We start from the raw sequence: 57,671 nt of genomic DNA on the forward strand, positions 1-57,671 counted from the left end.
CAAAAATTAACTTTCGTAGTACTCTTATAGTTGAACAAGTCAACTAAATGAATTACTGCTTGGTCACTCTTTAAGACTTGATATTTTTTGCCACCTAGGTGGCTGATATCGTCTTGTGAGTGCCCACACAGATTGTCTGATAAATTGTTAAAGAGCGTACGTTGCGAGACTTAACTCAGCGACGTGGGAGGCAGATAATACTCTTTCCCCCTGAAGAGTCAACCATTTTCTTTTACAAGATGCGGTGCTTTCACCGGGTTGATTCTTCCTAACTGGGCGACTTGGTTCTCGTTAGAGGAGTCGTTGTTCCCGGTCAGTGGAGGCGCATTATAGGGAGTTCTCAGAAGGCCGCAACCCCTAATTTCAAAAAACTTTCTGAATGCTTTCTTTTTGGTCTAAACGACTATTTAGCCCGCATTAGTGCGATTTTTTATACGATATTTGCCCAAAATCTTCAGCGAATTTAGCCACCTGCTGCCAGTCGGTATATTCGACTTCTTTACGGGTATCCGTTTCACCGCCGGTCATACGCATAATAAGTTGGATCATCACCTTGTCGAACCAGCGATAGCGCGGATAACGTAATGCGCCGGCGAAGACACCACACATTGCCGGCTCCCACGGTGACGCCAGCAGGAACTTACGCACATAGGCATTCGTCTGCGGCGTACGTTTCTCGGGTTTACGCGCGGTCAGGTTAACGCCGAAAAATGCCGACGGCATGTGGTTAAGGATACCGGCATGCTTTTTAACGAATTTATCCAGCACCGGATTAAAATGACCGTAACGTATAGAGGCACCGATCATGACCTGGTCATAGCTTTTCAGATCGACGCGCTCTGCATGAGCCAGATCGACCACATCGCAGCTGCACTTCTCTTTCAGCTCATTCGCTATATAAGAAGCGATAGCATGCGTTTGTCCGTCACGACTTGAATAGAGTATCAACGCTTTCATACTGGTTTCCCTTTCCTAAACTCATTCCCGCCAGAACGTCGGCGTGAACAGCACTAATAATGTGAACACTTCCAGACGACCAAATAACATGGTGACGATCAGGATCCATTTCGCCACCGAATTCATCGAAGCAAAGTTATCCGCCACTACCCCCAGGCCCGGCCCGAGGTTATTGAGTGTCGCAGTCACGGCGGCAAAAGCGGAGAAGTTATCCACGCCGGTCGCCACAATCGCCAGCATACTGACAATAAACACCAGCGCATAAGCGGAGAAGAAACCCCACACCGCTTCAATGATACGTTCCGGCAATGCGCGGTTACCCAATTTAATGGTGTAAACCGCATTCGGGTGAACCAGCCTTTTCAGCTCGCGTGAGCCCTGTAAGTAAAGCAACAGGATGCGGATCACTTTCAGGCCGCCACCGGTAGAACCGGCACAGCCACCGATAAAGGCAGAACATAATAGAAGAAGAGGCAGGAACAGCGGCCATTTGGAAATACTGTCCGTGGTATATCCCGCCGTGGTAGCCATGGAGACCACCTGGAAGAATGCCTGATTCAGCGTTTCCAGCCCTGAGCCGTAGGTATTGTGGATCCAGAGAATCACCGTACAGATGATCACCAGCGTGAACTGCACGCCGATAAACATACGGAATTCCGGGTCACGCCAGTACACCTTGAGATTTCGCCCGCTCAGCACCGCAAAGTGCAGACCATAGTTACAACCGGAGATCAGCAGGAAAACTGCCACAATGGTATTGATGGTTCCGCTGTGGAAATACCCGATGCTGGCGTCGTGCGTCGAGAAGCCGCCGATGGCGATAGTTGAGAAACTGTGGCTAATCGCATCAAAGACCGGCATGCCTGCGCCCCATAAGGACAGTGCACAGGCAATGGTCAGTAGCACATAAATAAGCCACAGCGTTTTGGCGGTTTCAGCGATTCGCGGGCGCATCTTGTTATCTTTCAGCGGCCCCGGCATTTCGGCACGATACAACTGCATCCCACCGACACCGAGTATGGGCAGAATCGCCACCGCGAGCACAATGATCCCCATCCCGCCGAACCACTGCAGCATCTGCCGGTAGAACAGGATGGCTTTCGGTAACGAATCCAGCCCGACCAGCGTAGTGGCGCCCGTGGTCGTCAGACCGGAGAAGGATTCAAAGAAAGCATCGGTAAGGGAAAGATTTGGCCGCTCGGAAAACAGAAAAGGTAGTGCCCCGACGCTGCCCAGCACCGTCCAGAACAGCACCACGATCAGGAAACCTTCCCGTGGCTTAAGCTCACTTTTTTGCTTCCGGTTTGGCAGCCAGAGCAGCAGGCCGATCACCAGCGCCACGAAGAAGGTCTGACTGAACGCACGCCCCGCACCATCGCGGTAAATTAAAGCGACCAGGCCGGGAATAATCATCGTTCCCGAGAAAAGGATGACGAGCACCCCCACAATGCGTGTTATGGCACGAAAATGCATGCTGGTGCGTTCCTCAGCGAATTAACCATAGAAAAATTTAAGAAACCGGACGCAGAATGAGCGTGCCACGGCTGATATCGAATAAGTGACTGACCGTTGCCGGCGCATCCGCCGCAGGCAACGCCAGAACGAGATCCACCGCAGCGCCAAACTCACTGCGTAAAATATGTCCGCCCACCTGCGAAAGCAGCGTTTCCACCAGCTGTAGCTGGCTGTAATCACACTGCACCGCGAACTCGGCCAGCGGCACCTTTTGCTGCACGATAAGTTGTTTTAATGCCTGCTGAACACCGCCACCGTAGGCTTTCACCAACCCGCCGGTGCCCAACATAATGCCGCCGTAATAACGCACCACGACGGCTGTGATCTCTCCCACCCCGCTTCCCATCAGCTGACTTAAGATGGGTTTACCGGCTGTGCCCGCCGGTTCGCCATCATCAGAAAAGCCCAGTTGCTGAGAATCATCCGGCGCGCCAGCCACAAACGCCCAGCAGTGATGTCGCGCTGCAGGGTGCTGATGTCTGACATCCTGAATAAAGGCTTTTGCGGCCTCAATCCCTTCCGTTCTCGCCAGCAAGGTGATGAAGCGGCTTTTCTTTATCTCTTCACTGAAACTGACTGGCTCAGCGGGGACGGAGTAAGGCTGCATCAGGCCAGCTTCAGGTCGCGTGTCATATTTTCGATACGGTTATCGTGGATGACAATATTGTCTTCGATACGGATACCGCCAAATGGCTTCATCGCATCGATACGATCCCAGGCAAAGTGCTTGCTGAACTGCCCTTCGCACCACGGTAACAGCAACGAATCGATGAAATACAGACCCGGCTCGATGGTCAGCACCATCCCCGGCTCCAGCATGCGGGTACAACGCAGATAAGGATATTGCGAAGGCGCGGCCAGATGTGTCCCCGTATCGTCCTGCATAAACCCGGCGACATCGTGAACCTGTAACCCCAGCGGATGCCCCAGACCATGCGGCAGGAAAGGCCCGGTCAGGTTCTGTTCCACCATGGCGTCTTCACTGATATCCACCACCAGCTTGTGCGCTTTCAATAATTTGGCGATGCGATGATGCATCTGAACATGATAGTCGGTATAGCGCACACCGGCTTTAATCGTATCGATCAACGCCAGTTCTTCGGTATTGAGATCTTTCACCAGCGCGGCAAAATCACTGTCAGGTTTGGCGGCATAGGTACGCGTCAGATCGGCGGCATAACCGTTGTATTCCGCACCGGCATCCAGCAGGAAACTGCGCATTTCGGCAGGCGGCTGATTATCGAGCGTGGTGTAGTGCAAAATGGACGCGTGTTCATTGAGCGCGACGATGTTGCTGTAAGGCACATCGGTATCACGGTGTCCGGTGGCGGTGAGATACGCCAGATTAATGTCGAACTCGCTCATGCCGGACAGGAAGGCTTCTTTCGCCGCACGATGTCCGCTGACGGCCACTTTCTGCGCTTCACGCATACAGGCCAGTTCATAATCTGTTTTGTAGGCACGATGATAATGCAGGAAATCCAGCACCGCTTTCGGGTTCACGTTCCCGGCAGGGATACCCATGCTGATCGCGCGATCCTGACTATAACCAATATATCCCACACGTTTGAGATCAACCGGCAACTGGCCTTTGATGTCATCGGCATTGGCCAGCGGCGTCAGGGAAATTTCTTTGGTCCAGAAGGACTCCGGCAGCGGCTCGTGGCTGTGCCAGTAATCCACCGGAGAATAGAACCACAGCTTCGGCGCATTCACGCCATCCACCCACAGCCAGCAGTTTGGCACCTGCGTGACCGGCACCCAGGCCTTGAACTGCGGGTTTACTTTGAAAGGATAACTGTGGTCATCAAGGAAGGTCGTCAGCAATTCACCGGAGTGAATCAGTAACGCATCAAGCTGAGAACGTTGCAGAATTTCACGGGCACGCGTCTGCAGCGTGGCGATATGTTCTTTATAAAGCGTAGTAAGCGATTCCATCCAACTGTCCTTTTTTCACCTGAAAGACGATGCAGCATCTTACCACAGCCTTACCGCGACCATAGTCCCCGAAGGTTTGTGATCTTGCCTGCAAATAAAACACATCTCATTTGCAAATTATTAACATAAAAACCACACTCCAAAGCATCTGGTCATACCAGATCATCCCCGATGATTCAGGAGAGACACATGCTCTACCAAGGCGAAACATTACACCTGCACTGGCTCGACGGCGGTATCGCGGAGCTGGTGTTTGATGCTCCAGGCTCGGTCAACAAACTCGACACCCAAACGGTCGCCAGCCTGGGCGAAGCGATTGCCGTACTTGAAAAGCAGTCTGAGCTGAAAGGCTTGCTGCTGAGTTCGGCCAAGCCGGCGTTCATCGTTGGCGCAGATATCACTGAATTCCTTTCTTTATTCAACGCACCCGCAGAAAAACTGCATGAGTGGCTGGACTTCGCCAACAGCATTTTTAACCGTCTGGAAGACCTGCCGGTGCCGACACTGTCTGCCATCAGCGGTTATGCGCTGGGCGGCGGTTGTGAATGTGTGCTGGCGACTGATTTTCGCATCAGCACCGCCGATGCCCGCATTGGCTTGCCGGAAACCAGCTTAGGCATTATGCCGGGCTTCGGCGGCTCGGTACGCCTGCCGCGTCTGATCGGCACCGACAGTGCGCTGGAAATTATCGCCGCCGGTAAAAATATCAGCGGGAAAGAGGCCCTGAAAATCGGGCTGGTGGATGCCGTTGTAGATGCCGACAAACTGCGCGATGCCGGTATTACCATGCTGAAAAACGCCGTCGACGGAAAACTGGACTGGCATAACCGCCGTGATCCGAAACGTCTGCCGCTGAAACTCAGCCAGATTGAAGCGGCGATGAGCTTCAGCGTTGCCAAAAGCATGGTCATGCAAAATGCCGGTAAACATTATCCGGCGCCAATGACTGCCGTGAAAACCATTGAAGCGGCGGCGCGTCTTGGCCGTGATGAAGCCCTGCAACTGGAAACCGCCAGCTTTGTGCCCCTCGCGCAATCCAAAGAAGCCCGCGCGCTGGTCAGCATTTTCCTCAACGATCAGTTTGTGAAAGGCAAAGCCAAAAAACTGGCTCACGGCAGTGATAAACCGACACAGGCTGCGGTACTGGGCGCAGGGATTATGGGCGGCGGGATCGCCTATCAGTCGGCGCTGAAAGGCGTGCCGGTGGTGATGAAAGACATCAACGACCAGTCGCTGACGCTCGGCATGAACGAAGCGGCCAAATTACTGAACAAACAACTCGAGCGCGGCAAACTCGACGGCATGGAGATGGCTAAAGTGCTGTCCACCATTCATCCGACGCTGGATTACACCGGCATTGAACGCGCCAGCGTGGTCGTTGAAGCCGTGGTAGAGAATCCAAAAGTCAAAGCTGCCGTTCTGGCGGAAGCGGAATCGCTGCTCGATGCCGATACCGTGCTGGCGTCGAATACCTCGACCATTCCCATCGATCAGCTGGCCTCCTCGCTGAAGCGTCCGGAAAACTTCTGCGGCATGCACTTCTTCAACCCGGTTCACCGGATGCCGCTGGTGGAGATCGTCCGTGGCGAAAAAACTTCAGACAAAACGATTTCACGCATCGTCTCCTACGCGCTGACCATGGGGAAAACGCCGGTCGTCGTCAATGACTGCCCGGGCTTCTTCGTTAACCGCGTGCTGTTCCCGTATTTCTCCGGTTTCAGCCTGTTACTGCGTGACGGTGCCGATTTCCGCCAGATCGACAAAGTGATGGAAAAACAGTTCGGCTGGCCGATGGGCCCGGCGTATCTGCTGGATGTGGTTGGTATCGACACCGCGCACCACGCACAAGCGGTGATGGCCGCCGGTTTCCCTGACCGTATGGCGCGGGATTACCGTGATGCCGTCGATGTGCTGTTTGATAACCGTCGTTTCGGCCAGAAGAATCAGCTCGGTTTTTACCGCTACAGTGAAGACAGCAAAGGCAAGCCGCGTAAGGACGTCGATGAACAGGCGATCAGCCTGCTGGCCGACAACCTGAAACCGGCACACGCGGATTTCTCACCGCAGGACATCATCGCCCGCATGATGATCCCGATGATTAACGAAGTGGTGCGCTGTTTTGAGGAAGGCATTATTGCCAGCCCGGCGGAAGCCGACATGGCGCTGGTGTACGGCATCGGTTTCCCTCCGTTCCACGGCGGTCCGTTCCGTTATCTCGATACCCTCGGCACCGCCGAATATCTGAAAATGACCGAACAGTACGCCCATCTGGGGCCGATGTATCAGGCACCGGCCGGGTTACGCGCCAAAGCGCAAACCAATGAAAGTTATTATCCGGTTGCGGCTCCGCTGGAAAACTTCAGCACCGGTAATCAGGCATAAGGACCGAAATCATGGAAAACGTAGTCATTGTTGACGCAGTCCGCACGCCAATGGGCCGTTCGAAAGGCGGTGCATTCCGCCACGTCAGGGCTGAAGATCTCTCCGCACATCTGATGCGCGCCGTGCTGGCCCGCAATCCGGCGCTGAACGCCAAAGAGATTGATGATATTTACTGGGGCTGTGTGCAGCAGACGCTGGAACAAGGCTTCAACATAGCCCGCAACGCCGCATTGCTGGCGGAAATCCCGCACAGTGTCCCGGCGACCACCGTTAACCGCCTGTGTGGTTCTTCCATGCAGGCACTGCACGACGCAGCGCGCGCCATTATGGTCGGCGATGCGCAGGTCAGCCTGATCGGCGGCGTGGAACATATGGGCCATGTGCCGATGAATCACGGCGTCGATTTTCATCCCGGCCTGAGCAAAACTGTGGCCAAAGCAGCGGGGATGATGGGACTGACCGCTGAAATGCTGGCGAAAATGCACCAGATCAGCCGTGAAATGCAGGATGAATTCGCCGCACGTTCACACCAGCGTGCCCATGCGGCCACCATCGCGGGGCATTTCGCCAATGAAATCGTGGCAACCGAAGGCCATAACGCCGACGGCGTGCTGACCCGTTATGATTTCGACGAAGTGATCCGCCCGGAAACTACAGTCGCCACGCTGGCGGCCTTGCGTCCGGCCTTCGATCCGGTGAACGGCACGGTCACGGCGGGGACGTCCTCGGCGCTGTCCGACGGCGCATCAGCGATGTTGCTGATGAGCGAATCCCGCGCGGCGTCGTTAGGTCTGAAAGCCCGCGCCCGCATCCGTGCGATGGCGGTGGTCGGCTGCGACCCGTCGATCATGGGTTATGGTCCGGTTCCTGCAACGCGTCTGGCACTGAAACGCGCCGGACTGAGCGTGCAGGACATCGGCCTGTTCGAACTGAACGAAGCCTTTGCCGCACAGGCGTTGCCTTGTGTGAAAGACCTGGGACTGCTGGAAAGCATGGAAGATCGCGTCAACCTGAACGGGGGCGCCATCGCGCTCGGTCACCCGCTCGGCTGTTCCGGCTCGCGCATTTCCACCACCTTGCTGAACCTGATGGAACGCCGCGATGTCCAGTTTGGCGTTGCGACCATGTGTATCGGTTTAGGTCAGGGCATCGCGACCGTTTTCGAACGCGTCTGACCCTCCCTTTCTGCAAAAACAAAAAAGCGGGCATTCAGCCCGCTTTGATCAATCTGTCTTACCCGTTTTAGTTGCCGTTTTCCCGCCTGTCAGGGGCGGGCTTTTTCGTTGTTCAATCAGATGAACGAGAAGGCATCACCAAACAAACGATCTTCCAGCGCACCGCGTTCCGCGACAAAACGTTCACGGGCGATTTTAGCCATCTCAAAACGACCGGCGATATAAATATCGTGTTCAGCCAGTGAGGAGAAATCCTGTAAAACCGCGCTCAGCACGGTGCCGCTCCTGCCCTGCCAGCCGTCTTCCGGCTGTTCAACCACCGGAATCACTTTCAGGTTCGGGTGATTGATGCTTATCGCTTCCAGCTCAGACAGATCATACAAATGCTTCAGCTCACGGCCGCCCCAGTAAATGGAGATGTCGCGGTGAGGTTGCTGTTCGAGCGCGGTGATCAGAATGGAACGTACGTAAGAGAACCCGGTTCCCCCCGCAATCAGCACCAGCGGACGTTCGCCGTCTTCCCGCAGCCAGGCATCGCCGTGAGGAATATCCACGGTGATCGCCTGTTCTTTCAGGATGCGATCCATTACCGCCATCGCGTACAGATTCAGTTCAGACGCGCCAATGTGCAGCTCAATCACATTATGTTGAGCAGGCGTGGAGGCCAGTGAGAACGGACGCTTGTCGCGCTCATCCATCACTACCATCAGATACTGACCCGCGCGGAACGAGAAAGGCGCTTCCGGAACCAGCCGGACCCGATACACCGTATCGGTTATCGCCTCAACCGAGGTCACTTTACAGCTCAATGTTGTCATGCGTTCCCTCTGTGGGTCGTCAAATCAAAGCGTAGGACAAAGGTTCGATTATTTTTTCACATCGTCTTTATCATTAAGAATAGCGAGTTCATCCCAAATAGCGTCGATACGCGCGGTGACTTCCGGATCTTTCACAATCGGACGCCCCCATTCACGCTGCGTTTCACCCGGCCATTTGTTGGTCGCATCCATCCCCATTTTTGAGCCGAGGCCCGACACCGGGGAGGCGAAATCGAGATAATCAATCGGCGTATTTTCTACCAGAACCGTATCCCGCGCGGGATCCATCCGGGTAGTAATCGCCCAAATCACGTCGTTCCAGTCGCGGGCATTCACGTCGTCGTCGCACACAATCACAAACTTGGTGTACATGAACTGACGCAGGAATGACCAGACGCCCATCATCACGCGCTTCGCGTGACCGGCATACTGCTTCTTCATGGTAACGACAGCCAGACGGTAGGAGCAACCCTCCGGCGGCAGATAGAAATCAACAATTTCCGGAAACTGCTTTTTCAGAATCGGCACAAACACTTCATTCAGCGCCACCCCCAGTACCGCAGGTTCATCCGGCGGACGTCCGGTGTAGGTGGAATGATAGATAGCGTCTTTCCGCTGCGTCATGTGTGTAATGGTGAACACCGGGAAACTGTCCACTTCATTATAGTAGCCGGTATGGTCGCCATAAGGGCCTTCCGGCGCCATTTCGCCCGGTTCGATATACCCTTCCAGCACAATTTCGGCGCTGGCAGGCACTTCCAGATCGTTTGAAATACACTTCGCCACTTCCGTTTTATTGCCGCGCAACAATCCGGCGAAAGCATATTCAGAAAGCGTATCAGGCACCGGCGTCACTGCACCCAAAATGGTGGCCGGATCGGCGCCCAGAGCCACGGAAACCGGAAAACGTTGCCCCGGATTCTGCTGGCACCACTCCTGGAAATCCAGCGCGCCGCCGCGATGGGACAACCAGCGCATGATGACTTTATTTTTGCCCAGCACCTGCTGGCGATAAATGCCCAGATTCTGACGCGGCTTGTTCGGGCCACGGGTGACGGTCAGCCCCCAGGTGATCAGCGGCGCGGCATCTTCCGGCCAGCACTGCATCACCGGAATTTTAGTGATATCGACCGCATCACCTTCCCAGATCTGCTGCTGACAAGGCGCGGAGTGCAGCACCTTGGTCGGCATATTCAGCACCTGTTTAAACTTCGGCGCTTTGTCGTATAAATCGCGAAAACCGCGCGGCGGCTCAGGCTCTTTCAGAAACGCCAGCAATTCACCGACTTCACGCAACGCACTGACGTCCTCTTTTCCCATGCCCATCGCCACACGCTGAGGTGTGCCGAACAGATTGCACAGAACCGGCATGTCGTAGCCTTTTGGATTTTCGAACAAAAGCGCCGGGCCGCCTGCACGCAGGGTACGATCGGCAATTTCGGTCATTTCCAGATAAGGATCGACTTCCTGGCTAATGCGTTTCAGTTGGCCTCTCTGTTCGAGTAACGAGAGGAAGTCACGTAAATCACGGTATTTCATGCTGATTCTGAGTCGCCGGGTTGAAGGAGGGCATTATAGAGCCTCTCCGGGGTTGTTGCTGCCTTTTTGTTATCAGCAGGTTTGTTATTAGTAAACAATCTCTCATAACGAAAAAGCAGTATAACCGTCAGCCCCGGTATTTCTGGACTGACGGTGCGGAAGTGATATTGAGCCACTCATCACAGGCAGTTAAAAGGCACCAGAGACTGAATCGCCTGAGTATCCTGATATTCCTGCGTTTCCTGTCCGTGACGGAAAACTTTAAAGCCCTGATCTTTAGCACTGAAGTAACTCAGATCATTGCCGGACACCTGCAACAAGCTGCCTTCACGCAGGGCAATCACCGATTCGGACGGATTGACCGCACAGAATTCCGCAATACGCTCGTCACGGGTTTCTCCCATATGACCGCTTAAATGCGCGTCAATGTAGTGCGGATTGATTTGCACCGGGAACAGCCCGATCGACGGCAGAACCACTGAGTTGCGAACCGGCATATCATTAGTGGTGCGGATACTTGGCGTCGCCACGTTACAGCCCGCGCTCCAGCCAATATACGGCACATTACGCTCACGCACGGCGCGCTGGATGGGCACGATCAGGCTGTTTTCATGCAGCATCTGATTGAGCATCCAGGTATTACCACCACTGATCAGAATACATTGCGCGCTGGCAATGGCGTCTGCCGGGTTTTCTGCGTGATGAATGCTGCTGACGTCAATGCCCAGCACATCTGAAAGCTCTTTCGCACGGGCATCATAATCACTGCGGATCAGGGCGTAAGGGATCAGAACCGCAGAGGTGATCTTGCGTGCCTGCAACAGGGTCTGGATACGGGCTTTCGCGTAGCCCAGTAATTCTGATTCACCTGAGAGCTTACCGTTACTCAGTAAGAACAACTCCATGAGACTTCTCCTGATAAAATAAGACTAATAGAGGGGATAAGAACGCGCTTTTCTCCGATAATAAAAGATAACGGGCCGACAGTCTGCACAGACTTGCACTGTCTGTATCTCATGAGCGGCTTTTGGTATGCTGCCCCGCTCGACGCTTTTATGTGGGAAACTATGGAATCCTGGTATTTACTCTATTGCAAACGTGGTCAGCTTCTTCGCGCAAAGGAACATCTTGAGCGCCAGCACGTTAACTGTCTGACGCCGATGATCACATTGGAGAAGTTAGTGCGCGGACGCCGTACAGCCGTCAGCGAGCCATTGTTCCCGAATTACATGTTCATCGAGTTTGACCCCGAGCGGATCCACACCACGACGATCAACGCGACGCGTGGCGTCAGCCACTTCATCCGCTTTGGCGCGAAACTGGCGACGGTACAGCCGGACGTGATTAAACAACTGATGGAACCGCCATCGGTCGAAGTACGTGATCCTGAGACGCCGTATGAAGGCGATGCTGTGGTGATCACTGACGGGATATTTGCCGGTATCGAAGCGATTTATACCGAACCGGACGGCGAGGCACGGTCGCTGCTGATGCTGAACCTCATCAATCAGCCGGTTCGCCAGAGCATCGAAAATACGCACTTTCAGAAACTCTGACCGGCCTTTCCGGTCAGTGAAAAAGACAAAGGCACCTTCAGCGGTGCCTTTTTTACGGGTTTCAGTTGCGGACGGGCAACGCAAAAAGTCTGCGCGCATTGTCATCCGTGGTATCCGCCAGCCAATGTGGATCCTCACCGCGCCACAGCGCCACCTGCTTCACGATATGCGGAAGGAAAGCCGGTTCATTGCGGCGGTTTTTCGGTTTATTTTCCATATCACGTGGCAGTAAGTACGGGGCATCGGTTTCCAGCATCAGCCTGTCCGCCGGGATCAGCGGCAACATTTCACGCAGTTCCAGTCCGCGACGCTCATCGCACACCCAGCCGGTAATACCGATCGACAACCCGAGCGACAGGTAGAGCTCCAGCTCCTGTCGGGTACCGGTGAAACAGTGCACCACGCCGCCCGGTAAATCAGACAGCCAGGGTTTCAGCAAGGCCGCGAAACGCTCACCGGCATCGCGACAGTGCAGAAATACCGGCAACTGCAATGCTTTCGCCAATGCAAGCTGCGCCGTGAAAGCGGCTTCCTGAAGATCTGCCGGAGAAAAGTTACGATTGAAATCCAGCCCGCACTCACCGATGGCGACCACATGGGGCAATCCGGCCAGCTGCCGGATACTCTCTTCCACCTGCGCATTCCAGTCGCTCGCCTGATGCGGATGCACACCCGCCGTAGACCAGCAAAAATCAGGATGTTCAGACGCCATTTTCTGCGCATCCACACTTTCCTGCGCTGACGTGCCGGTGATCAACATCCCGCTCAGACCGGCAGCTCTGGCTCTTTCCACCACTTGCGGACGGTCTTTATCAAACTGATTGCTGGTGAGATTAATACCAATTTCAAACATGGGAAGTCCTGAAACAGAAACCGCCCAAACAAGGGCGGTTTTTAAAAACGAAAGATTTTTTACGCAGGCTGATCCGGATCGGTCTCGTTATCGACATCCGACCGGCGGCGACCTCCGACATAGAAACGGGCAAAGAACACGCCGATTTCAAACAAGAGATACATCGGAATGGCCAGCAACGTCTGCGAGAAAACATCCGGCGGCGTTAACAACATCCCGACCACAAAAGCCCCGACCAGTACATAAGGACGTTTCTTTTTCAGGTCTTCCGGCGTTGTCACCCCACTCCAGCACAGCAACACAATGGCGATAGGCACTTCGAAAGACACACCAAATGCCATAAACAGCGCCATCACGAAATCGAGATAGTTGTTAATGTCTGTGGCGATCTGTACGCCAGCCGGTGCCGTTTTCGCAAAGAAAGCAAATGCCAGCGGGAACACCACGAAGTAAGCAAACGCCACACCGAGATAGAACAATGCCGAGCTTGAGAACAGCAGCGGCATCATCAGACGGCGTTCATGCTTGTACAGCGCCGGTGCCACAAATGCCCAGACCTGATACAAAATGAAGGGCGCAGACACAAACACCGACACAATCATGGTCAGCTTGATAGGCGTAAAGAACGGCGACGCGACGTCAGTCGCAATCATGCTCGCGCCCAGCGGCATTTGCTTAATCAGCGGTGAAGCCACCAGCTGGTAGATATCATTCGCAAAATAAACCAGCGCTAAAAACACCACAATGATGCAGATAATGGCATTCAGCAGACGCTTACGCAGCTCAATCAAATGGCTGATAAGAGGTTGAGTATCTTCAACGGCCATGTTTAGCGCTCACCTGTCGTTTGAGTTGATGAAGCCGGTTTAACCGGTACTGCGGGTTCAGCAACAGGTGCTTCAACAGCTGCGGTTTTCACCGCCGGTGTAACCTCAACAGCAGCATCAGCAGCGGATTCGGACGTTTTTTCCAGCGTCACGGCCGCAGCATGTGCCGTTTTATTCGATGCCAGCGCGGCATCCTCCGCACTTTGCGGCGCCGTTGCCAGTGCAGAAACCACGTTATCCGCTTTGGCCGGCGACACTCCCGCATCGTGATGCGCTTCCGCCTCATCCAGAACCGGATTGTGAATGGTATTACCTTCCGCTTTGGCTTCTTCCACCGCTTTCTCAGCAGGATTCAATCCTGAATTGATCGACTGTTTCATGGATTCTGCCGCTTCCTTCAACTCGTCCATAGACGCTTTGATTTCTGGCGTAAGGTTCTTCAGACCGGATTCTTCCGCTTTCTTCAGGCTATCCTGCAGTTCCTGAAGTTTAAGTTCCTGCGACAATTCGCTCTGAACCGACGCGGCCATGGCACGAAGCGTACGGATCCAGCCTGCTACTGTTCTGACTGCTACAGGTAAACGCTCCGGCCCGAGGACAACCAGGCCAATCACCAATACCAGCAGCAGTTCACTAAATCCAATATCGAACACGGCTTATACCTGCTCTTTGTTTTGGCTCTTGGTGTCTTCTGCTTTCGCTTCTGGCTTGCTCTCAACAGACTTCGCTACAAAATCAGCATCGGTTGGAGAAATGTCAGCGTCTTTGTTTTTTGGCTGGCTGTCGTCGTCACTCATGGCCTTTTTGAAGCCCTTGATGGACGCACCCAGATCAGAACCCAGACCACGCAGTTTCTTCGTACCGAACAGCAGCACCACAAGAACAACGAGAATCAGGATTTTTGTAATACTAATACCACCCATTATTTTCACCTCAATAGGAAGGAACGACATTCATTGCCGTTCGCAAACGGCATTCAATATACAGCAAATGTTTAGCTGGCGCGTTTCCAGCCAATTAACCAGGAAACGACACCTGCGGCCATCAGGCACGCCGGATACACTTCGACGCCGCCTAACAGTAAGAGAGTTCCGCTCAACAGGAGCGTCGCACCAATACCCAGAAGATAACGGGACTGCCCCTGACGGGATCCCTGGTTATGGATCTGGGAGGAAAGCTTCTCAATGTTGTATTGCATCAGCTTGTGCTGATGCAGGCTCTGATAAACCAGATCGGGCAATTCAGGCATTTTCTCAAGCCAGAACGGCGCACGTTCTTTCAGCGCACGGATCATCGCCGGTAAACCGACCTGATCGCGAACCCAGCTTTCGAGGAAAGGTTTCGCCGTCGTCCACAAATCCAGTTGAGGATAAAGCTGACGTCCCAGGCCTTCAACATACAACAGTGTTTTTTGCAGCAACACCAGCTGAGGCTGGACTTCCATATTAAAACGGCGAGCCGTATTAAACAGGTTTAACAAAACGTTACCGAAGGAAATTTCCGCCAGCGGCTTCTCAAAAATCGGCTCACACACCGTACGGATCGCAAATTCGAATTCTTCAACGTTGGTATCGCGAGGAACCCAACCGGAATCAACATGCAGTTCAGCCACTTTGCGGTAATCGCGATTAAAGAATGCGATGAAATTCTCCGCCAGATAGCGCTTGTCTTCCTTATTGAGCGAACCCACTATGCCGCAATCGATCCCAATGTAGCAAGGGTCTTCAGGCGTTTCGTAGCTCACGAAAATGTTGCCCGGATGCATATCTGCATGGAAGAAACTGTCGCGGAAAACCTGAGTGAAGAAAACCTGCACCCCGCGTTCCGCCAGCAATTTCATATTGGTGCCCTGTTTTTTCAGCGCCTCAATATCAGAAACCGGGATGCCGTAAATGCGTTCCATCACCATCAGACGCTCACTGCAGTAGTCCGGATACACTTCCGGCACATACAGCATCGGGCTGCCTTCAAAGTTACGGCGAAGCTGAATTGCATTGGCGGCTTCGCGCAGCAGATTCAGCTCATCCAGCAGCGTTTTCTCGTATTCACGCACCACTTCACGCGGACGTAAACGGCGACCATCCGGCAACAGGATCGGTAACCAGCCCGCCAGTCGCGACATCAGGCGAATATCCGCCACGATGGTCGGTAAAATATCCGGACGGATCACTTTCAGCACCACCGGTTTACCGTTCTCTTTCAGGATTGCCGTGTGAACCTGAGCAATCGACGCAGAAGCCAGCGGCGTCTGATCGAATTCATCAAACCAGTTTTCCAGCGGGCCGCCGAGCGCGGAGTCAATTTGCTGACGGGCTTTCGCGCCATCAAATGGCGGAACATGGTCCTGAAGCAGAGCAAGCTGATCGGCAATTTGCGGAGGGAAGAGATCACGTCGTGTGGACATCATCTGACCGAACTTGATCCAGACAGGCCCAAGCTCTTCCAGCGCCATACGCATGCGCTCACCCAGCGGCTTTTCTTTATGACGATTAGGTAACCAGAAAAAAAGATAACGACCAATGCGCAGCGGCAGCGTTAAGCGGATTTTAGGGATCAGTTCGTCAAGGCCGTAGATCAGAAACATGCGGATAATCAGGTATAAACGTCGCATTTCCCTAGGCGTCACGGGTTGTCCTCCAGTTTTTCGATACGTTTATCCAGCGCATCCAGCTCCCGCACAAGGGCAGAAACCTCATCGCTAAACCAGACAACTTCCAGCGGACCGGGTGCCATTTTCCACTCTTCGGTCAGTGTTTGCGCCACATAGCTCTGCTGATGCTTCAGCCCTTTTTGCAGAAAGCGGAAACCGCCCTGCACGGCCTGACTCAACCCCTGAGCCGCGATATCACCGATATAAGGCGCGAGGAATTCTGCTGGCTCAAACTCTGCCATCTCCAGCAATGACGTAAACTGCTGAACAACGGAGATATCGCCGTCAACCACCAGCTCGCCACTGCGCATCAGTGGCGACAATTGCTGACGATCACGCAATTTATACAGCACGGAAAGCGTGGAAGTGACGGTGCAGTCAGTTGCCCCGTCCCATTGCCCGAGCACATCAATTTTCTGCTCACTGAACACAAAGGTCAGCGGGGCACTCAGTTCCTGCAATTCGACACGCAAAACTTTACCGGCCAGACGTGTCCGTGCCGCCTTCATGCTGCGATCTCTGAAAAGCAGATAATTAAGCGGCGTCTCGATTGCAGCAGTCAGTAACGGCGTTAACAACATCGGCATACTCATATCAGAATTTGAAACCCCGATGCAAAGCCACAATGCCGCCGGTCAGATTGTGATACGTCACATTTTCAAAACCCGCATCCGCCATCATGCCTTTCAGCGTTTCCTGATCCGGATGCATACGGATTGATTCGGCCAGATAACGGTAACTTTCTGCGTCCTGCGCAACCAGTTCACCAATACGCGGCAGAATGTGGAAGGAATAGGTGTCGTAGGCTTTGCTCAGCGGTTTCAGAACAGGTTTGGAGAATTCCAGTACCAGCAGACGACCGCCTGGCTTGAGCACACGGAACATCGAACGCAGCGCCTTCTCTTTTTCAGTCACGTTACGCAGACCGAAAGAAATGGTGATGCAGTCAAAATAGTTATCAGGGAAAGGAAGGGCTTCGGCATTTGCCTGAACGTAGCTGACATTACCCACGATGCCGAGATTACGCAGCTTCTCGCGGCCCATCTTCAGCATGGAATCGTTGATATCGGCCAGAACGACTTCGCCTTTCTCACCCACCAGACGGGAGAATTTTGCGGTCAGATCGCCTGTACCACCGGCCAGATCGAGCACACGTTGTCCCTGACGGACGCCGCTGCAATCAATCGTGAAGCGTTTCCAGATGCGATGAATACCGAAAGACATCAGGTCATTCATCAAATCGTATTTTGCGGCCACGGAATGGAAGACTTCTGCCACCATTTCCTGTTTTTCATCTTTGGCTACTGTACGAAAACCAAAATGGGTGGTTTCCGGCGTCTGCTTTTCCATTTTATATGCCTGCTTTTTCAGTCGAACTCTTGGGGAGAAGTGTATCAGAACCCGCTCGAAAGCCCCATCACCGATGGTGATTCAACATATTGCAAAGATTCATATGTTGAATCACAAATACAGTGCGGGTCTTCCCCGACCGGCTATGCCTGGCCAGCAGAATTAAACTCACCCGGGTTCAGCGTCTGTTCTTCTTCCGCATCAGAGGTATCGGGCAGAGATGCGGTGTCTTCAGGTTCGTTTTCCGCTTTCGCAATCTCAGCCAGTGACGGGCTGATCGGTCGTTTAACTTCAACACCCAGTGCGCGGAAACTTTCCACCTGCCCGATAAGATTACCACGGCCTTGCGAGAGTTTATTCATCGCGGATCGATAACTTCCCTGCGCTTTGTCGAGACTTTGCCCCATCGACTCCATGTCATCGACAAACAACCGCAGTTTGTCATACAAACGGGCAGCGCGATCGGCAATACGTTTGGCATTCTGGCTCTGATGTTCGTAGCGCCACAGGTTGCTGATAGTGCGTAACGCCACCAGTAAGGTCGTCGGGCTGACCAGCATAATATTGTGGCGGAGTGCTTCGCTGATCAATTCGGGCTCCCGGTCGATTGCCAGCAGAAAAGCAGGCTCAACAGGGATAAACATCAGCACATAATCGAGGCTGCGCAGGCCGGGAAGTTGCTGATAGTCTTTACGCCCCAGCAGACGGATATGACCGCGCACCGACGCAATGTGTTCATTGAGCGCCGCTTCGCGCTCGCTGTCGTCTTCACTGTTGAAATAGCGTTCGTAGGCGACCAGCGTCATTTTGGCGTCGATCACCACGTCTTTATTCTGCGGTAATCTCACCACCACATCGGGTTGCATCCGGCTGTTGCTGTCTACCTGCACGCTGACCTGCGTCTGATATTCATACCCTTCCCGCAAACCGGACGCTTCCAGGACGCGGCTGAGCACCACCTCGCCCCAGTTACCCTGCGTTTTATTGTCGCCTTTCAGGGCCTTGGTCAGGTTGACGGCTTCACGCGCCATCTCCACATTCAGCTGTTGCAGATTACGGATTTCGTGCGCCAGCGTATGCCGCTCACGGGCCTCCTGTCCGAAGCTGTCCTGCACCTGACGGCGGAACCCGTCGAGTTGCTCGCGCAGCGGTAGCAGTAATTTATCGAGGCTTTGTTTGTTCTGTTCGTCGGCACGGCGGCCATTTTGCTCGAAAATCCGGTTAGCCAGATTTTCAAACTGGCTGCTCAGGCGCTGTTCGCTGTTGATCAGCAAACGTTGTTTATCTTCAGCGGCCATGCGGGTTTCATCCAGACGGGTGGAAACCTCACGTAATTCTGCTTCCTGCGCGCTGTTGATTTCCCGCTGCGCACGGAGTTCCTGATTCAGTTGCTCACACTCGTTTTGCCAGTGCGCCAGCAGCTGTAATTTTTCCTGACTGGCGGCCTGCAGGCTGTGCAACTTTCTGAGCTCCAGCTCTGCCTCGCGCATTTGCTGCTGAGCCAGTTGCCGCTCATTTTTATGCGTGTCATTTTCCGCTTTGGCTTGTTCCAGCGATTGCTCCAGCAAACGATGCTGCGTTTCATACTCCGTCTGCTGTTGCTGTAGTCGCAAACTTGCGATCAGCCAGCCCACCAGTAAGCTCGTTAACCCCGCCCCCAGGGCTGTCAGAATGCTGATATCCACGCGATTTCCCTCTTAAAGTCTCTTGCGGCCAAGGTAATGTCATGCTGTATGGATGTCCAGTCTATTTTCTGTTGCATTGAGCCTTTGCGAGACGTCTTCCAAAAGGGAATTTCTTTGCCGTTACCCTCTTGCCGCGGTCAGCCACAGGGAGCAGGATTCAAAACCAGCGGCTCAGCCACTGAATGCCGAAAGCACCGGGTGCCAGAATGCCAAACGCCCAGATCAGCGCAGAGGTGACATTGGCAATCTGGAAATATTTCTGTGGCATACCACAGATACCGGCCACCAGCGGCACAACGGCGCGCAGCGGGCCGAAGAAACGGCCGATAAACGCACCCGGCATGCCCCATTTTTCAAAGAACGCATGTCCGCGAACCAACATCTGCGGATGGCGGGAGAAAGGCCAGAAGTGACCAACGCGATCCTGATAATGTGCGCCCACCCAGTAGGAAAGCCAGTCGCCGAAGAAAGCCCCCGCAGCGGCGGCGGCACAGACGGGCCAGAAAGGAATGCCGGTTTCGCCAATCAGCGCACCCAGCCCTAATAAGATAAACGTCGCAGGAAGCAACAGGGAAAGAAATGCCAGAGACTCACCAAAAGCCAGAAAGAAAACGATGGGTGCAGCCCACACCTGATGCGCACGGATAAAGGTCGTGGTGTACTCAAGAAGGTCATGAACAGTCAAAAATACAGTTCCTTTTGTCAGGGATACGAAGCCGGAATGCATCAATTATTCCAGATGTATTACTAACATGACCTTAACAGATCTGCTTAACAGGACAAAAAAATGGGCCGCCAGCGGCAGCCCATCACTATGATGTAGTTTCTTTATAATCCGATCCTTTCCCTAAATCATTCGAGTTGCAGGAAGACGGCAACCGAACGAATCCCGATGAGCTGACATTAGTCAGTGATTCGGGTTCGCGAGAGCAGCCAACGCACCTGCGGCTCGAAGGATGACGGGAAATCAGATAAGTCGGCGAGCCGCTTCTACAACAATCTTCACCGCATGGCTTTCGGTCTTCTTCATGGTTTCCGCATTAGGGATTTCCTGCTGCGTACGGTTCACGATGACACCGGCCACCATCCCGGCGCGCAGGCCCTGGCTTGCACACATGGTCAGCAAGGTTGCAGATTCCATTTCGTAGTTCATGACGCCCATTTCCTGCCACTCTTTCATCGATTCTTTGAAGCGACGGACAACGCGGCCGGAGAAGGTGTCATAACGTTCCTGACCCGGATAGAAGGTGTCAGAAGAGGCGGTAACGCCAATATGAGTGGCGGCGCCCACGGCTTCAGCCGCAGCAACCAGCGCGGTGGTACAGGCAAAATCGGCCACGGCCGGGAATTCCATCGGCGCAAAGTGCAGGCTCGCGCCATCAAGGCGAACGGCAGCAGTTGTCACCAGAACGTCGCCCACATTGATGTGTGGCTGGATCGCCCCTGTGGTACCGACACGCAGGAAGGTACGAATCCCCAGCTGAGCCAGTTCTTCCACCGCGATAGAGGTTGAAGGGCCACCAATACCGGTTGAGCAAACAATCACAGATTTGCCATCAAGCTCAGCACGCCATGAGGTAAATTCGCGGTGGGAAGCCAGACGAACCGGATTTTCCATCAGTTTGGCAATTTTTTCCACGCGCTCAGGATCGCCGGGCACAATCGCCAGCGTCGCGCCGTTTAAATCTTTTTTGGCCAGGCCAAGGTGGAAAACTTCAGGCTGAGACATAACAAACTCCTCTGTGTGTAAGGTCATTTATTGGCAGGAGGAACACCCGGCAACTGTACTGAACATTGTGACGTTATTTCGTGACGACCGTCACTATGATGTAACAACAAGAATTGCGCATACATTTAATTTGTGACAAGCATCACAAATTAACAGGCGATTGCGGAAAGAATAAACAGGCAACCTCCTTTGCGAAGGTTGCCTGTTTTTCAGTTAACGCGGAACACAATCAGGCAGGGACGGCTTCTGCCGCCGCGCTGCGCGACCAGATCCGGTGTTTATGCATGTCTTCGAGGAAGGTTTTCAGTAATGCGCCTTCGGCTTTTTCGCCTTCGACAACGCCTTCTTCCGGCACATCATCCGTCAGCCCAAGAAGTGATTTGAAGCGGCGCGCATCACCACTTAACCCGATGACTTTCAGATGCTTATAGGCTTCAAGCAGATAATGCCGCGCATCACCGTTCATCAGTAACGCATCGATATGCCCGTGCGGAACAATGACGGCATCGACGGAAATGGAAGGCGCACCGGCAAAGGTGGCATCAACCGGCAAGGATGATCCGTCATCGGCCGTCACATTCCCCATATGACTGCCAAGCAGTTTCGGATGCACACCGGCAGCCTGAAGCGCCTGCAAGGTTTCCAGAACATCTGCTGCATTCACGCCTTCACCCAGCAATATCGCCACCTGACGCCCTTTGATCGTGCCTTTACCGCTGGCATACAGGCTCAGCGACGGATCGTTTTTCAGGCCATTCACGGGCTTCGGTGGTTTGATTTTCAGGGTATCGGCCGACAACGTAATACCCAGATTTTTCGCCACTTTCTGCGCCAGTTCCTGATCAACATGCGCCAGCAGATCCACAACCCGCTCGCGGATATAAGGTCGCACGACTTTTGACAGTTCAAAGGAGAAGGCGCCGACAATATGATCCTGCTCCGTCGTGGTCTGACTCAGCCAGAACAGACGCGGGTGGGCGTAATACTCGGCAAAGGACGGGCTGCGCTGGCGGATTTTCTCTGCATCCACCCGTTCCGGATAGCTTTCAAAGCCGCCGCCGGACGCTGCGGGAGGCGTTTCCCTCGGCCAGTTATTGTTGATGGAGTTCGGCTCATAGTTCGCCGGATTAGTATCCACATCCTGCCGGTGCATGCCGTCACGCTGGAAGTTGTGGTAAGGGCAGGTCGGACGGTTAATCGGAATTTCATGGAAATTCGGCCCGCCCAGACGGCTGATTTGCGTATCCGTGTAAGAGAACAGACGCCCCTGTAACAGCGGATCATTGGTGAAATCAATGCCGGGCACGATATGCCCCGGATGGAATGCGGCCTGCTCAGTTTCGGCAAAGAAATTATCGGGATTACGGTTAAGCACCATTTTGCCAATCAACTCCACCGGCACCAGTTTTTCCGGGATCAGCTTGGTCGGGTCGAGCAGGTCGAAATCAAATTTGAACTCGTCTTCTTCGGAGATCAGCTGAACCCCCAGTTCGTATTCCGGGTAATCCCCCGCTTCGATGGCTTCCCACAAATCACGGCGGTGGAAATCGGCATCCTTCCCGGCCAGTTTCTGTGCCTCATCCCATAACAGCGAGGCTTTTCCGGCCACCGGTTTCCAGTGGAAGCGGACAAACGTGGCTTTTCCTTCAGCATTCACGAAGCGGAACGTATGGATACCAAACCCTTCCATTGTGCGGTAACTGCGCGGAATGCCGCGGTCAGACATCGCCCAGAAAATGTTATGCAAGGTTTCCGGTTGCAGGGAAACGTAATCCCATAAGGAATCATGCGCACTCGCGCCCTGCGGAATTTCGTTGTGCGGCTCGGGTTTGACCGCATGCACAAAGTCCGGGAATTTATGCGCATCCTGAATAAAGAACACCGGCGTATTGTTGCCCACCAGATCATAAATCCCTTCATCCGTGTAAAATTTGGTCGCCCAGCCGCGGATATCACGGACGGTATCTGCCGAACCACGGGAGCCTTGTACGGTAGAAAAGCGCACAAAGACCGGCGTTTTCTTTTCGGGATCGGAAAGGAAACTGGCTTTGGTGACGTCTTTCATATTGCGGTATGGCTGGAAGTAGCCATGTGCCGCTGCGCCGCGCGCATGAACGATACGCTCAGGAATGCGTTCGTGGTCAAAGTGGGTGATTTTCTCGCGCAGAATGAAATCTTCGAGCAGTGTCGGGCCACGGCTTCCGGTTTTCAGCGAATTTTGATCATCAGAAATTTTGGTGCCCTGATTGGTGGTCAGCGGCTGTTTTTCACCGTGTTTACGATGACGTTCCAGAGCATCAAGTTTGGCATTGGTATTTTTCGGACTTTTGGCACTGCCGGAAGCCGTGGGCTCTTTTCCCGGCGGCGTCGGCTGAGGCGAAGGCTGATAAGCGCGATCATCGGGCGCCAGATCGCCAAGCCCTGGTTGTGAAGACTCAATGCCCGTGGCGGGGGCGCGGCTTACCGGTTTTGGCTCACTTTTCTTGTTCACTTTTGATGGTGATTTTGACATTGGACATAACTCCTCAGACAAAGGTTTGGGTGTTCTTTCACTCTTCCATGACAGTTTTCCTGATTAACGTTTAACTATAGAACATCTCTTGTGCCTTGCTGTTCATGCTTTCCGGCTATAGTTTTAATCCATAGCAACAAATTTTCGTATGGACACTTGCCTGGAGACCCCCGATGAAAAAAGAAGAATTGCTTACCCTGAAACAGGCTCCGACCAGCTTTGCCCCTGCCGTCACTCCCGTCGCCAGCACCACGATCCACACGGATACCGACGGGTTGCACGCAGGCCAGACCACCATTCCCTCACAGGGCGAAGATATGCCCGCTTATCTCGCCCGTCCGGAACAGTTCACCGGTAAATTGCCGATCATTCTGGTGGTGCAGGAAATTTTTGGCGTACACGAACATATTCAGGACATTTGCCGTCGTCTGGCAAAACAGGGCTATATGGCCATCGCACCCGAGCTGTATTTCCGTCAGGGCGACCCGCGTGATTACACCGAAATCAGCGAACTGTTTGCCAAACTGGTCAGCAAGGTGCCGGATCAGCAGGTACTTTCCGATCTCGACCACACCGCGCATTGGGCCTCCCAGCACGGCGGGGATATTTCCAAATTAGGCATCACCGGTTTCTGCTGGGGCGGGCGAATTACCTGGCTTTATGCGGCGCATAATCCGCAGCTGAAAGCGGGCGTGGCGTGGTACGGCAAACTGGTCGGCGACAAAACGCTGACCAGCCCGTCGAATCCGGTAGACCGCGCGGCGGCGCTGGATGCCCCGGTGCTGGGTTTGTATGGCGCGGAAGATTCCAGCATTCCGCCGGATACCATTGAAACGATGCGGCAAGCCATCCGGGCCGCCAATGCCACGGCAGAAATCGTGGTCTATCCCGAAGCGGGCCACGCCTTTAATGCTGATTACCGCGCAAGCTATCATGCCGAAGCGGCCACCGATGGCTGGCAGCGGATGCTGGCATTCTTTGCTCAGTACGGTGTGAAATAAAAAGTCCGCGTGAAATCATTTAAAGCGTGAAAAACGACAAAGCCCGACAGGTTTTCCTGCCGGGCTTTTTATCGCAATGACATCCGTTACAACGACAGTTGCCCGAAAGCCCCCTGCCAGTCCTGCTCAAATTGATCGACTGCCGCCTGCACGGCGGGCGCGCTGATAAATTGCTCCGCCACATCCACCGGAAGAGTCACGGACTGACACCCCGCCAGCAGACAAGCCAGCACCTGACGCGGCGTTTTAAAGCTGGCCGCCAGCACTTTGGCATGCGGCGCATGAAGCGTCAGTAATTGCTGAAGCTCCGTCACCATTGCAATGCCGTCACCGCCCTGGGCATCCACCCGGTTGACATAAGGCGCAACATATTCAGCCCCCGCCAGCGCCGACAGCAATCCCTGCCCCGCGCCATACACTGCCGTGCCCAGCGTCGGGATTTTGCGGGTACGCAGAATCTTAATCGCCGCCAGCCCCGCTGGCGTCACCGGCACTTTCACCACCAGCCCCGGCACGCGGGAATGCAGCAATTCGGCTTCTTCCACGATCTGCTCCGTCTGGTTGGCCAGCACCTGAGCAAATAGTTTGCCTTCACCGCCCAGCGCATCACGCAGGGCTGGCAACACTTCCCACAATGAGGTGCCCGCTTTGGCAACAATGCTCGGGTTGGTGGTCACGCCCTGCAACGGCAAAATACGTGATAAATGTTTCACTGCGCTGATATCCGCAGTATCCAGATAAAGTTCCATACCCTCTCCTGTCAGAGTTCCAGTTCTTGTTTCAGCAGCGTTTCTATTTGTGCTGCGGTGGTCGAATGCATCAGTGCATCGCGGAAACTGTCATGCATGATCCGCCGCGCCAGCTTTGAGAAAATCCGCATATGCTGGTCGCCCGCGGCGTGTTTATTCAGGGTCAGCATGATGACAAATTGCGCCTCTTCATCGCCCCATTGCACCGGTTGCGGTAATTTCGCCACGCTGATGGTCGATTGCTCAATGTGTTCCGATTTGGTGTGCGGAATGGCAAAACCAAATCCCAGCCCGGTGGAAAATACCGCTTCACGCGCCCAGACATCGGCGGCGAGCTTGCGCGGATAGCGGCATCGCCCGGCCAGCATCAGGTTATCAACCATGCCTTTAATCACTTCTTCCTTGCTGCGCCAGTCGGCATTCAGCGCCACGCATTCGGCGGTGATCAGCGGCGCGTCGTTAACGGTCATCCGGAACTGCGCCAGCAGGTGTTCCACTTCCAGCGAGGTACGGCATTGCATCGCGCGGTTGAGCAGCAGACGGCACTCGCGGCTGTCGAGCTTTGCCAGACGCGCCTTGGTGACCGGCACGGACGGCGCACTCATGCTGATTTCATCCAGCCCCAGCCCGACCAGCAGCGGTAACACCGAGCCTTTCGCCCCCAGCTCGCCACATAAGCCAATCCATTTCCCGTGACGATGCACTTCACGCACGACGTGATCCAGCCCGCGCAGAAATGCCGGATTCAGGCTGTTGTAATGGCGGGTCACTTTGGCGTTATCCCGGTCAACCGCCAGCAGATACTGCGTCAGGTCATTACTGCCGATGCTAAAGAAATCAATCTCTTCGCAGCACTGATCAATGATGAACATCACCGACGGCACTTCCAGCATGATCCCCAGCTGAATTTTTTCATCAAACGGGATCTGCTCACCGCGCAGCGACTGTTTGGCTTCCGCCAGCTGATCTTTCACCCATAAAATCTCTTCCATGGAGGAGATCATCGGGATCATGATTTTCAGCGGTCCGTGTGCCGACGCACGCAGAATTGAACGCAACTGGGTGCGGAATAACGGCAGGAATTCCTGATAGATACGCACGGCGCGATAGCCGAGGAACGGGTTATTTTCGGCAGGGATATTCAGATAATGAACCGGTTTATCGCCGCCGATATCCATGGTGCGGATAATAATGGTTTTACCCCTGGCGGCTTCCGTTGCCTGACAGTAAATGTTGTACAGTTCATCTTCGGAAGGCGCACTGACGCGATCCATATAAAGCATTTCAGTACGGAACAGCCCGACGGCTTCCGCGCCGTTGGCAAAGGCCGCGCTGGCCTCCACCGAATGCGCGATATTGGCCGCCACTTCCAGCCGCACGCCATCGGCGGTGTAGCCGGGTTTCTCAAGGTATTCGCTCTGCTGCTCACGCAAAGCCTGATGTACCGCCTGTTCCTGACGGTAATAACGGCGCACCGGTTCACTGAGCGCGCAGGCAATCAGCCCCAGATCGCCGTCGATCTGCACTTCCTGCTGCAAATACGGCTGCAATGGCCGGGGATCGACCCCCACCAGCGCGGGAATATTAAACGATCGGGCGAGGATCACCGTATGCGAGGTACTCCCCCCGCTGCCGAGCAACAACCCTTTCAGGTGTTTTTTATCCAGTTCGAGAAACTGGCTCGGCGTCAGTTCATCGGCCAGACAAATGCTGGCTTCGCTCAGTGCCTGCTGCGAAGGGAAGCGCGCTTCGCCATAGATATGCTGCAACAGCTGGAAGCTGACATCACGAATATCCAGTTCACGTTCACGCAAGTAGGCACTGGAGGATTGTGCGAGTTGCGCACTGAAATACGCGGCGGTCTCCACAATGCTTTGCGCACAGCTTTGGCCTTGCGCCACGCGGTTCAGCAGAGCCTCACGCAGGCTGTTATCACGCAGCAGGGAACGGTGCGCTTCCAGCACGGCGGTGATCGTGCCGCTGCCCGCCATCAGTTGTAAATCAAGGGATTTTCCCAGCGCGGCCAGCCCGCCGGCCAGTAAACCCTGCTCTTTATCGTTGCCCTGAGATTCAGGCAAACGGGTGAGTGCGGCGAGATCCACACTGGACAGGCTGACCAGTTTCCCCACGGCACAGCCTTCGCTGACGGAGCGGGCACGGAAAAGGAGAGGAGAAAGATGCGCCAGAGATTCAGGAAGCGGCTCAAGTCCGGCGGTTTCATCCAGTTCAGGCAGGGCTTCATCGCAATGAGGAAGCTGATGTTCAATAAAATGCGCCAGTGCCGCATGTGCGGCCTCTTCATCATGTCCTTCAATCGTCACATGACATTCATCGTCCAGCAGAATATCGGCACCAATCAGCGACAGCACACTTTTGCCATCGGCAATGCGGTCTGACCGCGCATTGTGCCACTGAAAGGTTGACCCGAAGCCGTTACACAACGTCTCGATATGACTGGCCGGTCGGGCATGAACCCCATTAACCAGCATGCAGGTGAAGCTCAACTTCTTGGTCATTTCTGAATCCTCATCCCAAATTCCGGTGTAATGCACCGGCTACTTGCAGAATAAGAGTCAGACGGATCCGCTGGCTACCAGACAAAAATGACAAACACTGGATAAATGTAATGTCTGTTGTTTTTTGCGAGCCAGCTCACACGCCACCAGGGGCAGAAACCTCGCACTGTTTCAGGTTATTTGAACCTGCTCGCATTTTTGTTCGGACATTACAAAAGTCCAGTAAAACACAATTTTGTCCACTATTAGCGTCCCCGGCAGCAGCCTATTGTTGAGGTCGATAGCCTTTCTGTATCCGGGGCTTTTTCGAAAGATATTCCGTTCTTTTCGCCCGACACCGGAGCTCATCATGAAAGACCTGCTCAATATTCTAAAAAATACCCGCCAGCATCTGATGACCGGCGTGTCCCATATGATCCCTTTCGTGGTCGCGGGCGGCATTCTGCTGGCGGTGTCCGTGATGCTGTATGGCAAAGGTGCCGTGCCGGATGCCGCCACCGATCCGAACCTGAAAAAGCTGTTTGATATCGGCGTCGCCGGTTTAACCCTGATGGTGCCTTTTCTGGCGGCGTACATCGGTTATTCCATCTCTGACCGGTCCGCGCTGGCGCCTTCGGCGATCGGTGCCTGGGTCGGCGCTTCCTTTGGCGCAGGCTTCTTCGGCGCCATCATCGCCGGTCTGCTGGGTGGGATTATCGTGTTCTACCTTAAAAAGATCCGCGTGCCGAAGATCCTGCGTTCCGTGATGCCGATCTTCGTGATCCCGATCATCGGCACCCTGCTGACGGCGGGGATCATGATGTGGGGGCTGGGTGAGCCTGTCGGGTTGCTGACGGCTTCCCTGACTCACTGGCTGCAAGGCATGCAACAAGGCAGCATCATTGTGCTCGCCATTATCATGGGGCTGATGCTGGCTTTCGACATGGGCGGACCGGTCAATAAAGTCGCCTACGCCTTCATGCTGATCTGCGTGGCGCAGGGCGTGTATACGGTGGTCGCGATTGCTGCGGTGGCGATTGCCACCCCGCCGCTCGGGCTGGGTTTCGCGACGCTGATTGGCCGCAAATATTATTCCACTGAAGAACGTGAAGCAGGCAAAGCCGCGATGTTAATGGGCTGCGTCGGCGTCACCGAAGGGGCCATTCCTTTCGCTGCCGCCGACCCGCTGCGGGTCATTCCTTCCATCATGATGGGCTCTGCCTGTGCAGCGGTCACCGCCGCGCTGGTGGGGGCGCAATGCTACGCCGGTTGGGGCGGTCTGATTGTGCTGCCGGTTGTGCAGGGAAAACTGGGGTATATCGGCGCGCTGCTGGTTGGCATGGTTGTCACCGCACTGTGCGTCAACACACTTAAATATCTGGCCGCCAAAAAGCAGTCGGCGAAAACACGTCAGGAATCTGACCTTGATCTGGACTTCGAAATTAACTGATTTCTCTGCCAAAAATAGAAGGAAAACATCATGACTCACATTATTGCTGTGACTGCCTGCCCGTCCGGTGTTGCCCACACGTATATGGCCGCTGAAGCCATTGAACGCGCCGCAAAAGCCAAAGGCTGGGAATGCAAAGTGGAAACGCAGGGTTCAATCGGTCTGGAAAACGAACTGACGCCGGAAGATGTGGCGGCCGCAGATATCGTGATCCTGACCAAAGATATCGGCATCAAACAGGAAGAACGCTTTAAAGGCAAAGTGACGGTGCGCGTCGCCATCAGCGATGCCGTAAAACGTGCGGATGCCATCATGGAAAAAATTGAGGCGCACCTCGCCAAAGCCGCTGTCACGGATTGATCACAAGGAGAACAAGATGACTTCCCGTACCGAACGTCTGAAAGCCGCACTTTTCGCCAGCCCGCGTGAAATCTCGCTGGAACGTGCCCTGCTGTATACCGAAAGCCACCGCCGCACCGAAGGCGAACCCACGCTTTTACGGCGCGCGAAAGCCACGGCCTACATTCTGGATAACGTGGAAATTGCCCTGCGGGATGACGAACTGATTGCCGGTAACCGCACGGTCAAACCGCGTGCGGGAATAGTCTCTCCTGAAATGGATCCTTACTGGCTGTTGAAAGAACTGGATGGGTTTGCCACCCGTCCGCAGGATCGCTTCTCGATTTCGGCGCAGGATAAACAGATTTACCGCCAGCAACTTTTCCCTTACTGGGAATCGCGTTCGATGAAGGATTTCATCAACAGCCAGATGCCGGAAGAGGTGAAAACCGCCACCCAAACGCAGATATTCAGCATCAACCAGACTGACAAAGGTCAGGGGCATATCATTATTGATTATCCACGGCTGCTGAATACCGGTCTGGATAATCTGGTGGCGGAGCTTGTGCAACACGTTGAACAGGCAGCGGACAATGCGTTTTATCAGTCAGCCCTGATTTTGCTGCAGGCGGCGCAGCGGCATATTTTACGCTACGCCACGCTGGCAGAATCGCTGGCGGAAACTTGTCAGGACAACACCAGAAAACAGGAACTGGCGCGTATTGCCGGGGTTTCACGCCAGATTTCCGCTCACAAACCGCAGGATTTCTATCAGGCCTGTCAGCTGTTCTGGTACATGAACATCATTTTGCAATACGAATCCAACGCCAGTTCTTTGTCGCTCGGCCGTTTCGATCAGTACATGCTGCCCTTCTATCAGCATTCCCTTTCACATGGCGAATCACCGGCATTTCTGAAAGAGTTACTGGAAAGCCTGTGGGTGAAATGCAACGACATCGTGCTGCTGCGCTCGACCGCCAGCGCGCGTTACTTCGCCGGATTCCCGACCGGCTACACCATTTTACTCGGTGGCCTGACTGATACCGGCCGCAGCGCCGTTAATGTGCTGTCATTTTTATGTCTGGACGCTTATCAGAATATTTGCCTGCCACAGCCCAATCTGGGCGTGCGGGTCAATGAACTGATCGACCGTCCGTTCCTGCTGAAAACCGCCGAAACCATCCGGCTCGGCACCGGCATTCCGCAGATATTTAATGATGAAGTGGTGGTTCCTGCGTTTCTCAATCGCGGCGTGCGTCTTGAGGATGCGCGGGATTATGCCGTGGTCGGTTGCGTCGAGCTGTCGATCCCCGGAAAAACCTACGGGCTGCACGATATTGCCATGTTTAACCTGCTGAAAGTCATGGAACTGACGCTGCATGAAAACGAAGGCCACGCGGCGATCACCTATCCGGAACTGGTGGAACATATCCGCCAGAAAATCAGCCATTACGTCAGGCTGATGGCGCAGGGCAGCAATATCTGCGATATCGGCCACCGCGACTGGGCGCCGGTTCCGCTGCTGTCTTCTTTCATCGACGGCTGTCTGGACAGCGGGCGCGACATCACCGCAGGCGGCGCGCGTTACAACTTTTCCGGCGTGCAGGGGATTGGCATCGCCAACCTCAGTGATTCCCTGCATGCGCTGAAAGGTATGGTGTTTGATCAGCAACGCCTGACCTTTGATGAGCTGCTGGCTTCACTGAAAGAAAATTTCGCCAGCGAGGAAGGTCGCGCCATCCGCGCCCGTCTGATTAACCGCTTTGAAAAATACGGCAATGACATTGATGAGGTTGATCTGATCAGTGCCGATTTGCTGCGGTTTTATTGCAAGGAAGTCGAGCAGTACCGCAACCCGCGCGGTGGTCAGTTCACACCGGGGTCTTATACGGTTTCCGCACACGTGCCGCTGGGTGCGGTGGTCGGCGCAACGCCGGACGGTCGTTATGCCGGTGAGCAACTGGCGGACGGCGGCCTTTCGCCGATGCTGGGACAGGATCATCAGGGGCCGACAGCGGTGCTTAAATCCGTCAGCAAACTCGACAATATGCTGCTCTCCAACGGCACGCTGCTGAATGTAAAATTCACACCCTCCACGCTCGAAGGCCAGCAGGGGCTGAATAAACTGGCCGATTTTCTCGGCGCGTTCACCCGCCTGAAGTTGCAACATGTGCAGTTCAATGTGGTGAATGCCGAACAGCTTCGCGAAGCGCAAAAACGACCGCAGGATTTCGCGGGGCTGGTCGTCAGGGTGGCAGGATACAGCGCGTTCTTTGTTGAGCTGTCAAAGGAGATTCAGGATGACATCATTGGCCGCACCGCGCATCAGCTCTGAGTTGCGCATTCCGGTAATCAATGCGCCGGAAAGACAGGGACGTATTTTCAACATCCAGCGTTTTTCCCTCAACGATGGCCAGGGTATCCGTACCCTGGTTTTCTTCAAAGGCTGTCCGCACCGCTGTCCGTGGTGCGCCAACCCTGAATCCATGTCGCCACGCATTCAGATCATCAAACGTCAGGCAAAATGTCTGAACTGCCGCACCTGTCTGCAGGATCCCAGCGAATGCCCGAGTGGTGCGATGGAATACGTCGGCGAAGACATCCCGCTGTCCGCTTTAATGACGCGACTGCTGAAAGATGACGTGTTTTTCCGCTCATCGGGCGGCGGAGTGACGCTTTCCGGCGGCGAAGTGCTGATGCAACACGCGTTTGCCGGTGAGTTGCTGAAAGCGTTGCAGAATTTAGGGATTCATACAGCAATCGAAACGGCGGGCGATGCACCGCAGGATCATCTGCTGTCGCTCACCGATCACTGCGATCAGGTGCTGTATGACTTCAAAATCATGGATCCCGCTCAGGCGAGATCCGTGCTCAATATGAATCAGCCACGGGTGCTGGAAAATTTCACGGCACTGGCTCAACGCGGCGTTAAACTGCTGCCCCGCCTACCGCTGATCCCCGGTTTCACCCTGACGCTGGAAAATATGCGACACATTCTCGATTTCCTTAAGCCCTTCAACTTACATGAAATCCATCTGCTACCCTTCCATAAATACGGTGAAGCGAAATACCCGTTACTGGATAAAACGTATTCAATGCACAAAATCCCTGTGCCGGATGCCGCAACTATTGCACCGTTTCAGGCGATGGCCGAAAAATACGGCTATAAGGTGACACTCGGTGGATAAATTTTTTAATCAGGGGAAATGATATGTCGCTCAAACTGGTTGCCGTGACTGCCTGTATCAGCGGTGTGGCGCATACGTATATGGCGGCAGAAAAGCTGGAAAAACTGTGCCAGCACGAAAAATGGCAGGTGAAAGTCGAAACGCAGGGTGCGCTGGGCGTGGAAAATGCGCTGTCGGAAAGTGATATTGCTCAGGCGGATCTTGTGCTGCTGATCACCGAAATCCAGCTGGAAAACAGCGGGCGGTTTACGCATAGCCGCTGTGTTCAAACCGGCATTCAGCCATTTTTGCGCACACCGGAAAAAGTGATGGCGGCCGTTAGAAAAATCGCCACCTCGCCGCAGGGCACAAAAATCGTGTTGTCTTAACGGCTACGGCTCAATATTTTCAAGCTGACTGCGGTACTGCCGACGGTACTCCGAAGGAGAACGCTCGGTACTTTTCCTGAACTGGCGGCAAAAATAGTTGCTGTCGACAAATCCGCAGGCATGCGCCACTTCCCTGACCTTCATGTCATAGCCTTTCAGCAAATTCTTCGCCTGCTCAAGTCGCACATAATTCAGGTATTCGTTCAGCCCGATACCGCCGCTTTTCTGGAACAAATGCGACAGATAATTCGGTGAAATATAGAAGGCTTGAGCAACAGAATCCCGGGTCAGCGGCTCGCGATAATGTTCCTCAATATACTGGCGGATAGCCTCAAACAGCGCCTGACTGCGTGACGCGGTTTGTACGGAAGAACTGAACAAATCCAGCGCGTGGCTGAGTAAGCCTTTCACCAGAAACTGCGCCGTCGCCTGATCGCTGTGGTGCCAGGCCAGTTCATTTAGCGCCTGCAACATAAACGCGCCGACCCGGGGGCCGCGTCTGGCGACATTGCCTTTTTCGCTGGCGGTGAACTGCGCACCATCCCAGTTAAGCAGGCTGAAACCCAGCTGTTGCTTGCCAAATAACAGGCTCAGCGTCCGCACCGGTTTTTCCCACTGCGGACTGTTCCAGCCTTTCGCGGGAACGAACAACACATCGCCCGCCCGCAGCCGGGTGGGCTGATTATTCCCCTGCTCATCTTCCCAGTTCATCCGCTGCTCCCCGTCGAGGATCAGTTCCAGTCGCGGGAAATCCACCTGATAAGCCAGTTCCGGCACAGGATGCTGAGCACCGGCAAAATACACCTGTCGGATACCGGCCGGATGTTCAAGTACCGGAGACAAAAGGGGAAAAAGAGAAGCAGTCATCGTCGCGCCACCTGTCAGCAGAATATTTCTATGATAACCAACCTGCGCCGGAGACTGAAAAGGAAGTCGCAAATTTGCGGGAGGGAATGGGAAATCCGGCGCGCCGGAGAAGTGACGCGCCGGTAAACACCCCGTTTCAGGGGATTACGCCTGCGGAGGCTGGCCGTTAGAGGAAGAAAGACCGCCATCCACCGGCAGGTTTACCCCGGTAACAAAACGGGCGTCATGACTGGCGAGAAAGGCAATTACATCGGCAATTTCTTCCGGCTCTGCGCCACGCCCCAGCGGGATGCGTTCGGCAAATTTTGCCAGCAGCGGCTTATTGTCTTTAATGTCTGCCGCCATATCGGTGAACGTCAGCGACGGGCACACCGCGTTAACGCGCACGCCGTCCTTACCGTGATCCATGGCGATGGCGCGGGTAAAGTTGGTCACGCCGCCCTTGGCCGCATTGTAAAAACTCATGCCCCAGTCGCCGCCCATGCCGGACACCGAGGAGATATTGACGATATTGCCTTTGCTTTTAATCAGCGCGGGCATGAAAAAGCGCGTGCAGTAGAAAACACCGCTGAGATCGATACCCATGATTTTCTGCCAGTCATCGAGGCTGGCCTCCGTCACTTTGCCCTGCACCACGACGCCCGCGCCGTTCACCAGCACATCAACGCGGCCGAATTTATCCTCAATCACTTCTGCCATACGCTCCACATCTTGCGGGTTCGAAACATCCGCCAGATGAATGTAATACTGCGTACTGCTTAAGGTTTTGGCGACTTTCTCCAGTTTTTCCTTTGTCCGGCCGACCAGCACCACAATGGCTCCTTCCGACGAAAAACGCCGTGCCGAGGCAGCGCCCATGCCCGAACCTGCACCGGTCACGACCACCACTTTATCTTTAAATCGGTTCATATTTTCTCTCCCTGTCTGATGAGGCTTAAGATTGCGAAACCTGTCTTAAGCCTAGCGGAGAACCGCGCCGCGCGTGGAAGCCGGCCGGAGATAAGAACAGCAATCGCGCCACAGCCACCGCCGGACGCGGGCTGAAAGAGACGTAACAAAGTGCGAATGAGAACAAGAAAAAAGGGGCACCGGAGTGCCCCAAACGTGTCAGCAACAACACAACGTCATTTTACTCAGTGCAAAATCAGGCTTTCTCAGCGCGCAGGCGCCTGGCGGCTTTCACCATGTTTTCCAGCGACTCGCGGGTTTCCGGCCAGCCACGGGTTTTCAGGCCGCAGTCCGGGTTCACCCACAGGCGTTCTGCCGGAATACGATCCGCCGCTTTACGCAGCAGGTCTTCAATCCATTCCACGCTGGGTACATTCGGTGAGTGAATGTCATACACGCCCGGTCCGATTTCGTTCGGGTATTCGAAGTCTTTGAACGACTCCAGCAGGTCCATATCGGAGCGTGAGGTTTCGATGGTGATCACATCCGCGTCCAGCGCGGCAATCGAGTCCATGATGTCGTTGAATTCGCAGTAACACATGTGGGTGTGGATCTGCGTGTCATCGCGGGCAATCGCGGCATTGAGTTTGAACGCATCCACGGCCCAGCGCAGGTACGCCTTCCACTCAGACCGGCGCAATGGCAGGCCCTCGCGCAGTGCCGGTTCATCAATCTGGATAATACCGATACCGGCTTTTTCCAGATCTTCCACTTCGTCGCGCAGCGCCAGCGCAATTTGTCTGGCGATGGTTTCACGGCTGACATCTTCACGCGGGAAGGACCAGCAGAGAATGGTCAGCGGACCGGTCAGCATGCCTTTCACCGGTTTTTCGGTCAGCGACTGCGCGTACTTCGCCCACTCAACGGTGATGGCCTGCGGACGGCTGACGTCGCCGATAATCACCGGCGGTTTTACGCAACGTGAACCGTAGCTTTGTACCCAGCCGTTTTGCGTGAACACAAAGCCGTCCAGATGTTCGCCGAAGTATTCCACCATGTCGTTACGTTCAGCTTCGCCGTGAACCAGCACGTCGATACCCAGACGTTCCTGTTCTTTAATGGCTTGCTTAATATGTTCGCTGATGCCGGTGCGGTATTTAGTGTTGTCCAGACGACCCTGTTTGAAGTCCAGACGCAGGCCACGGATTTCGGTGGTTTGCGGGAATGAACCGATGGTGGTGGTCGGCCAGGCTGGCAGGTTGAAACGGGCGCGCTGCGCTTTGGCGCGTTCGGTGTAAACATTCGGGCGCTCAATATCTGCGGCAGTGATCGCCGCCACGCGTTTACCGACCGCCGGATTGTTCACACGGGCGGATTCACGGCGGGCGCGGATTGGCGCGCTGTACTCCGCCAGTTTTTGCTGCGCTTCAGCGGTCGGATTGTTCAGTGCCGAGGTCAGCAATGCCAGTTCTGCGCATTTTTGCAGGGCGAAGGCGAACCAGCTTTTCACTTCCTCATCCAGACGGCTTTCGACGCTTAAGTCGATCGGGCTGTGCAGCAGCGAACAGGAGCTGCCGATCCAGATATTGCGCCCCGCCACCAGCGGTTTCAGGCGGTCAAACCAGGTGCTCAGATCGGCGCGCCAGACATTACGGCCATTGATGACACCCAGCGAAATCAGCCAGTCTTCAGGCAGTTTACTCATGACGCTTTGCAGGTCATCGCGACCGGCGACGGCGTCAATGTGCAGCCCCTGTACCGGCAACTGACGGATAGTGTCGAGGTTATGCCCGATGCTGTCGAAATAAGTGGTCAGCAGCAGTTTGGTTTTGCTCTGTTCCAGCGCGGTATAAGCCGGTTTATACGCATCCAGCCATTCCTGCGGCAGTTCCAGCACCAGAGCCGGTTCATCAATCTGCACCCATTCGATGTCACGTTTTGCCAGTTCAGCCAGCACCTGCTGGTAGACCGGCAGAATGTCGTTGAGCAGGGAAAGACGGTCAAACTGTTCGCCTTTCACTTTGCCGAGCCACAGATAGGTCAGCGGCCCCAGCAGAACCGGTTTTACTTTGTGGCCAAGCGCCAGCGCTTCGTCCACTTCTTCCAGCAGTTGTGTCCAGCTCAGTTTGAATTTCTGCCCTTTGACAAACTCCGGCACCATATAGTGATAGTTGGTGTTAAACCATTTTGTCATTTCCGCAGCGGCAGCCGATTTACCGGTCGGTGCGCGGCCACGGCCAAGACGGAATAAGGTATCGAGATCAACAGAGCCGTCGGCATTCTGGTGACGTGCGGGCACGTTTCCCAGTAACAGGCTGGTGGTGAGTACGTGATCGTACCAGGCGAAATCGCCCACCGGCACCAAATCCACGCCTGCTTCAGCCTGTTGCTTCCAGTGACGGGCGCGCAGTTCACGTCCGGTCGCCAGCAGTTCTTCATGAGTGGAATTGCCTGCCCAGTAGCTTTCTTGTGCTTTTTTAAGTTCACGACGCAGACCAACGCGTGGAAAACCCAGAGTGTGATTCAGTATCGTCATCTTTTTAATTCCTGTTTAGCCATCCAGATGTTTACACATCCATAATCCGCAGGTACTGTATATTCCACAAGCGCAAATTATTCATGACACAGTGAAGGACTCTCATGATCGAACTGAAACACCTGCGAACGTTGCAAGCACTGCGCAACACCGGGTCACTGGCCGCAGCCGCCTCGCAGCTTCATCAGACACAATCGGCCCTGTCGCACCAGTTCAGTGACCTTGAGCAACGCCTCGGTTTCAGGTTGTTCGTGCGAAAAAGTCAGCCTTTGCGTTTTACCCCGCAGGGCGAAATCATGCTGAATCTGGCTGAACAGGTGCTGCCGCAAATCCAGCAGGCGTTACAGGCCTGCAACGAGCCGCACCAGACTTCACTGCGCATCGCGATTGAATGTCACAGCTGTATTCAGTGGCTGACGCCCGCGCTGGATAACTTCCATCAGAACTGGCCGCAGGTGATGATGGATTTCAAATCCGGCGTGACCTTCGACCCGCAGCCCGCGCTGCAACAGGGCGAGCTGGACATCGTATTAACCTCCGACATCCTGCCGCGCAGCGGTTTGCATTACTCGCCGATGTTCGATTTTGAAGTGCGTCTGGTGCTGGCTCCGGATCATCCGCTGGCGGCCAAAACGGTGATCACGCCGGAAGACCTCAGCACAGAAACGCTGATGATTTATCCGGTACAGCGTCAGCGTCTGGATATCTGGCGTCATTTTCTGCAACCGGCAGGGGTCAGCCCGTCACTGAAAAGTGTCGATAACACGTTGTTATTGATTCAGATGGTGTCGGCGAGAATGGGTATTGCGGCGTTACCGCACTGGGTCGTAGAGAGTTTTGAGCGCCAGGGTCTGGTGGTGACCAAAACCCTGGGCGATGGCTTATGGAGCCGCCTGTACGCTGCCGTGCGTGACGGCGAACAGCGTCAGCCGGTGACCGAAGCCTTTATTCGTTCGGCGCGGCAGCACGCGTGCGATCATCTGCCGTTTGTTCGCGACGCGGCACGACCCAACGCCGGTGTACCCACAGTGAGGACATAATCACGGCCGCACCGATGATAAAGCTCGGCCAGTGCGGCTGCTGTTGCCAGATCGCCAGATTCACCAGCAGCCCGGCCGGGACGTGAAAGTTATTCATAATCCCCAGCGTTCCCGCATCAACCTGCGTCGCCCCGTAGTTCCACATGAAATATCCCAGCCCGGAAGCGCCGATCCCCAGCCACACCAGAATGCCCCACTGTAAATTCGTGGTCGGCAGTTTCTGCGGATTGCCCCACAGGAACCACGCCACAACGGCACACAGCAGCGCGCCAAGATAGAACCAGGAAAACGCCGTGTGCTGCGGCATCGGCCGGGTTTCCATCAGTCGTTTGTAGCCCACCTGCCCGATGGCAAAACAGATATTCGCCGCCTGCACCAGCAGCAAGCCAATGATGAAGTGTTCGCTGATATGGTCGTAACGGATAATCGCTGCCCCGGCCACCGCCAGCAGTGCGCTGAGCGCATAGCCAATGCGGATTTTGCGGCCACTGATCAGGTCATAAATCAGCGTGACATACAGCGGCGTCATCACCGTGAACAGCAGGAATTCCGGTACCGACAGATAGAGATACGCCTCGAAGCTGATGAGATACATGATCCCCAGCTGCATCGCCCCGACCGCCATATACAGCAAAATGGTGGTGAGCTGATGGCCTTTCCAGCGCAGGAAAGGCAGAAAGACCAGCGCCGCCAGCCCTAAACGGACCAGTACGGAAAACACGCTGTCGACCTGTCCGGCCAGATAGACGCCGATCAGGCTGAAGGAGAAGGCCCACAAAATGGTGGTGATAATAAGTAAAGGCACGGCAGTTCGCCCTGTTTGTCAGTGAAAAGTGTGAAAGATGCACGATTGTAACGGAATGAGGGAAACCGCGACGGGTGAAGGTGGTTGACGTCTGTTCAATTATAGAGCAAACGAGAGCCACGCCACGCTTTGAGGGAATCGTGCGCTCAAATGACACGCCCGCCGCCGGGATGGCATACACTTAAACGATGACTGTAAATGGAGGATGACCTGATGAAATGTTTATATGGAATGCTCGCCGCGCTGCCATTGCTGTTTGCCGTGCAAACCGCCAGCGCCGCCGAAAAGGTACCGAATCCTAACGATCCGCTGCTGACCAACCCGTCGCAACAGCGTATGCAGCAGCAACAGCAAAACAATCAGCAGATGCAGAAACGTCAGCAGGAGCAGGATCTGCGTAACAGTCAGCAACAGCAACAACTCAAGCTGAAGTCGCAAATCCAGAGCAATCAGCAGCGTTTGCAGATCCAGCAAAATAACCAGACGCTGAATCAGAAATTGAATCAGTAGCTAACCCAATAAATATAATTAATTCATTCACGATATAAATATCCCCCACAGAAGAAGGACATTATTTTTCTTCGGGGGGACTTTTGCTGCGTTTATATGATCACCCTCTCGTTTTTTTTGGATGAACCCCTGAGAATAGAATATTCCGCGTAACATTTTATGGAACGATTAACTATGTCGGAGAGACGAGAGCGGCGATATTTTTTACAAAACAGTTTTGATCAACTGGACCCTCCTTCATCTTTCCTGCCGCTGGAAATAAACCGGCCAGAAAGTGATTTTCGGGAACTATTAATAAAAAATGTTAGTGAGAACGTTCACTATATTATGTTTCTGACTCAGGACGAGGCATATGCTATTCTGAAAGAACTGACCCCGGTAGGAGGTTATGATATTTCAGAGCGTAATCTGGATAGTCTGGGCTATACAGCCACCTATGCCGGGAATACCAGAGACGGAATATCGATTACAAAAATAATATGGGAACTCAAAGGCTTTGGCGTACAGGCCCACATCTACAAAGCCAGAAACGGCCAGCAAATGGTTAAAATTACCGGCTACGCTGGGGTCAGGCGAATATTGATGGGCACAAACTATAAACTCACCAATATGCAGATCGTCAATATCGGCATCGGACAAAAAGGGATCAACAATAATATCATCTCCGGTATGAAATTTTGTATTTATGTCGGTCTGGCTTATCGGACATTGGAGTATATTTTCCGTGACGTGTCATCTACAGAGGAATTTTTAGGAAAAGTGGCCAGCGATGTGGCAAAAGTGATCGTAGCCGCTGCAGCGATGAAAGTTGCGGCCACAGTATTAATGGGCATAGCAGGTTTTACATTAGGCGGCGCTCTTTGTGTCGTTGTTATTGCAAGTATAGCCTTAACCTATTCGCTTGAATATATTGATGAGAAACTGGGGATCACTGAGGCGATCATTATTAAAATAGCTGAAATGCAAAAGAACACACCTCAGATTTCAGAAACATTGGGCAGAGACAGTCAGTTATTGTTTAAACGCTTATGAAAAACAAAAAAATAGAATTTGTTGTTTTTACAAAAGAACAGAGATGGAGTGCTATCGCTGTCTCTCCGATATTTATCTGGATTTGTTATCTGCTCCCCTCAATTTTTAAAGAGCAAATTATTGATAACTTATCCTACCCTGACATCGTATCCGTTGATACTTTAGCATTTATGGTCATGGGTGGGGCTCCTGTATGTTTCATATGTGCCCTTGGTGTTCCCTATGCAGGTCTGAGGGGGGTTATTTCCATTAAAAAAGGAAGAAAAATACTTATACCTGCATGTTATTTATCTCTCGCTTGCATGTTTCTGGCAATCATCTACCCGATTGGCTTTATTAGCACGCTGGAGCAAAAAGGTTACGGACACTGCTGGAAAGACACCATGCGGGGTCCGACACTTTATGTCAAAGATGCCAATGAATGCGTAAAAAGGAATTTGCCGATTATGGTCAGACCCAGAGATCAGCCTGAGGAAAATACACCTGCAACGGTTTATGAAGATCCGTTCCGTAAATGGCGAGAAAAAGCACAGAAATAAAATTGACGGGCGAGATGACCGCGCCCGTTTTTAATTACACGAAATCCGGCCCGATCACATCAATCTTATCGGTACAAATACAGTCCACGCCCCAGCCCAGCAATTCGCGGGCGCGCGCCGGATTGTTCACCGTGTACACCAGAATATGCAGCCCGGCGTCTTTAATTGCCCGGACGCGTTCCGCGTTGAGCAATTTATGATTGAGATGCAGCGAAACGCATTCCAGTTCGTCGGTCAGCGCTTTCCAGTCTTCGCGCCATTCGTCGATCAGCAGACCGCGTGGCAATTCCGGGGCGGCTTTTTTGGCGGCCATCAGCGCGTCGAATTCAAACGAGGAAAGCAGCGGCGGAATCGCCTGGTCTTTCCATAATTCACGGGCGGCCAGCGCGACGTCGGTGCCGGTTTTCTCATCCAGGCCGGTGGTCGGTTTGATCTCGATATTCACCATCATGTGATGACGGGCGCAACGCTCTGCCACCTGCGCCAGCAGCGGCAGTTTCTCGCCTTTAAATGCAGTACCGAACCAGTCACCGGCGTCGAGTTGCTGAAGTTTTTCCCACGTCAAATCCCCGGCGACACCCCAGCCGTTGCTGGTGCGTTGCAGCGTGTCGTCATGCAGCAGGAAGATTTCCCCGCCCTGTGCCAGTTTGGCGTCAAATTCGATCATGGTGTGACCGTATTTTGCGCCCGTGTCGATGGCTGCGAGCGTATTCTCCGGCGCCAGTGCGCCGCCGCCACGGTGTGCCACAATGCGTGGATAGGGCCAGGCTTTCATGTTCATTCCATCCGTAATCCGCTGTGAGTATCGAAAAAGTGTAACGCTTTCGCCGGGAAATCCAAGCGCAACAGCGATCCGGCTGTCGGGAACACTTCATGCGATAAACGCACCACCACGCCGCTGCCCGCCAGCCTGCCGTGCGCCAGATTATCCGCCCCCAGCAGTTCCAGCGTATTCAGCACCATCGGGATGCCATTTTGTGTGTCATCAGTCAGATGAATATGTTCCGGGCGGATACCGACCGTCAGCTCACGACCGCCCCATTCCGGACGGGGAACCGGCAACGTCAGCTCAAATCCGTCTTCCATCACCAGCGACGTACCGTCAGTGGTCAGCTGACCGGGCAACAGATTCATGGCCGGAGAACCGATAAAACTGGCGACAAACAGGCTGGCCGGACGGCGGTAGACCTCCGACGGCGTCCCGATCTGCTCGGCGATGCCTTTGTTCATCACGATCACCCGCTCGGCCAGCGTCATGGCCTCGACCTGATCGTGCGTGACGTACAAACTGGTGGTGCGCAGACGACGGTGCAGTTGTTGCAGCTCGAGGCGCATCTGCACGCGCAGTTTGGCGTCGAGGTTGGAAAGCGGTTCATCGAACAGGAATACCGCCGGTTCACGCACGATGGCGCGCCCCATCGCCACGCGCTGACGCTGACCGCCGGAAAGCTCGCGGGGCTTGCGTTTGAGCAGCGGGCCGAGTTCCAGAATACGCGCCGCTTCTTCGACGCGGGCGAGGATCTGCGCCTTACCGAAGCCACGAATTTTCAGGCCATATGCCATGTTGTCGAACACGGTCATGTGCGGATACAGCGCGTAGTTCTGAAACACCATCGCGATGCCACGGTCTTTCGGTTCCAGCTCGGTGACGCGCTGGTCGTTGATATAGATATCGCCGGACGTGGTACGTTCCAGCCCCGCCACCATCCGCAACAGGGTCGATTTACCGCAGCCGGAAGGCCCGACCATCACGATGAATTCGCCGTCGGCGACGTCCAGATCGATACTTTGAATGATCTGATTTTTGCCGTCGTAGGATTTGGTCACTGCCTGTAATTTCAAATTTGCCATTTCAGTTACTTCTCACTGTCTACCAGACCGCGCACAAACCAGCGCTGCATCAGGAGCACCACCGCCAGCGGTGGCAATAAGGTCAGGATCATGGCCGCCATCACCTGATTCCATTGGGTCGAACCGTCACCGGAGGAAATCATGCTTTTAATCCCCGCCACCGCCGTGCCCATTGAGGCATCGCTGGTGATCAGGATCGGCCACAAATATTGGTTCCAGCCATAAATGAAGGTGATGACGAACAGCGCCGCGAGGTTGGTTTTCGACAGCGGCAGGACGATGTCCCAAAAGAAGCGCATCGCGCCCGCGCCGTCGATACGCGCCGCTTCCAGCAGTTCATCCGGCAGAGTCATAAAGAACTGGCGGAACAGGAAGGTGGCGGTGGCCGAGGCCATCAGCGGCAGCGTCAGGCCGGTGTAGCTGTCGAGCATATGCAGATTGGCAATCACCTGTACGGTTGGGAAAATACGCACTTCCACCGGCAGCATCAGCGTCATAAAAATCAGCCAGAAGAACAGGTTACGCAGCGGAAAACGGAAATAGACAATCGCGAAGGCCGAGAGCATCGACACAGAAATCTTACCGACGGTGATCACCATCGCCATGATGAAACTGTTGATCAGCAGGCGTCCGAACGCCGGGCTGTTGTTGCCTGCGCCCTGCGTCCAGATGGTGCTGATGTTTTCCCACAAATGCGTGCCGGGGATCAGCGTCATCGGCACATCAAAAATCTGTGTGTTATCCAGCGAAGCCGCCACAAACGCGACGTACAGCGGGAATAAAATCACCAGCACGCCGAGCAGCAGCATGATGTGGCTGAAGATATCCAGCCCTCTGCGGTTTTCAATCATTGGTAACGCACCTTACGTTCGACGAAACGGAACTGAATGAACGTCAGGCCGATCACCAGCATCATCAGGATCACGGACTGCGCGGCGGAACTGGACAGGTCCAGACCGGCAAAACCTTCGCGATACACTTTGTAGATAAGCGTGGTGGTCGCCTGCACCGGGCCACCGGCTGTCGCGGCATCAATCACCGGGAAGGTATCAAAGAAGGCGTACACCAGATTGACCACCAGCAGGAAGAAGCTCACCGGTGAAATCAGCGGCAGCACCAGATGGAAGAAACGGCGTACCGGGCCTGCCCCGTCGATAGCCGCCGCTTCCACCAGCGATTTGGGGATCGACTGTAACGCCGCCAAAAAGAACAGGAAGTTGTAGCTGATTTGCTTCCAGACCGACGCCAGCACCACCAGGAACATCGCCTGACCGCTGTTTTGCGCGTGGTTCCAGTTGTAGCCCATCGAGCCTAAGAAATGGGTGATCAGGCCCAGACCTGGGCTGAACAGGAACATCCACAAGACGGCGGCCACCGCAGGCGCAACGGCGTAAGGCAAGATCATCAGCGTCTGATAAATCCGGCTGCCGCGTACCACATGATCGACCAGCGCCGCGAAGAACAGCGAAACCGCCAGCCCGATAAAGGCCACCATAAAGCTGAATTTCAGCGTGGTGTAGAAAGAGTCGAGATAGTACGGATCCTGAAACAGCTGCGTGAAGTTCGTCAGACCGGCAAACTCGCTGGATAAGCCGAACGGATCCAGCGTCTGCACCGAATACCACAGCGCCTGACCGGCAGGCCACAGGAAAAATATCGCGGTGATTAACAGCTGCGGCAACACCAGCGCGTAGGGCAACCAGCTGCAACCAAAACCGGGACGGTGTGAACTCATGATGGTTTACTCGTTAATGCGATGACAAAAGGCAGGCTACTCCGGATGAGGCGTAGCGAGCGAAGCCAGACTGGGTGCGGACAGCGCACAGCTCCCGGAGTGGACACAAAGTCCATGAGGAGAGCGAGCACTGCCCAATCCCAGACTGGCAAAGCGCAGTAGCCGACTTACTTAGTAGAAGCTTCGAAGCGACGGAGTAACAAATTCCCGCGCTGTACTGCAGTGTCTAACGCTTCTTTAGCCGTTTTCTTGCCGCTCCACACGCTTTCCAGTTCTTCATCCACGATGGTACGGATCTGCGGCATGTTGCCCAGACGCAGACCTTTGGTGAACGGTAACGGTGGCTTGTTCAGCATCTGGCGGGTAGCAACGTCAGAACCCGGGTTTTTCTCGTAGAAGCCGTCTTTTTTGGTCAGCTCATACGCCGCCGTGGTGACCGGCAGATAACCGGTTTTCTGATGCCATTCGGCGGCGATTTCCGGCGTGGTCAGGAATTGCAGGAATTCGGCAACGCCTTTGTAGGTGTCTTTGTCTTTGCCGTTCATCACCCACAGGCTTGCACCGCCGATGATGGCGTTTTGTGGCGCGCCTTTGATGTCCGCGTCGTAAGGCATCATGCCCACGCCGTAGTTGAATTTGGAATACTGACGGATATCCGCCAGCGAACCGGAAGACGCGGTGGTCATCGCACAATCGCCGTTGTAAAACTTGGCAGTGGATTCATCTTTACGACCAAAATAGGTGAAATCACCTTTTTTGTTCATGTCTTCCAGCATCTGAATGTGCTTGATTTGCTCGGGTTTGTTGAATTCCAGTACCGCATCGGTGCCATCGAAACCGTTGTTTTTGGTGGCGATTGGCAGACCGTGCCAGGCGCTGAAATTCTCAATCTGGATCCAACCCTGCCAGCCACTGGCGTAACCACATTTCATGCCCGCTTCACGCAGTTTCTCGGTATACGCGGCCATGTCCTGCCAGGTTTTTGGCGGCTGATCCGGGTTAAGACCGGCTTTCTTAAAGGCATCTTTGTTGTAATACAGCACCGGCGTGGAGCTGTTGAAAGGCTGCGACAGCAGACGGCCTTTGGAATCGGAGTAATAACCGGAAACGGTCGGCACAAACTGAGAAACGTCTTCTTTAATGCCTGCATCGCTGAACACTTCGTAAACCGGTTTGATGGCTTTGCTGGCCATCATGGTCGCGGTGCCCACTTCGTAAACCTGCAAAATCGCCGGAGCATTACCGGTACGGTATGCCGCGATACCGGCCGCCAGACTTTCGTCGTATTTGCCTTTATAGACAGGCACGATTTTGACATCAGGGTGCGTCTGGTTAAAACGGTCGGCCAGCGAGTTCACTTCTTTGCCTAATTCGCCGTCCATTGAGTGCCAGAAAGGAATTTCTGTCACAGCGAATGCATTGGCGCTGAAAGCCAGCGTCAGCGCGGTGCCGATGACCGTTTTTTTGAGGTTGATGAACATGCCTGTCTCCTGAATTCTGCTGGTGTGCTGCAAGTGCAGAGAAATAATGGATGTTAAGAAACGTTTTTAATCGCTGGTAAAATGACACGGCTAAATGACAGAAAAATAACCGTTAAATGACAATGAAGTGACAGCAGCATGAAGTGCAGGTGACGAACAGATGGCAAAAAATAAGGCGCATCGGGTTAACGATGCGCCTCAGGGAAGACGAAAAAGAGGAATTACAGTGCGCGTTTCAGACGGGCGACCGCCTCGTGCATTTGTTCTTCCGTCGCGGTGGCGAAGGAGAGACGGAAGGTCGAGTGGTCAGGGTTATCGGCGTAGAAAAATTCGCCCGGCACAAACACCACGCCCTGCTCCAGCGTCTTTTTCATCCACTCCGCGCAGTTACGCGGTTCGCGGAAGCGCGCCCACAGGAACATACCGCCTTTCGGGTATTCAAAGGTCAGCACATCGCCCAGTTCGCTTTCCAGCAGTCCGGCCATGATCTGACATTTCTTTTTGTACGCCGCACGGATGGTTTCGATCTGCTTCGGCAGACGACCCAGACCGAGATAGTATTCCGCGATAGTCTGCGACAGCGCGCTGGCGTGCAGATCCGCAGCCTGTTTGATGATGGCGACTTTATGCAGCAACCAGTCAGGCATAATTACCCAGCCCAGACGCAGGCCCGGTGCCAGAATTTTGGAGAACGTCGAGGTGTAGATGATGTTCTCCGCGTGACCGAACAGCGCCTTCGACAGCTCGAACAGCGTCGGCTGGCGTTCATCGGTGAATCGCAGTTCGCCGTACGGGTCATCTTCGACGATCAGGAATTCATGCTCTGCCGCCAGTTTCACCAGTTGCTCACGACGGGCGCGGCTCAGGGTCACACCGCTCGGGTTGCCGAACGTGGGCACCAGATACACACCTTTGATTTTCTGCGTTTTCAGCAGTTCCGCCAGTTCGTCGACAATCATGCCGTCGCCGTCAGAACCGACGGACAGCAGTTTGGCTTCAGCCAGTTCCAGCGTCTGTAACGCCGCCAGATAGGTCGGGCGTTCCACCACGAAAATGTCATCCGGGTTCACCACGGCGCGCATCACCAGATCCAGCGCCTGCTGGGAGCCTGCGGTGACCACGATATCGTCCGGGCTTGCGACCACGCCACGTTGCTGACAAAGCTCAGCAATACGCTCACGCAGCGTATAACTGCCTTCGGTCAGACCATACTGGAATGCGTGTTCCGGTTGTTCGGTAATCGCCAGTTGGGTGGCTTCACGCAGACCGTCGAAATCAAAAAGCGCCGAAGAAGGAATACCACCCGCCAGCGAAATAACGCCTTCCATCTTGCTGTGTTTCAGCAATTCCCGGATGGCTGAACTTTTGAGCCTGACCATACGGGCGGCGAGTAAACCTTCTGTGTTCATGACATGTTCCTGATGATGTGCAAAGTTATACGAATGTAAGAGATGTTAATTTATAGACAAAATAAAAACCGCAAAGCGCTTGCCGTGCGGTTTACCAGATTTATCACAGATTTTTAAAATGTGAAGCCACTTTATGCGCCGAGATAGGCCGCACGCACCGCTTCGTTCGCCAGCAAGGCCGCGCCGGTATCTTCCAGTACCACATGACCGTTCTCCAGCACATAACCGCGATCGGCGAGTTTCAGCGCCTGATTGGCGTTTTGCTCGACCAGGAAGATGGTCATCCCTTCTTCACGCAACTGCTGGATGGTGTCGAAAATCTGCTGGATGATGATCGGTGCCAGCCCCAGCGACGGCTCATCGAGCAGCAGCAGACGCGGCTGGCTCATCAGCGCACGGCCGATTGCCAGCATCTGTTGCTCACCGCCGGACATGGTGCCGGAACGCTGAACGCGACGCTCTTTCAGGCGCGGGAACAGCGTAAACACGCGCTCCAGCCGGGCATGAAACTGATCGCGGGTGGCAAAGAATCCGCCCATCGCCAGATTCTCTTCCACCGTCATGCGGGAAAACACCCGACGGCCTTCCGGCACAATCGCGATATCGCCGCGCATGATTTTGGCGGTCTGCCACTGCGTGATGTCCTGCCCTTCGAAAATGATCGCGCCGTGGGAGGCACGCGGTTCGCCACATAAACTGCCGAGCAGCGTGGTTTTACCCGCGCCGTTCGCGCCGATCAGCGTGACGATTTCGCCTTTGTTAATACTCAGACTGACTTCATGCAGCGCCTGAATTTTGCCGTAATGGGCGGATACCTGATTGAATGACAACATCTTGTTCTGTCCCTTAACCTTCGCCTAAATAGGCGCGGATCACGTCAGGATTATTACGAATTTCAGCCGGTGTGCCTTGTGCCAGCGGCGTGCCCTGATTCACCACGTAGATGCGGTCAGAAATGCCCATCACCAGTTTCATGTCGTGCTCAATCAGCAGCACCGACACGTTGTGCTGGTTACGCAATTCCGCAATCAGCTGGTTCAGCTCTTCGGTTTCACGCGGGTTAAGACCGGCAGCCGGTTCATCGAGCATCAGGATTTCCGGCCGCGTGACCATGCAGCGGACGATTTCCAGACGGCGTTGCTGGCCGTAGGCCAGATTGCCCGCCTGACGGTTGGCCAGTTCAAGTAATCCGACACGTTCCAGCCAGTCGGCAGCGCGATCCAGCGCATCGGTTTCGGCGCGACGGAAACCCGGCGTTTTGAACAGCCCCGCCAGTACGCCGCTTTTCAGGTGCTGATGCTGGGCAACCAGCAGGTTTTCAATCACCGTCATTTCACGAAACAGTCGCACGTGCTGGAAAGTACGCACCACGCCCATGCGGGCAATTTTCTGCCCCGGCAACCCTTCCAGATGCTGATCACGCAGCTTAATGGTGCCGCCGCTCGGTTTGTAGAAACCGGTCAGGCAGTTAAATACCGTGGTTTTACCGGCACCGTTCGGGCCGATCAGCGAAACAATTTCGCCCTGGTTGAGGTTCAGCGCCACGTTGTTGACCGCCAGCAGGCCGCCAAAACGCATCATCAGACCTTCAACCGCTAACAGAGGTTGCGTGCTCATGCCTGTTCCCCCTGATCCGCGATTTGTTTCTTCGAAAGCTTCAGTTTGAGATGAACACGTTTCATCGGCAGCAAGCCCTGCGGACGCCAGATCATCATCAGCACCATTAACGCACCGAGCAGTAACATGCTGTATTCGTTGAGATCACGCATCAGCTCGCGGGAAACCACCAGCAGAATCGCCGCCAGAATGACCGCAAACTGCGAGCCCATTCCGCCGAGTACCACGATAGCCAGCACGAAGGCAGATTCCGCAAAGGTGAAGGATTCCGGGCTGACAAAGCCCTGACGCGCGGCGAACAGCGTACCGGCGAAACCGGCAAATGCGGCGCTGATGGTGAACGCAGTCAGTTTGATGCGGGTCGGGTTCAGCCCCAGCGAACGGCAGGCAATTTCATCCTCACGCAACGCTTCCCACGCGCGGCCCAGCGGCATCCGCAACAGACGGTTGATGATGAACAAGGTGGCGATCACCAGCAGCAGCGCCACCATGTACAGGAAGATAATGCGGTCACTCGGGTCATAGGCAACATGGAAGAAGTTGCTGAAGGTATCCCAGCCGCCGTCGCGTGGCGTCCGGCTGAACTCCAGCCCGAACAGCGTCGGTTTCGGGATCTGGCTGATGCCGTTCGGCCCGCCGGTCAGTTCGGTATTATTGAGCAGCAGGATACGGACGATTTCGCCGAATCCGAGCGTCACAATCGCCAGATAATCTCCGCGCAACCGCAGCACCGGGAATCCGAGCAGGAAACCAAAGGCTGCTGACACCAGTCCGGCCAGCGGCAAGGCTTCCCAGAATCCGATGCCGTAATAGTGATTGAGCAGCGCGTAAGTGTAAGCGCCGATGGCGTAAAAGCCGCCGTAACCCAGTACCAGCAGGCCGGACAGCCCGACCACCACGTTCAGACCGAGGCCGAGCATGATGTAGATCAGGGTCAGCGTGGCGATATCCACCGTGCCGCGCGAGACGATAAACGGCCAGGCAATGGCAGCGATAATCAGCACCAGCGCCAGCAGTTTTTGTTTCGGCGTCGAGCCATCAAAGCTTGGCAACACCCAGCCCGGCCCCGAGACTTTTTTCAGGCCGCTGCTGACCATCGGACGGAATAACTGGAACACGAAGACGATGGCGCAGCCGATGGCAATCCACGTCCAGCGAACCTGACCCGCGCCGTTGACCACCAGTTTTGTGCCATCAAGGCCCAGTTGCAGGCCCATGATGAACGCCGCCAGCACCAGCAGGACGAAAGCGGAAACCAGCGCATTTAACAGATTCAGGCGCTTCATACTTTCTCAACCTCCGGACGGCCAAGAATACCGGTCGGCAGCACCAGCAGCACCACGATCAGTAATGCGAAGGACACCACGTCTTTATATTCAGTGCTCAGATACGCCGAGGTCAGCGCTTCGGCCACGCCCAAAATCAGGCCGCCGATCATCGCGCCCGGAATACTGCCAATGCCGCCGAGAACCGCAGCGGTGAAAGCTTTCATGCCGGCCATAAAGCCGATGTACGGGTTGATCACGCCATAGAACTGACCGAGCAGAACGCCCGCGACGGCCGCCATTAACGCGCCAATCACGAAGGTCAGGGAAATTACGCGGTCAGTGCTGATCCCCAGCAGGCTGGCCATTTTCAGATCTTCCGCACAGGCGCGGCAGGCACGACCCATACGCGAATAACGGATGAACAGGGTCAGCGCCAGCATCGCGACAAACGTGACGATCCAGATGATTAACTGCATGGTGCTGATGGTCGCCGCAAAGCCGTTGGCTTCGCCCAGTTTCCACTGGCCGGTGACGAGGCTTGGTAAAGCGAGATCGCGTGAGCCTTGCGTGAGGCTGACGTAGTTTTGCAGAAAAATTGACATCCCGATGGCGGAAATCAGTGCAATCAGTCGTTTGGAGTTACGCACCGGCTTATACGCCACGCGTTCAATGCTCCAGCCGTAGGCACTGGAAATCACAATCGCGGCGATAAAACCGGCACCGATCAGCAACCAGCTGGCGTCGATACCCATCATCATCAGAGCGGCGATTACGATAAAAGAGACATAACTGCCGATCATATACACCTCACCGTGGGCGAAGTTGATCATGCCGATAATGCCGTAAACCATGGTGTAACCAATGGCGATCAGCGCATAAGTGCTGCCCAACGTGACACCGTTGAACATCTGCTGAATGAAATAGAGGAACTGCTCTGACATACCCTATCCTTATTAATCAAGGGTTTGATAACTTGTGCTACTCCTCCCCCTGCGAAGGGGGAGGTTGGGAGGGGGTTTTGCAAACAACGCCGTTGCCATTAATACCCCACCCCAGCCCTCCCCTTCGCAGGGGAGGGAGCGGAGAACCACTTTGGTGCGGTTTTATTTGATCGGGGTAGACGTGCCGTCTTTATGCCACTCGAAAATACCGAATTCGAATCCTTTCAGGTCACCTTTCTCATCCCAGCTCAGCGGGCCCATGACGGTATCCACTGACGCTGATTTCAGGTTTTTGGCGATATCTGCCGGTTCCATGCTGCCGCTGCGTTCCATACCGGTGGTCAGCGCCTGCAATGCAGCGTAAGTCGTCCAGACGAACGGACCGGTTGGATCCAGTTTCTTGGCTTTCAGGGCATCGACGATTGGCTGGTTAGCCGGAACCTGATCGTAACGTTTTGGCAGGGTTACCAGCATGCCTTCGGAAGCATCGCCGGCGATGTTAGACAGTGAGGAGTTGCCTACGCCTTCCGGACCCATGAATTTCGCTGCCAGACCCGCTTGTTTTGACTGACGCAGGATCTGCCCCATTTCCGGGTAGTAACCGCCGAAATAGACGAAATCGACGTTTTCTTTCTTCAGACGCGCCACCAGTGTGGAGAAGTCTTTGTCGCCTGCGGTCACGCCTTCAAACAGCACCACGTTGCCGCCGCCTTTTTTCAGCGCGTCCTGTACGGAACGGGCCAGGCCTTCGCCGTATTGCTGTTTGTCATGCACAACAGCGATACGTTTTGGTTTGATGGTGTCGAGGATGTATTTCGCGGCAGTCGGACCCTGATCGGAATCCAGACCGGTGGTACGCATCACCATTTTATAACCACGGGTGGTCAGGTCAGCGTTGGTCGCCGCCGGGGTGATCATCAGCACGCCTTCGTCTTCATAGATATCAGAAGCAGGCTGAGTGGAAGAAGAGCACAAGTGGCCGATCACGTAACGGATACCGTCGTTGATCACTTTGTTGGCGACCGCCACGGCTTGTTTCGGGTCACAGGCATCGTCATATTCCACGCCAACCAGTTTGTCACCCTTCACGCCGCCTTTGGCGTTGATGTCAGCGATAGCTTGTTTTGCACCTGTAAATTCCATGTCACCGTACTGGGCAACCGGACCTGACATAGCACCCACAATGGCGACTTTAATATCTTTGGCGAATGCCGCCTGACTCATTGCTAATGCAATACAACCTGCCAGCCAGATCTTACCCTTTGTTACTTTCATCCGATTACCCCGTTCATGTGTGTGTTGTGGTTTGCTCTTTTGTTGCCTGTTCAAAACATCATCACTTAGGAAATTTAGTATAAGTAATAACGAGTTACCGGCTTATTTCGTCTTGTTTTCGAATAAGACTTTATAATTCATATCATTAAACAGGAATTTTCTTCTGCAAATCAAATGGCACAATCAGAAATATGAGGTGTAAACAGAATTTTATTTGGGTGAAAAAGCGGTTCGGATTTAAACAATCAGTCGTTAACACTGGCATTATTGATTAAAGCCAACATTTATCGCTTATGCAGAGATCTCTAAAAAAGTTTTCGACCTGTTACTGTACAAAAAAAGTTACGCCCGTTTTTCAGAACGATCCGCTACACTGGCGTTCCCATTTTCTGACCCGTCCGCCTCATGAAATTAACCATCCAAAAACGCACTTCACTCAGCGCCCAGGACCTGATCGATCTGGCAAAAATCTGGCCGGAGCAAACCGAACATGACTGGCAGGCCTCTTTGCAAAACAACCGTGCGCTGTTTGCGGCGGTATTTAATGAACGCATTCTTGGTGCAGTGAAAATCACCCTCGACGGCGATCAGGGGCAACTCAGCGATCTGCGGGTACGGGAAGTGACGCGCCGTCGCGGTGTCGGGCTGTATCTGATGGAAGAGTTGCAGGCGCAACTGCCGCAGGTGAAAAGCTGGACGATGCACGCAGAGCCGGAACCCGTGCTGGATGCCTTTATGCAGGCCTGTGGTTTTGTGCGTGAAGGGAATGTCTGGAAAAAATCCTGAAGGCTGAATTTCAGGCATAAAAAAAGCGACCATAAAGGTCGCTTTTTAACAGGGTGAATCTGCGTTTATCAGGCTTCGATCGCCATACGCAGTTTCTTCATCGCGTTCTTTTCCAGCTGACGAACACGTTCTGCGGAAACACCGTACTTGTCGGCGAGTTCCTGCAGGGTCGATTTGTTATCGTCGTCTAACCAGCGGGCACGGATGATATCCTGGCTGCGTTCGTCCAGACCTTCCATTGCACTGGAAAGTTTGTCGGTCGCGTCCTGATCCCAGTTATCTTCTTCGATGGTTTCTGCAAAGTCAGAACTTTTGTCTTGCAGATACAGCATCGGTGCCATCGCTGCGCCGTCGCGTGGTTCATCATCCGGGGTCGGATCAAACGTCATGTCCTGTGCGGCCATGCGTGATTCCATTTCCAGCACATCTTTGCTGGTGACACCCAGTTCGCGGGCAACATGCTCCACTTCGTCATGGCTGAACCAGCCCAGACGCTGTTTGTTTTTGCGCAGGTTGAAGAACAGCTTACGCTGCGCTTTGGTGGTGGCGACTTTCACGATGCGCCAGTTACGCAGCACATATTCGTGAATTTCTGCTTTGATCCAATGCACGGCAAAGGACACCAGACGCACACCGACTTCCGGATTAAAACGGCGAACCGCTTTCATCAGGCCGATATTCCCTTCCTGGATAAGGTCTGCCTGTGGCAAACCGTAACCTGAATAGTTGCGGGCAATGTGAGCAACAAAGCGCAGGTGAGACAGGATCAGCTCTTTCGCTGCTTCCAGGTCACCGTCGTAATGCAGCCGTTCAGCCAGCGCCCGTTCTTCCTCTGCGGTGAGCATAGGATAGGCATTGGCGGCCCGAACATAGGCTTCCAGGCTACCTTGGGGTACTAATGCTAAAGTGCGCATTTCTTTGGTCATTCAAGCCTCTCATGTATGACGTAATGCAGGTTTTATACCACGTTGCTGCGGGATGATACCGCTACGTTGCTGGCCTTCAGGGGCGACAACAAAGCAACGCCGAGCCCTTCATATTCGCTGCTCTACGACCACGAATTTTACATAAAGTTCACGGACAGATTCAACAGTCTGATGACTGTATGTGACAGACTGACTATTGGATAGTGAATTTGTGCCATTGCAGGGGAAGCAGGAAAATGATGGGACGATATAGCAAGAATCGGCTGTTCCCCTGAACACAAAGACTGAGCAGCAGGGGAACATTATAGCAAATTCTCACTACTGTGGTGTAAATCGCCGTAAATGTTGAACCGTCGCCAGCCAGGCGGCAATCCAGCCAATCATTGCGGACACGATCAGCAGCAACAGGCTTTCATCCCAGCCCAGACCGTGCAGGTCAAACGTCGTGCCGAACACTTGTGCGACCTGGGTCACCACGCTCTCAAGGCGCAGCACCAGGACTTCCGAGAGGATCAGCGACAGCAACGCGCCGGTGAAACCGAGCATCGCCCCCCCGTTGAGGAACGGCCGCAAAATGAATCCGTCGGTCGCGCCAATCAGCTTCATCACGTTGATGGTATCGCGACGGCTGAAGATACTCAGTCGCACACTGTTACCAATCACCAGGAAGACGGCGATCACCATCAGGATGCCAATCATCGCCGCAATCTGCCCCACCAGACCGGTCAGCGCCGCAAGACGGGCAAACCAGCTGTCATCCATACGCACTTCATCCACGCCATGCACCGCCGCCACGCGGTCGCGCAAGGTGTTGAGTGTGGCGGAGTCCTGGAAATTCATTTTCGGCGTGATAATGGCGACGGCAGGCAGCGGATTTTGCTCCAGCATGTCCATCGCGCCGCCAAAGCCTGACCAGTTGCGGAATTCACCCATTGCTTCTTCACGGGAGAGATAATTGACTTTATCCACGCCCGCTTCGGTTTTCAGGGTTTTCACCACATTTTCTGCGGCGTCATCATCCAGTGCTTTGTCGAGATACACGGTCAGTTGCGGCGTCGGATACCACTGTTCAGCCGCGGTACTGACGTTTTTCCACACCAGATAACAGACACTTGGCAACGTCAGGGAGATGGCAATGACCATCACCGTAAGCAGCGTCGCCAGCGGCTGACGCAGCATGTCAGCCAGCGCGTTCATCCACGCATAGCGCCACTGTTCGCGCCAGCCACCCTGCAACGCTTTGCTTTTCGCGGCGCGGGCACTTTTGGCGGTTTTCGCCGGGTTCGGACTGTTCGCCATTAGTACATCCCTCCCGACATACGCCCCTGACTCAGCGTCAGCGTGCGGTAATTACGACGGGCAATCAGACCCACGTCATGCGTCGCCATCAGAACGGTGACGCCGACACGGTTAAATTCTTCGAATAAACGCAAAATGCCTTCCGACAATTCGCCGTCGAGGTTACCGGTCGGTTCATCCGCCAGCAGCACCGCCGGTTTGTTCACCACCGCACGGGCGATGCCCACACGTTGCTGTTCCCCGCCGGAAAGCTGGATTGGCAGATTCTTCGCTTTATCCAGTAATCCCACTTTATCCAGCGCAGCCGACACGCGACGGCGGATATCTTCGCTGCTGGCCCCGGAAATGATCAGTGGCATTGCCACGTTGTCATAGACGGTACGATCCATCAGCAGATGGTGATCCTGAAAGATCATGCCGATCTGGCGACGCAGGAACGGCACTTCGCTGGATTTCAGACGGCTGATGTCATGACCGCCAAACAAAATGTGACCGGCGCTCGGGCGTTCAATGCCGCAAATCAGCTTGAGCAGGGTACTTTTCCCTGCGCCTGAGTGTCCGGTCAGAAATGCCATTTCCGCTTGCTGGATGTGAAAGTTGACGCCCTGAAGCGCCTGTCGTCCGCCCAGATAAGCTTTACTGACCTGTTCAAAGCGAATCATCCGTATTAATCCTCTCGGGCAAAAAGTGCCTCAATAAAATCGTCTGCCTTAAACGGCCTTAAATCTTCGATACCTTCACCGACACCAATGTAGCGGATCGGAATGCTGAACTGATCGGCGATGGCAAAGATCACGCCGCCTTTCGCGGTGCCATCCAGTTTCGTCAGCGTTATCCCGGTCAGCCCGACGGCTTCGTTGAACAATTTCGCCTGACTGACTGCATTCTGGCCGGTGCTGGCGTCGAGCGTCAGCATCACTTCATGCGGTGCATCTTCGTCGAGCTTCTTCATCACGCGGACGATTTTCTTCAGCTCTTCCATCAGGTGCGCTTTGTTTTGCAAACGCCCGGCGGTATCGGCAATGAGTACGTCGATATTACGGGCTTTCGCCGCCTGAATGGCATCGAAGATAACGGACGCGGAGTCCGCACCGGTATGCTGTGCAATCACCGGGATCTTGTTGCGCTGACCCCAGACCTGCAACTGTTCTACGGCTGCGGCACGGAAGGTATCACCCGCCGCCAGCATCACCGATTTACCCTGTGCTTCAAACTGGCGCGCCATCTTACCGATGGTGGTGGTTTTACCGACGCCGTTCACGCCAACCATCAGAATGACATACGGGGTTTTTCCGCTGACATCCAGTGGCTCGTCAACTTTCGCCAGTATTTCGGACATTTCTTCCTTCAGCTTGCCGTACAGCGCATCTGCGTCTTTCAGTTGCTTACGCGACGCATGCTCGGTGAGTGAAGTGATGATTTTACGCGTGGTTTCGACACCCACGTCGGCGATCAGCAGCTGTTCTTCCAGCTCTTCGAACAGATCGTCGTCGATTTTCTTACCACGGAACAGCCCCACAAAGCCGGAGCCGAGATTCTGTTTGGTTTTGACCAGGCTGCGTTTCAGACGGGCAAAGAAGCCTTCTTTGGTCGGGCGTTCCTGCTCGGTTTCACCGGCGGGCAGCACAACGATCGGATCCAGCGCCACCGGCAGCGGTTCTTCTTCGGCGACCACATCGTCAACCGAATCAATGGCATCCTGACGCTGGTCTTCGGCAATTTCTTCTGCCGATTCAACAAACTCGTCTTCCGCGATCTGTGCTTCAACCCTGTCTTCTTCAACAGCATCA

At 54.3% G+C, this 57,671-nt stretch carries 52 protein-coding genes and 1 pseudogene (1 of these 53 running past the window's edge); 14 read left to right on the top strand and 39 right to left on the bottom strand.

Annotated elements, in window-relative coordinates; translation table 11 throughout:
- Nucleotides 1-417: 417 nt before the first annotated feature.
- From hemG to pepQ, 4 genes are read right to left on the bottom strand one after another with little or no spacing between them, the layout of a single operon-like run.
- A complete protein-coding gene (gene hemG, locus EDF78_RS22990) occupies nt 418-957 on the bottom strand; it encodes a menaquinone-dependent protoporphyrinogen IX dehydrogenase (protein ID WP_119825654.1) in 540 nt (179 codons plus the stop codon).
- A gap of 21 nt (nt 958-978) precedes the next feature.
- Nucleotides 979-2,430 (bottom strand): Trk system potassium transporter TrkH, encoded by a 1,452-nt coding sequence (gene trkH / locus EDF78_RS22995; RefSeq protein WP_095924278.1) that lies wholly within the window; start codon nt 2,428-2,430, stop codon nt 979-981.
- A gap of 37 nt (nt 2,431-2,467) precedes the next feature.
- Complete coding sequence (locus EDF78_RS23000) at nt 2,468-3,079, bottom strand: IMPACT family protein (protein WP_133823971.1); 612 nt, start codon at nt 3,077-3,079, stop codon at nt 2,468-2,470.
- The gene (gene pepQ, locus EDF78_RS23005; protein ID WP_133823972.1) at nt 3,079-4,410 is read right to left on the bottom strand and encodes a Xaa-Pro dipeptidase; all 1,332 of its coding nucleotides are present in this window, start codon (nt 4,408-4,410) and stop codon (nt 3,079-3,081) included. Before pepQ ends, EDF78_RS23000 begins: the two co-directional genes overlap by 1 nt.
- A gap of 189 nt (nt 4,411-4,599) precedes the next feature.
- Between pepQ and fadB the strand changes: the two genes are divergently transcribed.
- Both fadB and fadA read left to right on the top strand, forming a co-directional pair.
- Nucleotides 4,600-6,792, top strand: a complete 2,193-nt coding sequence (fadB, locus tag EDF78_RS23010) for a fatty acid oxidation complex subunit alpha FadB (protein WP_133823973.1) — start codon at nt 4,600-4,602, stop codon at nt 6,790-6,792.
- A gap of 11 nt (nt 6,793-6,803) precedes the next feature.
- A complete protein-coding gene (gene fadA / locus EDF78_RS23015) occupies nt 6,804-7,967 on the top strand; it encodes an acetyl-CoA C-acyltransferase FadA (protein WP_131694086.1) in 1,164 nt (387 codons plus the stop codon).
- Nucleotides 7,968-8,083: 116 nt separating this feature from the next.
- Here the strand turns inward: fadA and fre are convergent, their stop codons facing one another.
- The 3 genes from fre to pepE all read right to left on the bottom strand — a co-directional run bounded on the left by fre (nt 8,084) and on the right by pepE (nt 11,229).
- Complete coding sequence (fre, locus tag EDF78_RS23020) at nt 8,084-8,785, bottom strand: NAD(P)H-flavin reductase (RefSeq protein WP_095924273.1); 702 nt, start codon at nt 8,783-8,785, stop codon at nt 8,084-8,086.
- A 48-nt stretch (nt 8,786-8,833) separates the two neighbouring features.
- Nucleotides 8,834-10,324 (bottom strand): 4-hydroxy-3-polyprenylbenzoate decarboxylase, encoded by a 1,491-nt coding sequence (gene ubiD / locus EDF78_RS23025; protein ID WP_133823974.1) that lies wholly within the window; start codon nt 10,322-10,324, stop codon nt 8,834-8,836.
- Nucleotides 10,325-10,503: 179 nt separating this feature from the next.
- The gene (gene pepE / locus EDF78_RS23030; RefSeq protein ID WP_095924271.1) at nt 10,504-11,229 is read right to left on the bottom strand and encodes a dipeptidase PepE; all 726 of its coding nucleotides are present in this window, start codon (nt 11,227-11,229) and stop codon (nt 10,504-10,506) included.
- A gap of 162 nt (nt 11,230-11,391) precedes the next feature.
- Between pepE and rfaH the strand changes: the two genes are divergently transcribed.
- Nucleotides 11,392-11,880, top strand: a complete 489-nt coding sequence (gene rfaH, locus EDF78_RS23035) for a transcription/translation regulatory transformer protein RfaH (protein ID WP_195818158.1) — start codon at nt 11,392-11,394, stop codon at nt 11,878-11,880.
- 61 nt (nt 11,881-11,941) lie between these two features.
- On the opposite strand, the gene tatD is transcribed toward rfaH, so the two are convergent.
- The 11 genes and pseudogenes from tatD to katE all read right to left on the bottom strand — a co-directional run bounded on the left by tatD (nt 11,942) and on the right by katE (nt 23,465).
- Nucleotides 11,942-12,733 carry a 3'-5' ssDNA/RNA exonuclease TatD gene (gene tatD / locus EDF78_RS23040; protein WP_133823975.1) on the bottom strand — a complete coding sequence of 264 codons (792 nt, stop codon included), beginning with the start codon at nt 12,731-12,733 and terminating at the stop codon, nt 11,942-11,944.
- A 59-nt stretch (nt 12,734-12,792) separates the two neighbouring features.
- Entirely contained in the window at nt 12,793-13,560 is a 768-nt protein-coding gene (gene tatC, locus EDF78_RS23045; RefSeq protein ID WP_013577431.1) for a Sec-independent protein translocase subunit TatC, read from the bottom strand.
- Between the two features lie 206 nt (nt 13,561-13,766).
- Nucleotides 13,767-14,213: pseudogene (tatB, locus tag EDF78_RS23050) on the bottom strand (Sec-independent protein translocase protein TatB); the annotation flags it as partial.
- 3 nt (nt 14,214-14,216) lie between these two features.
- Complete coding sequence (tatA, locus tag EDF78_RS23055) at nt 14,217-14,483, bottom strand: Sec-independent protein translocase subunit TatA (RefSeq protein WP_095925255.1); 267 nt, start codon at nt 14,481-14,483, stop codon at nt 14,217-14,219.
- Between the two features lie 71 nt (nt 14,484-14,554).
- Complete coding sequence (ubiB, locus tag EDF78_RS23060) at nt 14,555-16,186, bottom strand: ubiquinone biosynthesis regulatory protein kinase UbiB (protein WP_095924267.1); 1,632 nt, start codon at nt 16,184-16,186, stop codon at nt 14,555-14,557.
- Nucleotides 16,183-16,791, bottom strand: coding sequence for an SCP2 domain-containing protein (locus tag EDF78_RS23065; protein ID WP_131694093.1), 609 nt, complete (start codon nt 16,789-16,791; stop codon nt 16,183-16,185). The genes ubiB and EDF78_RS23065 overlap by 4 nt, the downstream gene beginning before the upstream one ends.
- Before the next feature lie 13 nt (nt 16,792-16,804).
- The gene (ubiE, locus tag EDF78_RS23070; protein ID WP_095924266.1) at nt 16,805-17,560 is read right to left on the bottom strand and encodes a bifunctional demethylmenaquinone methyltransferase/2-methoxy-6-polyprenyl-1,4-benzoquinol methylase UbiE; all 756 of its coding nucleotides are present in this window, start codon (nt 17,558-17,560) and stop codon (nt 16,805-16,807) included.
- 143 nt (nt 17,561-17,703) lie between these two features.
- Nucleotides 17,704-19,245, bottom strand: a complete 1,542-nt coding sequence (rmuC, locus tag EDF78_RS23075; protein ID WP_133823977.1) for a DNA recombination protein RmuC — start codon at nt 19,243-19,245, stop codon at nt 17,704-17,706.
- A gap of 157 nt (nt 19,246-19,402) precedes the next feature.
- Nucleotides 19,403-19,930: a DedA family protein gene (locus EDF78_RS23080; protein WP_095925253.1), complete on the bottom strand. Its 528-nt coding sequence runs from the start codon at nt 19,928-19,930 to the stop codon at nt 19,403-19,405.
- Between the two features lie 282 nt (nt 19,931-20,212).
- Nucleotides 20,213-20,974, bottom strand: coding sequence for a uridine phosphorylase (udp, locus tag EDF78_RS23085; RefSeq protein WP_095924264.1), 762 nt, complete (start codon nt 20,972-20,974; stop codon nt 20,213-20,215).
- Between the two features lie 229 nt (nt 20,975-21,203).
- Nucleotides 21,204-23,465 (bottom strand): catalase HPII, encoded by a 2,262-nt coding sequence (gene katE / locus EDF78_RS23090; protein WP_133824008.1) that lies wholly within the window; start codon nt 23,463-23,465, stop codon nt 21,204-21,206.
- 194 nt (nt 23,466-23,659) lie between these two features.
- Between katE and EDF78_RS23095 the strand changes: the two genes are divergently transcribed.
- The gene (locus EDF78_RS23095; RefSeq protein WP_131694083.1) at nt 23,660-24,487 is read left to right on the top strand and encodes a dienelactone hydrolase family protein; all 828 of its coding nucleotides are present in this window, start codon (nt 23,660-23,662) and stop codon (nt 24,485-24,487) included.
- 86 nt (nt 24,488-24,573) lie between these two features.
- Here EDF78_RS23095 and fsa read toward each other — a convergent pair whose 3' ends face one another.
- Entirely contained in the window at nt 24,574-25,236 is a 663-nt protein-coding gene (fsa, locus tag EDF78_RS23100) for a fructose-6-phosphate aldolase (protein WP_119825640.1), read from the bottom strand.
- An 11-nt stretch (nt 25,237-25,247) separates the two neighbouring features.
- Nucleotides 25,248-27,752, bottom strand: a complete 2,505-nt coding sequence (ptsP, locus tag EDF78_RS23105) for a phosphoenolpyruvate--protein phosphotransferase (RefSeq protein WP_133823978.1) — start codon at nt 27,750-27,752, stop codon at nt 25,248-25,250.
- A 349-nt stretch (nt 27,753-28,101) separates the two neighbouring features.
- Between ptsP and EDF78_RS23110 the strand changes: the two genes are divergently transcribed.
- From EDF78_RS23110 to EDF78_RS23130, 5 genes are read left to right on the top strand one after another with little or no spacing between them, the layout of a single operon-like run.
- The gene (locus EDF78_RS23110) at nt 28,102-29,181 is read left to right on the top strand and encodes a PTS fructose transporter subunit EIIC (RefSeq protein WP_095924260.1); all 1,080 of its coding nucleotides are present in this window, start codon (nt 28,102-28,104) and stop codon (nt 29,179-29,181) included.
- A 30-nt stretch (nt 29,182-29,211) separates the two neighbouring features.
- Nucleotides 29,212-29,541, top strand: coding sequence for a PTS fructose-like transporter subunit IIB (locus EDF78_RS23115; RefSeq protein ID WP_095924259.1), 330 nt, complete (start codon nt 29,212-29,214; stop codon nt 29,539-29,541).
- A gap of 16 nt (nt 29,542-29,557) precedes the next feature.
- Nucleotides 29,558-31,855, top strand: coding sequence for a formate C-acetyltransferase (locus tag EDF78_RS23120; RefSeq protein WP_133823979.1), 2,298 nt, complete (start codon nt 29,558-29,560; stop codon nt 31,853-31,855).
- Nucleotides 31,821-32,708: a [formate-C-acetyltransferase]-activating enzyme gene (locus tag EDF78_RS23125; RefSeq protein ID WP_133823980.1), complete on the top strand. Its 888-nt coding sequence runs from the start codon at nt 31,821-31,823 to the stop codon at nt 32,706-32,708. The genes EDF78_RS23120 and EDF78_RS23125 overlap by 35 nt, the downstream gene beginning before the upstream one ends.
- A 23-nt stretch (nt 32,709-32,731) precedes the next feature.
- Nucleotides 32,732-33,076: a PTS fructose-like transporter subunit IIB gene (locus EDF78_RS23130; protein WP_095924256.1), complete on the top strand. Its 345-nt coding sequence runs from the start codon at nt 32,732-32,734 to the stop codon at nt 33,074-33,076.
- 3 nt (nt 33,077-33,079) lie between these two features.
- On the opposite strand, the gene EDF78_RS23135 is transcribed toward EDF78_RS23130, so the two are convergent.
- From EDF78_RS23135 to metE, 3 genes are all read right to left on the bottom strand, one after another.
- Nucleotides 33,080-33,943 (bottom strand): AraC family transcriptional regulator, encoded by an 864-nt coding sequence (locus tag EDF78_RS23135; protein ID WP_133823981.1) that lies wholly within the window; start codon nt 33,941-33,943, stop codon nt 33,080-33,082.
- Nucleotides 33,944-34,087: 144 nt separating this feature from the next.
- The gene (locus EDF78_RS23140; protein ID WP_131694078.1) at nt 34,088-34,852 is read right to left on the bottom strand and encodes an SDR family oxidoreductase; all 765 of its coding nucleotides are present in this window, start codon (nt 34,850-34,852) and stop codon (nt 34,088-34,090) included.
- Nucleotides 34,853-35,087: 235 nt separating this feature from the next.
- The gene (gene metE / locus EDF78_RS23145) at nt 35,088-37,367 is read right to left on the bottom strand and encodes a 5-methyltetrahydropteroyltriglutamate--homocysteine S-methyltransferase (protein ID WP_133823982.1); all 2,280 of its coding nucleotides are present in this window, start codon (nt 37,365-37,367) and stop codon (nt 35,088-35,090) included.
- A 104-nt stretch (nt 37,368-37,471) separates the two neighbouring features.
- Here metE and metR point away from each other — a divergent pair, with 104 nt between their 5' ends.
- Entirely contained in the window at nt 37,472-38,407 is a 936-nt protein-coding gene (metR, locus tag EDF78_RS23150) for an HTH-type transcriptional regulator MetR (RefSeq protein WP_095924245.1), read from the top strand.
- Here metR and EDF78_RS23155 read toward each other — a convergent pair.
- Nucleotides 38,313-39,212 (bottom strand): carboxylate/amino acid/amine transporter, encoded by a 900-nt coding sequence (locus EDF78_RS23155; protein WP_095924244.1) that lies wholly within the window; start codon nt 39,210-39,212, stop codon nt 38,313-38,315. The genes metR and EDF78_RS23155 overlap by 95 nt on opposite strands.
- 213 nt (nt 39,213-39,425) lie before the next feature.
- Here EDF78_RS23155 and EDF78_RS23160 point away from each other — a divergent pair, with 213 nt between their 5' ends.
- From EDF78_RS23160 to EDF78_RS23170, 3 genes are all read left to right on the top strand, one after another.
- Nucleotides 39,426-39,722: a DUF2756 domain-containing protein gene (locus tag EDF78_RS23160; protein ID WP_133823983.1), complete on the top strand. Its 297-nt coding sequence runs from the start codon at nt 39,426-39,428 to the stop codon at nt 39,720-39,722.
- Between the two features lie 174 nt (nt 39,723-39,896).
- Nucleotides 39,897-40,754, top strand: a complete 858-nt coding sequence (locus EDF78_RS23165) for a hypothetical protein (protein ID WP_133823984.1) — start codon at nt 39,897-39,899, stop codon at nt 40,752-40,754.
- Nucleotides 40,751-41,293 carry a hypothetical protein gene (locus EDF78_RS23170; RefSeq protein ID WP_133823985.1) on the top strand — a complete coding sequence of 181 codons (543 nt, stop codon included), beginning with the start codon at nt 40,751-40,753 and terminating at the stop codon, nt 41,291-41,293. The genes EDF78_RS23165 and EDF78_RS23170 overlap by 4 nt, the downstream gene beginning before the upstream one ends.
- Nucleotides 41,294-41,327: 34 nt before the next feature.
- On the opposite strand, the gene ugpQ is transcribed toward EDF78_RS23170, so the two are convergent.
- The 11 genes from ugpQ to EDF78_RS23225 form a co-directional block, all read right to left on the bottom strand.
- Entirely contained in the window at nt 41,328-42,068 is a 741-nt protein-coding gene (gene ugpQ, locus EDF78_RS23175; protein ID WP_133823986.1) for a glycerophosphodiester phosphodiesterase, read from the bottom strand.
- 2 nt (nt 42,069-42,070) lie between these two features.
- Complete coding sequence (locus EDF78_RS23180) at nt 42,071-43,144, bottom strand: sn-glycerol-3-phosphate import ATP-binding protein UgpC (RefSeq protein ID WP_119825622.1); 1,074 nt, start codon at nt 43,142-43,144, stop codon at nt 42,071-42,073.
- A gap of 5 nt (nt 43,145-43,149) precedes the next feature.
- The gene (gene ugpE / locus EDF78_RS23185) at nt 43,150-43,995 is read right to left on the bottom strand and encodes a sn-glycerol-3-phosphate ABC transporter permease UgpE (protein WP_095924240.1); all 846 of its coding nucleotides are present in this window, start codon (nt 43,993-43,995) and stop codon (nt 43,150-43,152) included.
- The gene (ugpA, locus tag EDF78_RS23190; RefSeq protein ID WP_095924239.1) at nt 43,992-44,879 is read right to left on the bottom strand and encodes a sn-glycerol-3-phosphate ABC transporter permease UgpA; all 888 of its coding nucleotides are present in this window, start codon (nt 44,877-44,879) and stop codon (nt 43,992-43,994) included. The genes ugpE and ugpA overlap by 4 nt, the downstream gene beginning before the upstream one ends.
- A 167-nt stretch (nt 44,880-45,046) precedes the next feature.
- On the bottom strand, nt 45,047-46,360 hold the full coding sequence (ugpB, locus tag EDF78_RS23195) for a sn-glycerol-3-phosphate ABC transporter substrate-binding protein UgpB (RefSeq protein WP_112291887.1): 1,314 nt from the start codon (nt 46,358-46,360) through the stop codon (nt 45,047-45,049).
- Between the two features lie 221 nt (nt 46,361-46,581).
- Nucleotides 46,582-47,769: a PLP-dependent aminotransferase family protein gene (locus tag EDF78_RS23200; RefSeq protein ID WP_119825618.1), complete on the bottom strand. Its 1,188-nt coding sequence runs from the start codon at nt 47,767-47,769 to the stop codon at nt 46,582-46,584.
- A gap of 131 nt (nt 47,770-47,900) precedes the next feature.
- The gene (livF, locus tag EDF78_RS23205) at nt 47,901-48,602 is read right to left on the bottom strand and encodes a high-affinity branched-chain amino acid ABC transporter ATP-binding protein LivF (protein WP_095924236.1); all 702 of its coding nucleotides are present in this window, start codon (nt 48,600-48,602) and stop codon (nt 47,901-47,903) included.
- A 13-nt stretch (nt 48,603-48,615) separates the two neighbouring features.
- Nucleotides 48,616-49,386, bottom strand: coding sequence for a high-affinity branched-chain amino acid ABC transporter ATP-binding protein LivG (gene livG / locus EDF78_RS23210; RefSeq protein ID WP_133823987.1), 771 nt, complete (start codon nt 49,384-49,386; stop codon nt 48,616-48,618).
- Entirely contained in the window at nt 49,383-50,672 is a 1,290-nt protein-coding gene (locus EDF78_RS23215) for a high-affinity branched-chain amino acid ABC transporter permease LivM (RefSeq protein ID WP_095924235.1), read from the bottom strand. Before EDF78_RS23215 ends, livG begins: the two co-directional genes overlap by 4 nt.
- On the bottom strand, nt 50,669-51,595 hold the full coding sequence (gene livH, locus EDF78_RS23220; protein ID WP_095924234.1) for a high-affinity branched-chain amino acid ABC transporter permease LivH: 927 nt from the start codon (nt 51,593-51,595) through the stop codon (nt 50,669-50,671). The genes EDF78_RS23215 and livH overlap by 4 nt, the downstream gene beginning before the upstream one ends.
- A 162-nt stretch (nt 51,596-51,757) precedes the next feature.
- Complete coding sequence (locus EDF78_RS23225) at nt 51,758-52,870, bottom strand: branched-chain amino acid ABC transporter substrate-binding protein (RefSeq protein ID WP_095924233.1); 1,113 nt, start codon at nt 52,868-52,870, stop codon at nt 51,758-51,760.
- Between the two features lie 405 nt (nt 52,871-53,275).
- Between EDF78_RS23225 and panM the strand changes: the two genes are divergently transcribed.
- Nucleotides 53,276-53,656, top strand: a complete 381-nt coding sequence (gene panM / locus EDF78_RS23230; RefSeq protein ID WP_133823988.1) for an aspartate 1-decarboxylase autocleavage activator PanM — start codon at nt 53,276-53,278, stop codon at nt 53,654-53,656.
- A gap of 68 nt (nt 53,657-53,724) precedes the next feature.
- Here panM and rpoH read toward each other — a convergent pair whose 3' ends face one another.
- From rpoH to ftsY, 4 genes are all read right to left on the bottom strand, one after another.
- On the bottom strand, nt 53,725-54,582 hold the full coding sequence (rpoH, locus tag EDF78_RS23235; RefSeq protein WP_095924231.1) for an RNA polymerase sigma factor RpoH: 858 nt from the start codon (nt 54,580-54,582) through the stop codon (nt 53,725-53,727).
- A 318-nt stretch (nt 54,583-54,900) separates the two neighbouring features.
- Complete coding sequence (gene ftsX / locus EDF78_RS23240; protein WP_095924230.1) at nt 54,901-55,881, bottom strand: permease-like cell division protein FtsX; 981 nt, start codon at nt 55,879-55,881, stop codon at nt 54,901-54,903.
- Complete coding sequence (gene ftsE, locus EDF78_RS23245) at nt 55,881-56,543, bottom strand: cell division ATP-binding protein FtsE (RefSeq protein ID WP_095924229.1); 663 nt, start codon at nt 56,541-56,543, stop codon at nt 55,881-55,883. The genes ftsX and ftsE overlap by 1 nt, the downstream gene beginning before the upstream one ends.
- A gap of 5 nt (nt 56,544-56,548) precedes the next feature.
- Nucleotides 56,549-57,671, bottom strand: the 3' portion of a protein-coding gene (gene ftsY / locus EDF78_RS23250; protein ID WP_133823989.1) for a signal recognition particle-docking protein FtsY. 377 nt of this gene lie beyond the right edge of the window; the window shows 1,123 of its 1,500 coding nt (coding positions 378-1,500); its start codon lies off the right edge, out of view; the stop codon is at nt 56,549-56,551.

The sequence above is a fragment of the Rahnella sp. BIGb0236 genome, assembly GCF_004364755.1.
GTDB classification, from domain to species: Bacteria; Pseudomonadota; Gammaproteobacteria; order Enterobacterales; family Enterobacteriaceae; genus Rahnella; species Rahnella victoriana.

What these genes read in the sequence shown, in the direction of transcription:
- panM (WP_133823988.1), top strand. Translation starts at nt 53,276, where the DNA reads ATGAAATTAACCATCCAAAAACGCACTTCACTCAGCGCCCAGGACCTG.
- EDF78_RS23200 (WP_119825618.1), bottom strand. Translation starts at nt 47,769, where the DNA reads ATGAACACAGAAGGTTTACTCGCCGCCCGTATGGTCAGGCTCAAAAGT.
- fadB (WP_133823973.1), top strand. Translation starts at nt 4,600, where the DNA reads ATGCTCTACCAAGGCGAAACATTACACCTGCACTGGCTCGACGGCGGT.
- EDF78_RS23130 (WP_095924256.1), top strand. Translation starts at nt 32,732, where the DNA reads ATGTCGCTCAAACTGGTTGCCGTGACTGCCTGTATCAGCGGTGTGGCG.
- ubiE (WP_095924266.1), bottom strand. Translation starts at nt 17,560, where the DNA reads ATGGAAAAGCAGACGCCGGAAACCACCCATTTTGGTTTTCGTACAGTA.
- metE (WP_133823982.1), bottom strand. Translation starts at nt 37,367, where the DNA reads ATGACGATACTGAATCACACTCTGGGTTTTCCACGCGTTGGTCTGCGT.
- EDF78_RS23125 (WP_133823980.1), top strand. Translation starts at nt 31,821, where the DNA reads ATGACATCATTGGCCGCACCGCGCATCAGCTCTGAGTTGCGCATTCCG.
- ptsP (WP_133823978.1), bottom strand. Translation starts at nt 27,752, where the DNA reads ATGACCAAGAAGTTGAGCTTCACCTGCATGCTGGTTAATGGGGTTCAT.
- pepQ (WP_133823972.1), bottom strand. Translation starts at nt 4,410, where the DNA reads ATGGAATCGCTTACTACGCTTTATAAAGAACATATCGCCACGCTGCAG.
- EDF78_RS23110 (WP_095924260.1), top strand. Translation starts at nt 28,102, where the DNA reads ATGAAAGACCTGCTCAATATTCTAAAAAATACCCGCCAGCATCTGATG.
- trkH (WP_095924278.1), bottom strand. Translation starts at nt 2,430, where the DNA reads ATGCATTTTCGTGCCATAACACGCATTGTGGGGGTGCTCGTCATCCTT.
- EDF78_RS23115 (WP_095924259.1), top strand. Translation starts at nt 29,212, where the DNA reads ATGACTCACATTATTGCTGTGACTGCCTGCCCGTCCGGTGTTGCCCAC.
- fadA (WP_131694086.1), top strand. Translation starts at nt 6,804, where the DNA reads ATGGAAAACGTAGTCATTGTTGACGCAGTCCGCACGCCAATGGGCCGT.
- EDF78_RS23180 (WP_119825622.1), bottom strand. Translation starts at nt 43,144, where the DNA reads ATGGCAAATTTGAAATTACAGGCAGTGACCAAATCCTACGACGGCAAA.
- EDF78_RS23135 (WP_133823981.1), bottom strand. Translation starts at nt 33,943, where the DNA reads ATGACTGCTTCTCTTTTTCCCCTTTTGTCTCCGGTACTTGAACATCCG.
- ugpE (WP_095924240.1), bottom strand. Translation starts at nt 43,995, where the DNA reads ATGATTGAAAACCGCAGAGGGCTGGATATCTTCAGCCACATCATGCTG.
- pepE (WP_095924271.1), bottom strand. Translation starts at nt 11,229, where the DNA reads ATGGAGTTGTTCTTACTGAGTAACGGTAAGCTCTCAGGTGAATCAGAA.
- livH (WP_095924234.1), bottom strand. Translation starts at nt 51,595, where the DNA reads ATGTCAGAGCAGTTCCTCTATTTCATTCAGCAGATGTTCAACGGTGTC.
- EDF78_RS23065 (WP_131694093.1), bottom strand. Translation starts at nt 16,791, where the DNA reads ATGTTGTTAACGCCGTTACTGACTGCTGCAATCGAGACGCCGCTTAAT.
- EDF78_RS23170 (WP_133823985.1), top strand. Translation starts at nt 40,751, where the DNA reads ATGAAAAACAAAAAAATAGAATTTGTTGTTTTTACAAAAGAACAGAGA.
- rfaH (WP_195818158.1), top strand. Translation starts at nt 11,392, where the DNA reads ATGGAATCCTGGTATTTACTCTATTGCAAACGTGGTCAGCTTCTTCGC.
- udp (WP_095924264.1), bottom strand. Translation starts at nt 20,974, where the DNA reads ATGTCTCAGCCTGAAGTTTTCCACCTTGGCCTGGCCAAAAAAGATTTA.
- tatD (WP_133823975.1), bottom strand. Translation starts at nt 12,733, where the DNA reads ATGTTTGAAATTGGTATTAATCTCACCAGCAATCAGTTTGATAAAGAC.
- livF (WP_095924236.1), bottom strand. Translation starts at nt 48,602, where the DNA reads ATGTTGTCATTCAATCAGGTATCCGCCCATTACGGCAAAATTCAGGCG.
- EDF78_RS23000 (WP_133823971.1), bottom strand. Translation starts at nt 3,079, where the DNA reads ATGCAGCCTTACTCCGTCCCCGCTGAGCCAGTCAGTTTCAGTGAAGAG.
- rpoH (WP_095924231.1), bottom strand. Translation starts at nt 54,582, where the DNA reads ATGACCAAAGAAATGCGCACTTTAGCATTAGTACCCCAAGGTAGCCTG.
- ftsX (WP_095924230.1), bottom strand. Translation starts at nt 55,881, where the DNA reads ATGGCGAACAGTCCGAACCCGGCGAAAACCGCCAAAAGTGCCCGCGCC.
- tatC (WP_013577431.1), bottom strand. Translation starts at nt 13,560, where the DNA reads ATGGCCGTTGAAGATACTCAACCTCTTATCAGCCATTTGATTGAGCTG.
- EDF78_RS23165 (WP_133823984.1), top strand. Translation starts at nt 39,897, where the DNA reads ATGTCGGAGAGACGAGAGCGGCGATATTTTTTACAAAACAGTTTTGAT.
- EDF78_RS23095 (WP_131694083.1), top strand. Translation starts at nt 23,660, where the DNA reads ATGAAAAAAGAAGAATTGCTTACCCTGAAACAGGCTCCGACCAGCTTT.
- EDF78_RS23160 (WP_133823983.1), top strand. Translation starts at nt 39,426, where the DNA reads ATGAAATGTTTATATGGAATGCTCGCCGCGCTGCCATTGCTGTTTGCC.
- ftsE (WP_095924229.1), bottom strand. Translation starts at nt 56,543, where the DNA reads ATGATTCGCTTTGAACAGGTCAGTAAAGCTTATCTGGGCGGACGACAG.
- EDF78_RS23140 (WP_131694078.1), bottom strand. Translation starts at nt 34,852, where the DNA reads ATGAACCGATTTAAAGATAAAGTGGTGGTCGTGACCGGTGCAGGTTCG.
- fsa (WP_119825640.1), bottom strand. Translation starts at nt 25,236, where the DNA reads ATGGAACTTTATCTGGATACTGCGGATATCAGCGCAGTGAAACATTTA.
- EDF78_RS23120 (WP_133823979.1), top strand. Translation starts at nt 29,558, where the DNA reads ATGACTTCCCGTACCGAACGTCTGAAAGCCGCACTTTTCGCCAGCCCG.
- EDF78_RS23225 (WP_095924233.1), bottom strand. Translation starts at nt 52,870, where the DNA reads ATGAAAGTAACAAAGGGTAAGATCTGGCTGGCAGGTTGTATTGCATTA.
- ugpQ (WP_133823986.1), bottom strand. Translation starts at nt 42,068, where the DNA reads ATGAAAGCCTGGCCCTATCCACGCATTGTGGCACACCGTGGCGGCGGC.
- metR (WP_095924245.1), top strand. Translation starts at nt 37,472, where the DNA reads ATGATCGAACTGAAACACCTGCGAACGTTGCAAGCACTGCGCAACACC.
- hemG (WP_119825654.1), bottom strand. Translation starts at nt 957, where the DNA reads ATGAAAGCGTTGATACTCTATTCAAGTCGTGACGGACAAACGCATGCT.
- ugpB (WP_112291887.1), bottom strand. Translation starts at nt 46,360, where the DNA reads ATGTTCATCAACCTCAAAAAAACGGTCATCGGCACCGCGCTGACGCTG.
- ugpA (WP_095924239.1), bottom strand. Translation starts at nt 44,879, where the DNA reads ATGAGTTCACACCGTCCCGGTTTTGGTTGCAGCTGGTTGCCCTACGCG.
- livG (WP_133823987.1), bottom strand. Translation starts at nt 49,386, where the DNA reads ATGAGCACGCAACCTCTGTTAGCGGTTGAAGGTCTGATGATGCGTTTT.
- tatA (WP_095925255.1), bottom strand. Translation starts at nt 14,483, where the DNA reads ATGGGTGGTATTAGTATTACAAAAATCCTGATTCTCGTTGTTCTTGTG.
- fre (WP_095924273.1), bottom strand. Translation starts at nt 8,785, where the DNA reads ATGACAACATTGAGCTGTAAAGTGACCTCGGTTGAGGCGATAACCGAT.
- ubiD (WP_133823974.1), bottom strand. Translation starts at nt 10,324, where the DNA reads ATGAAATACCGTGATTTACGTGACTTCCTCTCGTTACTCGAACAGAGA.
- EDF78_RS23215 (WP_095924235.1), bottom strand. Translation starts at nt 50,672, where the DNA reads ATGAAGCGCCTGAATCTGTTAAATGCGCTGGTTTCCGCTTTCGTCCTG.